The sequence below is a fragment of the Pseudoglutamicibacter albus genome, from assembly GCF_031458175.1.
In the GTDB taxonomy this organism is placed as follows: Bacteria; Actinomycetota; Actinomycetes; order Actinomycetales; family Micrococcaceae; genus Pseudoglutamicibacter; species Pseudoglutamicibacter albus.
Window position 1 is genome coordinate 1 of the sequence record NZ_JAVDXX010000001.1, and the last position, 57,671, is coordinate 57,671.

Below are 57,671 nucleotides of genomic sequence, written 5' to 3' on the forward strand. Positions count from 1 at the left end.
CGATGGGGTTGTTGCGGTGACGCCGGTGTTCACCGCGAGCATGTCGGGGCTGTTCAAGATGCTGTTTGATTCGCTCGATGTGGATTCGTTGCGGGGCGTGCCGGTGCTGGCGGCGGCGACGGCGGGGACGCCGCGGCATCAGCTGGTGATCGACCACGCGATGCGCCCGATGTTCGCCTACCTGCACGCCACAGTGGTCCCGACCGGTGTGTTCGCGGCGACCGAAGACTTCGGGACGGAAGCGGGGAAGGGCCTTGCCGGACGTATTGCGCAGGCAGCGGATGAGCTCACCCAAGCGATGCCGAGTTTCGGCAACACAGTTGCTGGTTTCACGGCAATGCAACAGCCAGCTGGGAAGCGCGGACGTCAACGGACATCCGGGAATGAGCTGACCCACGTGGTGGACTTCGCGACCCTGCTCGAGGGGCACGACGGTAACCCCAACGTCTAAGGCGTAACGGACGAACATCTAAGGCTTAACGACCGAGAGATTAACCTTCGGCACAAAAATTGTAGTTATTTCGCCAGACGGTGTGTGCCAGCCGGCGCCGGAAGGGTGGCGGCTGGGGCGGCCACCACGGCCGCTGGTGGCAGCGGTGCCGGAGGGCAGCGGTAGCGGAGGGCAGGGCGGCGCAACCGTGGGGGAGCGGGACGGGCGCACCGCAATGGAAACGGCCGCGAGAAATAACAGCACTAGTGATGCCGAAGGTTAAACCGTGCGGGCAGGGGCATCGAAATAGCAACACTGGTGTTGCCGAAGATGCAAATAGCAGCACTCACGTTGCTAAAGGTTATGTCAGTAGCTGCGCCGGGGGAACGTTATTTCAGCAATTACGTTGCCCAAGATTAAAACTGGGGACGTACAGTTGTGTTTCGTGAGCGAGAACCAAACCCCGAGCGAAAACAGCACCCCGAGCCAGAACAACAGCCCCGAAACACCTGAGCACGTCGTCGGTGTCGGCCCATGGGAAGGTCCCCACCCTAAAGGCGCCCACTGGGACCCCGAACTCCTCGCTCACGGCGACCGCCGCAACGTTCTCGACCAATACCGGTACTGGAAGCACGACGCGATCGTCGCCGACCTCAATTCTCGCCGCCACCCACTCCACATCGCCATCGAAAACTGGCAGCACGACTTCAATATCGGCACCGTGGTACGCAACGCCAACGCATTCAACGCGGCCGCCGTGCACATCGTAGGCCGCCGCCGCTGGAACCGCCGCGGCGCCATGGTCACCGACCGCTACATGACCGTCATGCACCACCCCACTGTTGAAGACTTCGTGACCTGGACCCGTCAAGAAAACATTCCGATCCTCGGGATCGACATCTTCCCCGACTCCGTCCAACTCGAAACCTACAGCCTCCCAGAACGATGCGTGCTCGTGTTCGGGCAAGAAGGACCCGGCCTCTCCGAAGAGATGCGCACCGCCGCGGTCGACACCCTCTCCATCGAACAATTCGGTTCAACCCGCTCCATCAACGCCGGAGTCGCCAGCGGTATCGCGATGCACGCCTGGATCCGCCAACACGTCTTCAACCAACATCCCTAACCGCCAACAACACCGCGGGTCGGTAGCATAGAGGAAGACGGCGGCACCGCCTACCAGCGGAACCGTTGCGTGCGCGCACGCTAGCCGGCACGCAAGACCACGCTGGCCTGCGCATCGCACGCCGAACCAGCCGCGCCAGCCCCTATATAGAAGGAGCCCACATGGGTGTTGCAACACCGGACCAGTACAACCAGATGCTCGACACCGCCAAAGCCGGCGGATTCGCTTACCCTGCGTTCAACGTGACCAGCTCCCAGACGGTTTCCGCGGCGCTCGCCGGTCTCGCGGAAGCAGGTTCTGACGGGATCCTGCAGATCTCCACCGGTGGCGCGCAGTACTTCTCCGGCTCCACCGTGAAGGACCGCATCGCAGGTTCCCTCGCTTTCGTCGCGTACGTGCGTGAGGTTGCGAAGAACTATCCGATCACCGTCGCGTTGCACACCGACCACGCGCCGCGTGAGCAGATCGATTCGTGGGTTATGCCGCTCATCGAAGCCTCCAAGGCAGAAGTTCAGGCCGGCCGTGACCCGCTGTTCAACTCCCACATGTGGGACGGCTCCGCTGAGACGCTGAGCGAAAACCTGCGCATCGCGCGTGAACTGCTCCCGTTGACCGCCTCGAATAAGCAGATCCTCGAAGTTGAGATCGGCGTTGTTGGTGGCGAAGAGGACGGCGTTGAAAACGAGATCAACGAGAAGCTCTACACAACCATCGAAGACGCCGCAGAAACTGTTGAAGCGCTCGGTTCTGGCGAATACGGCCGCTACATGACGGCGTTGACGTTCGGTAACGTCCACGGCGTTTATAAGCCGGGTAACGTCAAATTGCGCCCTGAGCTGTTGAAGGAAATCCAGGACGAAATCGGTAGCCGTCTGGGCAAGGATAAGCCGTTCGACCTCGTGTTCCACGGCGGATCCGGCTCCACCGAGCAGGAGATCGCTGACGCGGTGTCCTACGGCGTGATCAAGATGAACATCGACACCGACACCCAGTACGCGTTCACTCGCCCCGTGGTTGAGCACATGTTCCGCAACTACGATGGCGTGCTCAAGATCGACGGCGAGGTCGGCAACAAGAAACTGTATGACCCTCGCTCGTGGGGTGCCGTGGCAGAGAAGTCGATGGCGGCCCGCGTGGTTGAGGCGTGCCAGGACCTCGGTTCCGCCGGGAAGGCGATCAAGTAATGATCGGCCGTAACTTGCTGGGGATCCCGGAGACGCGGATCCCTGAAAACCCTGAGCTGGTTGCCCGCTACGATGCCGGCGATGAGGCCGAGGATTTGGTGCGTCAGTTCCCTGCCGAGCAGCTTCCGTGGGCTTTGCTCGCTGAGGATGCTGCCGCCGATGGCCGCGATATTGAGGCGTATGCGTTCGCCCGGGTGGGTTATCACCGTGGCTTGGATGCGTTGCGTCGCGCTGGCTGGAAGGGGCAAGGCCCGGTTCCTTATGAGCATGAACCGAATCGTGGTTTCTTGCGCTGCTTGTACCAGTTGAAGCTCGCTGCCGAGCGGATCGGTGAGGTGGACGAGGTTCAGCGTATCGGCGACTTCTTGCGGGATGCCGACCCCGAAGCGGAAGCGAAACTCGCGGCCAAATAGCCGCCTTTCTCACCTTCGGCACCGAAATTGCTGCAAATTTATGCGATGGCATTAATTTTTTTTACAGCAATTTCGGTGCCGAAGATGCTTAAACCAGGTGGGGCGGCGCCGTACAGCGCCGCCCCGCCGGCTACTGGCCCGGCCGCCCCGACCAAGTCGCGTCCTGCCCAGACCAAGCCGCTACCCGCCGCCCCGCTCAGCTCGCTAGTTCGCGAATGCGCTGATTCCGGTGAGCTTTTGACCGATGATGAGCGTGTGCACCTCGTCGGTGCCTTCATAGGTGCGCACTGATTCGAGGTTGTTCGCGTGGCGCAGCGGCGAATAGTCGAGCGTGATCCCGTTGCCGCCACACACGGTGCGGGCCTCGCGTGCGATCTCGATCGCGGTCTTGACGTTAGCGAGCTTCGCAACCGAAATCTGGTGGAACTCCAACGTCCCCTCATCCTTCGCCCGCCCCAACTGCAACGCCAGCAACTGGCCCTTATTCAGCTCGACCGTCATCCGGGCGAGCTTCTCCTGCGTCAACTGGAACGCCGCGAGCGGCCGCCCGAACTGTTCACGCTCCAACGCATACCCCAGCGCAGCCTCAATCGAATCCCTTGCGGCCCCCATCGCGCCCCACGCGATCCCGTACCTCGCCTCGTTCAGGCACGCGAGCGGGCCACTCAACCCCTGAGCGCCAGGCAGCAAAGCATCCGCGCCAACCCGCACCCCATCCAGGGTAATGTCGCACTGAAGTGAGGCGCGCATCGAAAGCTTCTGCGTGATCGGGGTCGCCACAAACCCATCGGAATCAGTCGGCACAATGAATCCGCGCACCATCGAGTCCACGCCCGGCTTCACGCGGGCCTCATCCAAAACGCCAGCGGCCGCGGCGTCCTCGTTGCTCACGTGCGCCCAAATCACTGCAACCTGCGCTAGGGATGCCAAACCGATCCATCGCTTAGCGCCATCCAGAACCCACTCGCCATCAACCCAGCGGGCACGGGTGAGCATCGAAACCGGATCAGACCCCGCGGTTGGCTCCGTCAACCCAAAGCAGCCGATCACCTCGCCCGCGGCCATTCGCGGTAGCCACTCCTGTTTCTGTTCTTCGGAGCCGTGCTTATAGATCGCGGACATCGCAAGCGAACCCTGCACCGAAACCACAGTGCGCAAACCAGAATCCCCGGCCTCTAGCTCCTGCATCGCAAGCCCGTACTCGACCGCGGACCTCCCCGCGCACCCGTAACCGTTCAAGTGCATCCCGAACAGGCCTTCCGCCGCCATCTTCGGCAACAACTCCACCGGAAGCGTAGCCGAATCGAACCACTCAGCAATGTTCGGCCGGATCTCGGCGTCCACAAAAGCTGCCACACGGTCGCGGGTTTCACGTTCGGTTTCACTCAGCATCCCGTCAATATTCATGAGGTCTGTCTGGTTGCGTGGCATGGGTTTCCTTCCGTGATGATGCTGATGCGGCACTTGCTGCGCCGCGGCGGTTGCGTTGATGGTTGGTTGCGTTGGTGGTCAGCGCACGATGCGCCCCACGCATGCGGTGCTGTTGCGTGGGTCACACCCTAGGTTCCATCTTGCCACCGGATGCCGTGCGGCCGAAAGCCGGGGCTGGCTGTGCGCGGGTGCGGCTCGCCGCGCCGGTCGCGCTCTGCCGCCCCCGCGCTCCGCCGCCGCGCTGACTGCCGCGCGCTCCACCGCCGCGCGGGCGACGGCTAGATTCTGGACAGCCTGGTTTCGCCCGTGATAGTCATGTGACTATGGTCACAGCAGATGCGGGTAGGGTGAGCGGCCCCTTGGAGGGCTTGGTTGTCGCGGATTTCACGCGGATTCTTGCGGGTCCGTACGCGACGATGCTGCTCGCTGACCTCGGCGCCACCGTCATCAAGGTTGAGTCTCCCAGTGGGGATGACACCCGTACGTGGCAGCCGCCGGCACGCGACGGGGAAGCGACCTACTACCTGGGCGTCAACCGCAATAAGCATGCGATCGCCCTGAACCTCAAAGACCCACAGGACCGCGAAACTGCCCACCGCATCGTGGCCAAGGCCGATGTTTTCATGGAGAACTTCCGCCCTGGCGGGCTCAAGCAGTTCGGTTTGGACCCGGAAAACGTCGGGGAGACGTACCCGCACGTAGTCCACGCGAGCATCACGGGTTTCGGCTCCCGCGGCGGCGCGGACATGCCCGGCTACGACCTGCTAGCTCAAGCGACCTCTGGGTTCATGTCTCTGACCGGGGAGCCGGATGGCGATCCGCAGCGCGGTGGCGTCGCGATCTTCGACATTATGGCTGGCCTTCACGTCGCCGTCGGCGTCCTCGCCGCCCTCCGCCAGCGCGAACAGACCGGCCGCGGCCAGCACATCGAAGTCAACCTGCTGAGTTCTGCGCTGTCCGGCCTCGCGAATCAAACCTCCGGCTTCGTCGGCGCGGGCGCGGTCCCGTTCCGGATGGGCAACGACCACCCGAGCCTCTTCCCGTACGGTCCGTTCATGTGCTCGGACCGGCACGTTGTGATTTGCGTTGGTAATGACCGCCAGTTCGCGCTCCTTGCCACAGCGCTCGGTGTGCCTGAGCTTGCGGACAACGAGGACTACGCGACGATGCCTGCCCGCAACCGCAACCGGGATGCGTTGCGGCCGCTGATCGAGCAGCAGCTCGCACGTGCCACGGCCGATGAGTGGGCCACACGACTGCGCGAGGTGGGGCTTCCGGCTTCGCCGATCCTCGGGGTCGATGAAGGTGTCGCTTTCGCTGAATCGCTGGGATTGGAGCCGGTCATGACGCCGGTGGGGAAGCCCGATGGGGTGCCTACGGTGCGCACGCCGTTGTGGCTTTCGGACGCGGAACCTGCGTATCGCAAGGAGCCGCCGGGTGTAGATGAGGACCGTGATGCAATCTTGGCGTGGCTCGAAGACTAACCGCCCCACTGACAAGCCGGCGCTCCACCGTACGCGGCAGGCCCGTAAAGCAGGGTTCGCGGCGTTCATCGGCACGACCATCGAATGGTATGACTTCTATACGTATTCGACAGCCGCCGCGCTGGTTTTAGGGCCGCTGTTCTTCCCTGGCGAGCTCGGGGTCCTGGCCTCGTTCGCAACGTTCTGGGCTGGCTTCCTCGCCCGCCCGATCGGCGGGGTGATCTTCGGCCACTGGGGCGACACGTTCGGCCGCAAGAGCGCCCTCATCACCACCCTTTTGCTCATGGGCGGGTGCACCACCGCGGTCGGTTTGCTCCCCACCTACGATGTGGCTGGCTGGTGGGCGCCCGCCGCCCTGGTCGTCTTGCGGCTGGTGCAAGGCATTGCGATGGGCGGGGAATGGGGTGGGGCCGTGGTGCTCGCCGCAGAGCACGCCCCAAGCAACCGCGGGATCCTGTACGCCGCCTTCGCCCAACAAGGCTCCCCGGCCGGTAACTTGTGCGCCTCCGGCATGTGGTTGCTCGTCGCGATGCTGCCGGATGACGCGTTCTTCACGTGGGGTTGGCGCGTTCCGTTCCTGATCTCTGCGGCACTCGTAGCGATCGGGTTGTGGATCAGGGTCTCGGTCGAAGAGTCCCCGGAGATGATGCGTGGGAACCTCCACCGCCACGACGTCGCCACCCTCGCAACCGGCAACATCCCCGCCGCTAACCCAGCTACTGCCAACAGCAACACCCCCGCCACCGGCAGCGGCCGCGCTCGCCGTGAGGCTCCCATCGTGACTTTGTTCCGTGAACATAAGGCGATGGTTTTGTGGGGTGTGGGCGCGAGTGTTTTGGCGACCACGGTCACGTATTTCAAGGCCACGCTCGCGTTGTCCTGGGCCACGGACGCTGGCTTGTTCACGCGGCAGGGTTTCCTCGCGATGGTTACGGCGGCTTTGGTGGTGCAGTTCTGTGTTCAGCCGTTGGGTGCGTTGCTGGTGCACCGCGCGAAGGAGAGGGGCCGGGTGCGGCGCGCGGTCGCCGGGATGCTGATCCCTGAGATCGTGTTGCTTCCGCTCATGTTCGTTCTGATCAGCACGGGCAACCCTGTGCTCGCAACCGCGGGGATTTTTGCGGTCACGATCCCGCACGCCCTGTATTTCTCAGCGCTCGCGGGCTTGCTCTCTGAGTCCTTCCCGCCCGAGGTCCGCTACACGGGTATTTCGCTGAGCTACCAGGTCGCTTCCTCGGTGTTCTCTGGTTCGGCACCGCTGGTGGGTTCCGCGATGATCACGATGGCCGGCGGGCACGTGTGGCCCGTTGCGGTGATGGGTTCACTATTTGCTGTGCTGACGTTGGTCTCCGCGCTCAAGCTGTGTGGGGGCCGGATTGATAGAATCAGCAAGTAAGGCCCTCATCGCGGGAAAGCACGCGCCACAAAGCCGGATTGCTTGCGGCATCGTGCCTTGAGATGGCGGGTTCGCTTGAAGCGGGCCCCGGTGATGGGGGTGTTTCCCTGCCAACGCACTAGAGCACGCACTAGGAGACAGTGCGCGAGGAGTAGATGCATGCCGGCCGTCGTTATTGTTGGCGCCCAGTGGGGCGATGAAGGCAAGGGCAAAGCAACCGACCTTCTTGGTGGTCGTGTTGATTACGTTGTGAAACCGAATGGCGGTAACAACGCGGGCCACACTGTTGTGGTGGGTGGTGAAAAGTATGAGCTCAAGCTCATCCCGGCCGGTATTTTGGCCCCGAATGTGATCCCTGTTCTGGGGAACGGTTGTGTTGTGAACCTTGAGGCCCTCTTCGAGGAGATCGACGCGCTTGAGGCTCGCGGCGCTGACACGTCCCGGCTGCGTGTTTCTGCGAACGCTCACTTGGTGGCCCCGTATCACCAGACACTCGATAAGGTCACCGAACGTTTCTTGGGTAAGCGCGCGATCGGCACCACCGGCCGCGGCATCGGCCCGACCTACATGGATAAGATCGGCCGCCTCGGCATCCGTGTCCAGGACATTTTCGACGAATCGATCCTGCGCCAGAAGATCGAGGGCTCACTGCGGCAGAAGAACGAACTCTTAGTCAAGGTCTATAACCGCCGTGCCGTGACAGTCGAAGAGGTTGTTGACTACTTCTTGAGCTTCGCTGACCGTTTGCGCCCGATGGTGATCGACGCTGAGCTGGAAGTCAACAAGGCGCTCGATGAGGGCAAGGTCGTGCTCATGGAGGGCGGGCAGGCCACCTTCTTGGATGTGGACCACGGGACCTACCCGTTCGTGACCTCATCGAACCCGACCGCCGGCGGCGCATCGGTGGGTGCGGGCATCGGCCCGACCCGCATCCAGCGCTCGATCGGCATCATCAAGGCCTACACCACCCGCGTGGGTGCTGGCCCGTTCCCGACCGAACTGTTCGACGATATGGGCGAGCGCCTACGCACTGTGGGTGGCGAGTTCGGCGTCAACACGGGCCGTCCGCGCCGCACCGGCTGGTATGACGCGGTTATGGCTCGCTACGCGTCCCGCGTCAACGGTTTCACCGACTACTTCTTGACCAAGCTTGACGTTCTGACGGGCATCGAGAAGATCCCGGTGTGCGTCGCCTACGACGTGGACGGGGTGCGCCACGACGAGGTCCCGATGACGCAGTCCGAGTTCCACCACGCCAAGCCGATCTATGAATACTTTGACGGCTGGACCGAAGACATCTCAGGGGCCCGGAGCCTCGATGACCTGCCGGAAAACGCCCGCAAATACGTTGAAGCGCTCGAAGCGATGTCGGGTTGCCGCTTCTCCGCGATCGGGGTGGGCCCGGACCGTGACGCGAGCATCGTGGTGCGGGATCTGATCGGCCCGGTTGAAGACAACTGAGCTCACTCATCCGGCCTTGAAAGAGACCGCTAGTAGCATCTGAAGCCAGCGTGCATAGAACCTTGTTTCTATGCACGCTGTGCTTTATCCGAAGGTGTGTAGAGTAGGGCTCACACCGCTTGTTGCAGACAGCAAGGAGAACGCGATGAAGATTTCCCTTGGCCAGTTCAGCCCGACCGCCGATGTCTTCGAAAACCTCGAAACGTTGGATAAGTTGGCGCGGCAGGCCGCCTCTGAGAAGGCGGACATGATCGTGTTCCCTGAGGAATCGATGCTTTCGCTGGTCCAGGCTGGCGATGATTTCGCTGGGCTTGTTGAGAAGGGGTGGGAGCGTTTCGCCCGCCAGGTCGGTTTGATTGCGGCGAGCCACAGCATCGCGGTTGTGGTGGGCGGCTATGAGCCGAACGAAACCGGCAAGCCGTACAACACGGTCCTTGCAGTGGATGCGAATGGCCAGGAGCTTGAGACGTACCGCAAGATCCACTTATATGACGCATTCACGTTCAAGGAATCGAACCGTATTTCTGCAGGCGACCCCAACCAGGTCGCTACGTTCACGTACGGGAACCTGACGTTCGGGATGATGACGTGCTACGACGTGCGTTTCCCCGAGCTCGCGCGCAACCTTGCGTTGGCTGGCGCTGATGTCCTGTTGGTTCCAGCGGCTTGGTATAAGGGCGAGAACAAGATCGACCACTGGCAGACGCTACTGAAGGCCCGCGCTGTGGAGAACACGGTATGGGTTGCGGCTGCCGGTACGGCCTCGAACCAGACGATCGGCTACTCGGTCATCCTGGATCCGCTGGCCCAGCCTGTCGCTTATCTTGAGGACGAGCCATTCGGTTTGGTCACAGGCAAAGTGGGCCGCAAGAAGGTCAAGAGCGTGCGAGAATACCTGCCGGTTCTTCAGAACCGCCGCGTAGGGGTCGAGGCGCCAAAGGCTTGATCGCTGACCGCGGGCTAGCCGCGGCAGGGCTAGCCAGCGCCGCTACATCCAGTCTTTCTTTTTGAAGACGATGAACAGGAACAGAGCGAATCCGAACATAGCCGCGAGCGCGAGCGGGTAGCCGTAGGTCCATTCGAGTTCGGGCATGTTGGTGAAGTTCATGCCGTAGATCGCACCGATGAGCGTGGGCGCAAAGATGATAGCCGCCCACCCGGAGATCTTCTTCATGTCTTCGTTTTGCCGTTGAGAGACGAGCGTCGCGTTGACCTGCAGGATCTGATTCAGCGCATCCCGTAGTTCGGCGATGTCGGGGATGATCTGGGAGAGATGATCAGAGACGTCATCGAGGTACATACGCAACTCGGTGTCGGTCCCGTAGCGGGTGGTTCCGATCAACAGGCGGCGGATCACGGTCGCTAACCCGTTGGACATTTGGCGCAGCTCGATGATCTCGCGCGACAAACGGTAAATACGCTCGGCAGCCGCCGGGTCACCCGAGAACACCTGGCGTTCAATCTCTTCTTTGTCAGTCTCGAGGCCACGCAGCACGGGGCCGTATCCGTCCACGACCGCATCGAGCACTGCATGCAGCACGGCTTCCGGGCCGTGCTTGAGTAGCTCGTTCTGTTCGCCGAAGCGGTGTTCGAGCCGGAAACCTTTCGCCTGCCAGGCTCGCACCGCGGCCTGATCCTGGCACAAAACCGCTACCTGGTTCCCTCGCATCAACAGGTTGAATTCGCCGAAGACGACCTCTTCGATGTCATCTTGATAGGCAACAGAGTGAGTCACGACGAATAGGGTGTCGCCTTGACGTTCGGCTTTAGCGCGCCGCGATGGGGCCTGCAGGTCCTCGAGCAGCAGCGGGTGAAGATCCCAGGCTTCTGCGAGGTCTTCAATCTGCTGATCAGTCGGCTTATCCATCGAGATCACGACGACCTGGTCAGGGTGTTCTTCCGAATACCTGCCAGCTGTTTCGATGGTGTGGCCGCCGGTGAGCGGAAACGCGCCTTCGTTATCGAATGAGACTGCGCGGATGTTGTCTTTCACCACGTGCGGGGTCGGCGGCGCAACGGGGGTTCGCTTATGACTGGCACGTCCCGAAACGAGGGGGAGGCCGAGTTTGGAGCGGATCTTGTTGCGAGCAGACATGCCTCTATTCTGGCACCAGTTCCGCCCGTTCCCGGCCACCGCGACGCGCAGGATATTCAACCCCGCGGCGCCGCGGTGAGACGGTCACGCGGTAGCCACCGCGCCGCGCAGGCGCCTCAAGCATCGGTGCGCGATCGTGCTGTGCAGCGACGCAACAGCAACCGTTATGCGCGCAGTTGGCGTTTGGAGGAGATGACTCCGGTGTCGAAGCCTGCAAGGTGGAGACCGCCGTGGAAGCGTGCGTGCTCGATTTTGACGCAACGGTTCATGACCGCGGCGAGCCCGCCGGCTTCAGCGATGCGCGCGGCTTCTTCGTTCCACAGGCCCAACTGTGCCCAGAACACCTTCGCGCCCACACGCACGGCGTCCTCAGCGACGCTCGGGAGGTCTTCGTTACGGCGGAATGCAACCACGATGTCGGGCGCTTCTGGCAGGTCATCGAGGCTCGGGTACACGGGCTCCCCGAGCAGCTCAGTGGCTCGCGGGTTGATGAAGTACAGCTTGTAGGGGGCGGAGGACTGCAGGTAGGTCGCCACGAAATACGCGGCACGCGCGGGGTTGGTGGAGGCGCCGACGATCGCGATGCTCTTGGCGGCACGCAGCAGGTTCAACCGTTGCGGGGCTGATGGGCCAACCCACGTGCTGTTGGCCTCTGTTGTGGTGGTTTCGTTGCTCATTACGCTTCCTCCCCGTTCGCAGCACCGTCACTAGCACCGTTCACGGCGGCTTCCAGGGCCTGGTCGAGGTCCCAGATGATGTCCTCAACATCCTCAAGGCCCACCGAAATACGGATCAGGTCTTCGCCGATCCCGCCGGCAATCAGCTGTTCTTTACTTAGCTGCTGATGCGTTGTGGATGCCGGATGCAACACGAGGGTCTTCGCGTCACCAATGTTGGCTAGGTGGCTGGCCAGCTGCAGGTTCGCGATGAACTCAGCCCCGACGTCGCGCCCACCCTTGAGACCAAAGCTGAACACGGAGCCCACGCCGTTCGGCAAGAGCTGCTTGCCGCGTTCGTGGTAGGCGTGGTCTTCCAGGCCGGCGTAGGAGACCCACTCGATGCGGTCATCGTTAGCCAGCCAACGCGCGACCTCACGGGCGTTGGCGATGTGCGCATCCATACGCTGCGGCAGGGTTTCGATGCCGATGAGCAACTGCCACGCGGACTGAGGGGCGAGCGATGCGCCGATGTCACGCAACTGTTCGTTGCGTAGCTTGGTGAGGAAACCGTACTCGCCGAAGTTGCCCCACCACGACAAGTCGCCGTAGGAAGGCACCGGTTCCGTCATGGACGGGAAGTTGCCGTTGCCCCAGTTGAAACGGCCTGATTCAACGACCACGCCGCCCAGGGTGGTTCCGTGGCCGCCCAGGAACTTGGTCGCCGAGTGGATCACGATGTCCGCGCCGTGTTCCAGCGGACGGAAAATATATGGCGGGGTCAGGGTCGAATCCACAACCAGTGGGATCCCGTGTTCGTGGGCGAGAGCGCCGAGACCTTCGATGTCGGTGATCACACCGGACGGGTTGGCGACCACCTCGGTGTAGAGGACCTTGGTGTTCGGTTGGATCGCGGCCGCGAAGTCCTCGACCTCGGTTGAGTCGATGAACGTGGTCTCCACGCCGAATCGGCGCAGCGTGACATCCAGCTGCGTCACGGTCCCGCCATAGAGCTTCGAGGAAGCGACCACGTGATCGCCCGCCTGGCATAGCGCGGCGAACGTGATGAACTCAGCGGCCATACCCGAAGACGTCGCGACCGCGCCGATACCGCCCTCAAGGGACGCGACGCGTTCCTCGAACGCCGCAACCGTAGGGTTAGCGATACGCGAATACACGTTCCCGTACTTCTGCAGCGCGAACAGCGTTGCCGCATCGTCCGCGTTTTCAAACACGAAAGACGTCGTGTTATACAGCGGGACGGCACGCGAACCGTGCTCCGAATCAGGGGTGGCACCCGCATGCAGGGCACGGGTACGGAAACCGAATTGACGGTCGGCAGAAGACATGGAACTCCTTCAACTCCATCGATCCCGGCATGAGCACCATTCGCTGCAGCGGTGGTGCTGCGTCGATGGTTGCTGCGGCGTCACAGGGCCAGGTCCCTCGACCGCTCTAGATGGTCAGCCACCATTATGCGCACTCGACTCGAGCCAGGGCAAACGCATGTGACGTACTAAGGCGCGCCGGGAACAGTGCGGCCGGCATAAGCTGGGGATATGAGCACCAGCCCTCACCACGTCCCGTCTCTCGCTTTGGTCCGCCACGGGCAAACAGACTGGAATAAAGAACGCCGCTTCCAAGGAAGCGCGGACGTCCCCCTCAACGCGACCGGCATCGAACAAGCCCGCGCCGCGGCGGAAACCCTGGCGGCTGACGCGACATCACGATGGGGTAGCCCGTGGGACGTCATTCTCACCTCCCCGCAGCTCAGGGCACGCGAAACCGCCGAGATCATCGCTGAACACCTCGGACTTGAGGCGCCGCGCGTCATCGCCGGGCTCAAAGAACGCTCCTACGGCCCCTACGAAGGTCGTGCCTACGTCGACATCGACCAAGACACCTTCACCTACCTCTTCCCGGCGCACCTCCCCAACGTCGAAGAGGTCGAAGCCCGCGGTAAAGAGCTCGGGATCCTCGAAGGAGTCGAAAGCTCCAAAGACGCCGGCCGCCGTAGTGCTACAGCGCTCGCCGAAGCACTCCAGCGCAACCCGGGCAAGCGGATCATCGCCGTATCCCACGGCTCAACCACTCGCTGCCTGCTCAACACCTTGGACGAGTGGAACATCAGCAACCCGGGCTTGCGCAACTGCGACATCCGCTACCTCACCCCAGCCCAAGAAGCGCACCTGCACCACATCCGCAGCGCACTTTCCTAACCCGGCGCTGCATCACAGCCACCCACTACACTGACTGTGACGCCGTTCACGGACACCAGCTAAGCCAAGGACACCCATGATGAGCACCGCCAGTACATCAGCGAGAAACACGTCAACACCGGGGCAACAGCTTCCGGCGGTACATCCGGCGGCGCAAGAACCGATCCCGGCGGAACTCAACGGGCACATCGTCCGGTTGCGCCGCTATCTGCACGCGAATCCCGAGCTGGACCGGCACCTACCCACCACTCAGGCGGCGGTGCTGGATGCGCTCGAGGGAACCGAGGGGATCGAGCTGCACACCGGGAAGGCGCAGTCCTCTGTGACCGCTGTTCTGCGTGGTGCTGCTCCGCTACCTGAAGGTACGCGCCGCCCCGTAGTCCTGTTGCGTGGAGACATGGACGCGCTACCGGTCACCGAAGAAACCGGGCTTGAATATTCGCCCACCGAAACCGGGAAGATGCATGCGTGCGGCCACGACATGCACACCGCCGGCCTGGTGGGCGCGCTGCTGTATCTCGCACAGCGCCGCGATGAACTCACCGCCGATGTTGTGGGCATGTTTCAGCCTGCCGAAGAAACCGCTGGCGGCGCGAAAATCATAATCGAAGAAGGCCTTCTCGAAGCCGCAGGCCAGCCGGTCGACGAAGCGTACGCGATCCACGTGTACGCCGACCGCTACCCGCACGCAACGTTCGTCTCCAAACCGGGAACCATACAGTCCGGATGTGACGACCTCGTCATCACCGTCCACGGCCAAGGCGGCCACGGATCCGCCCCGCACCAAGCCGCGGACCCGGTGCCAGTCGCGGCAGAGATCGTGCTCGGCCTACAGACCATGGTGACTCGCCAATTCGACCCGTTTGACCCCGTCGTGGTGACCGTCGGCTCGATCAAGGCGGGCTCTGCGCCGAACATCATCCCGTCCACCGCAACCATCCAGGTCACGCTGCGTTCCTTCAGCCCGGCGTCACGTGAAAAGCTCGTGCCGGCCGTGCAGCGCGTCGCCAAAGGCATCGCGGAAGCACACGGGATGAGTGCAAGCTACAGGGTCGAATGTGACTTCCCTGTAACCGTGAACTCGGCCGAACACGTGGACTACGTGGCCGACACCGTGCGGGACCTGTTCGGGGATACCGCCTACCGAGAGCTGCCGCGCACCGAAGCCGGTTCAGAAGACTTCTCCGAAGTGCTCCAGCGCGTACCGGGCGCCTACATTTTCCTCGGTGCCGTCCCGGAAGGTGAAGACCCCACGAAAGTTGCGGGCAACCACTCGCCACACGCGATCTTCGACGATCGCGTGCTGGGCCGTAGCGTGCGGCTTTTCGCGGAACTTGCGCTACGCCGCGGGCCTCTCGCACATTAACGATCAGCCCGCAACGACAAGCCGGCGGCGGCTACGCGTGTCAGTAGTGGTAGGTGTCCGATGGCGCAGGGGCCGGGTCGGATGCCTTGCGCCATTGCACGTTGTAGGCCTTCGCAAGGGCGAGGATCTTGTTCGCGCGGGAGAGGCGCGGCAGGTCGGAGCCGTTGCGGATCTCTCCGCCGGCTTCCTCGAATTCTGTGAGGAACTCGTGTGCCCACGCGACGTCCTCGCTGGAAGGGGAGAGGCCTTCGTTGACGGTTGCGGTCTGTTCTGGAACTAGGCACAGTTTGCCGGTCATACCGAACTCGCTCGTGACCGCGGCGGCTTCGGCGAGTTTGACGCCCGTGGTACCCACGGTCGGGCCGTCGATCGCGCCCGGCAGGCCTGTTGCGCGGGATGCGATCGTGAACTGTGAGCGGGCATAAGCCAACGCCATCGGGCCGTCCCCCATCCCGGTGTCGCGGCGGAAGTCACCGATACCGAACGCCAAACGGTAGGTTCCCTTCGCCGCGGCGATCGAATCGATGCGCTGCAAACCGCGCGCGGTCTCAACGAGTGCAATCACGGGAATCCCAGGCAAGCGGCGTGCGGTCTCGTTGACGTGGTCGGTGGATTCGACCATCGCAAGGATCACACCGGCCAAACCACCCTCAGCCACAGGCCCACCCACAGCGGAAGGCAACGCGGCAGCTAAAGCCTCAACGTCGTCTTCCCAATACTTGGTCGCATAACCGTTCATACGAACCCACGCGGTGTGGCCGCTAGTCATCCACTCAACCGCGGCTTCACGGGCAGCAACCTTGTCTTTCGGCGCCACCGCATCTTCGATATCCAAAACCACCACATCGGCGGCGGAATCCTCGGCTTCAGCGAAACGGTCAGGATGCGCCGCGTTCGTCAAAAGCCACGAACGCGCAAGGTCTGGGCCGATCTTCTGACCGGCCGCCGTAGGGATCTGTGCAGGGTAAAACGTAGGAGCCATGACCACACGTTACTGACTCTGGCGGCGCTTGAGCCACGTTGTGACAACATATATCACCGAAATCAGGGCGATCCACACGGCACCCGCGATGAGTGAGACGCGCGTGTTCGGGAACCACGCCATCAACACGATCACCAGAACCAGGAAGGAACCCGCGAAGATCGGGGTGATGGGCCACAACGGCACCGGGAACTCAAGCCCTTCCTTAGGCACGCCTTCGCGGCGTAGTTTGATGCGCATCGCGGTGTGGGACAGCAAAACCATGCACCACAGCCACGTGATCGCAAACGCACCGACCGAGGCAACCACGGCGAATGCGGACTCCGGCATCAGGAAGTTCAACACCACACCCACCGTGAGCGCGCACATCATGAGCAGTGCCGCAGCCCACGGCACGCCCTTGCCCGTGGTCCGGGTGAACGCGCGTGGGGATTGCCCCAGGTGTGCCATCCCGAACAGCATGCGGCCGGCACCGTACGAGTTCGCGTTGATCGCAGAGATCGCGGCCGTGAGCACCACGATATTCAAAATATGTTGCGCCGCCGGGATTCCTAGCGTCGCGAAAATCTGGACGAACGGGGAAGTGTCCGAGCTCATGTGGTTCCACGGAACCAGCGTCATGATCACACCCAAAGCCAGAACATAGAACAGCAGGATGCGGATCGGAACCGAGTTCACGGCGCGCGGGATCGCGGTGTGCGGATCGTTAGCCTCGCCCGCGGTCACGGCGATGGTCTCGATGCCACCGAAGCTGAACACGACCATCGTCAAGCACGCCAGAATGCCCATCCAGCCGTTAGGTGCCAAGCCGCCGTGATCGAAAAGATTATGAAGGCCCGGGGTCGCCTCACCCGGCACGCTCATACCGAAAATCAGGATCGCGATGCCGCCGAGGATCATCGCGATTACGGCGCCGACCTTGATGATCGACATCCAGAACTCCATCTCACCGAATACCTTGACATGCCGGGTGTTGATGCCCGCGATGAGCAAAACGACCGCTGCCGCCCAGACCCACTGCGGCGCGTTAGGGAACCATAACCCCATATACACGGACACCGCGGTCACGTCCGCGATCGAGACGACGAGCATGCAGAACACGTACGTCCAGCCGGTCGTGAACCCCAGGTAGCGGCCCAGATAGCGGGTCGCGTAGTCAGAGAACGCGCCAGCAACCGGGTTGCGCACCGCCATCTCACCCAGTGAACGCATCACGATGAACACCGCGGCACCGGCCACGATGTAGGCGAGCAGAACGATGGGTCCGGCTGCCTTGATCGCATCCGCTGACCCATAGAAAAGCCCGGTCCCGATTGCCGAACCCAGCGCCATGAACTGGATGTGGCGCCCGGTCAAGCCTTTATCGAGGGACTCCTTCTCAACCCGGGGCGAGGCGTCGGCGCTGGAACCCGTGCCGCTACTGGAACCCGTGCCGCTGCCGGAAGCCGTGTCTTTGCTAGAACGCATGCATCGAGACTAGGACGATGCGTGACCCAATGCACATTCGCGATAAGGCTTGGGCGAGCCGGCCGCCTAAGCCTGGACGAACTGACTTCAAATCAACTCAAAGTACGCATTTTCTCTTGCGGGCACGGCCTCCTGCTGTAGCCGCGGGTAAGTTCCCCGGTTGGTACGGCCTAGCTGCGGATACAGCTAGCCGCGGGCGGCGGCGAGCACGTCCGGGATGCATTCTTCGTTGCGCAGGCTCGTGGTGTCGCCGAGTGTTTCGCCGGTGTAGGCCTGGGTGAGGATGCGGCGCATGATCTTGCCGGAGCGGGTTTTCGGTACGTCGGGCACGAGGATGATGCGGGCCGGTTTCGCGATGGGCCCGATCTCCTTGGTCACGGTGGCGCGTAGCCGCTGCGCGAACTCGGCGACGGCCTCCTCGCTCGCGTCAGCGCCGAGCAGGGCCTGATCGCCGGGGACCACGAACGCAACCGCGGCGTGGCCGGTCTTCGCATCAGGTACCGGGCATACGCCGGCTTCCACAACGCCCGGGTCGGTCACGAGCGCAGACTCGATTTCGATGGTTGAGAGCCTGTGGCCCGAAATGTTGATGACGTCATCGGTACGGCCGAGGATCCAGGTGTCGCCGTCGGCATCGACTTTCGCGCCGTCGCCTGCGCTGAACCAACCGTATGTGGCGTAGGCCTTCCAATAAGAGGTGTACCAGCGTTCCGGGTTGCCCCACACGGTGCGCGCCATCGAGGGCGGGAACTGGGTGAGCACGATGTTGCCTTGGGTTCCAGCCGGTGTCGGGTTGCCCTCGTCGTCGACAACCGCGGTCGCTACCCCTGGCATGTCGCGGCCTACGCTGCCGGGCTTGACGGTGGTTGCCCCGGGTAGGGGAGTGAGGATGGTGGAGCCAGTTTCTGACTGCCACCAGGTATCGACCATGCTGATGCCGCGCTCGGGTTCCCCGGTTTCGGGGTTGGCGGGCTGGTAGGTGTCGCGGCCGATCTGTTCGCGTAGCCACCGCGCTGCTTCAGGGTTGACGGCTTCACCTACGGTTCCGCCGAGGCGGATGCTCGAGAGATCGTATTCGTCGGGGATCCCTTCAGGGAACCAGCCCATGAGCGAACGCACGAGCGTTGGCGCGGTGTAGTAGGAGGTCACACCATAACGCTGGATGACTTCGAAGTGCCGGCCCGGGTGCGGGGCGTTGGGTACGCCTTCGTAGATGACTTGGGTCGCGCCGGCCCCGAGCGGCCCATAGATCTCGTAGGTGTGGGCGGTGACCCACGCGAGATCTGCAGTGCACCAATGCACATCGCCCGCGCGTTGAGCTGGGTCCGGGTGGGCGAAAATCTGGTTATAGGTCGCTACAGCACCGGTGAGGTAGCCGCCGGTCGTGTGCACCAGGCCCTTCGGTTTCCCGGTGGTCCCGGAGGTGTACATGATGAACAGCGGATTTTCCGCATCGAACGCTTCCGGTGTGTGCTGCCGTGGCTGGCGGGGCACAATCTGGTCCCACCAGATGTCACGGCCTTCGGTCCACGGGATGTCGCGGTGGCCGGTGCGGTCGATCACGAGCACATGCTCGAGCTGGTTCTCCCCGGATGCGGCCTCGTCCGCGATGTCCTTGACGGGCACGGCCTTGCCGCGGCGGTACTGGCCGTCGCTGGTGACCAGCAGCTTGGCGCGGGTGTCTTCAACACGGAAACGCAACGCTTCTGCGCTGAATCCGCCGAAAACAAGCGAGTGGATCGCGCCGATGCGTGCGCAAGCCAGCGTGATGATGATCGTCTCAACGAGCACCGGAAGATAGATCACGACGCGGTCGCCGCGGGCGATGCCCAGTTCCGTGAGCGCGTGGGCGGCTTGCGAGATTTCCTCGGTGAGTTCGCGGTAGGTGACGGTGCGACGGTCGCCGGGTTCACCTTCGAAGTAGAGCGCTACTTTGTCCCCGTTGCCTGCCGCTACGTGGCGGTCTGCGCAGTTGACAGCGGCGTTGAGCGTGCCTCCCGCGAACCAGGTTTGCTGCAGACCTTCCTGAGTTTCAGGGTTAGGCGGGGTTAGCGTGTGCACCGTATCCCACGGGGTCTCCCACGTGAGCTGGGCGGCCTGTTTGGCCCAGTACGCGCTGTGCTCTTCATCGCTAAGCAGCGCGTCATCGCTAGGCTGCGCGCTGCTGAGGTTTGCGTTGCTGAGCTGAGCCTGGGCGGCCTGGTGCGCGGGTGCGGACGTTGCGGTCATGCGTTGTCACTCCATCGATCCTGGCGTGAGCACCATGCCCGGTAAAAACCCGGGGTGGTTGCTGCGGCGTCATCGAGCCAGATCTCTCAGCCGCTCTGGATGGTTGTGCTGTCCATAGTGGGTGACGAAGGTGGTTGCACGCAAATCGGGTCAGCGTGTGTGTCATGTTGCTCAACACGCGCCACGCTTGAGGTAGCTGGCGTCTGATGCGGCGGGCGATCACCCCACCCATGATCCCGTTGATGATCAGCGCGATGATATCGACGGTAAAGAACACTTCTGGCCGCGCAAATTCCACGTCGCTGTAGCCCTTTCACCTGCAGAAACCCGTGTTATGGCATGGGGTAATACTTTCGCAGGTGTAGCCGCCGATGCGTGCCGTCATTCTTTGTCATCGGTCACGAGCGATTTGCGTGATGCCCATGGTGTGCCTCTATGCTGAATCCGTATCCATCCAGAGCGGCCGAGAGATCTGGCTCGATGACGCCGCAGCAACCATCCTGAAGGGTTCCGTAGCAGGAATCGTGAGGGAAAGGTGCTCCCGCCAGAAGACGATGGCGCAGCGTTTGAGGGCTGCGGGAAAGGGTTAACATGTCGTCTGAAAAACCGATTCTTCTCAACGCTTTCGCGATGAACACGATTGGCCACCAGTCCCCGGGTTTGTGGAAGCATCCGGAAGATACCTCGCGGGATTACAACAAGCTTTCGCACTGGGTTGAGCTTGCCAGGATCCTGGAGGAGGGCCGTTTTTCCGCCCTGTTTTTGGCGGACGTGATGGGTGTGTATGACGCCTATGCGAACTCCCCGGAGACCGCGTTGCGTTCCGGTGCGCAGATCCCGTTGGCTGACCCTGCAGTGATCGTGGCGGGGATGGCTGCGGCGACGAAGAACCTCGGTTTCGGTGTCACGGCGGGCACGGCATATGAGCATCCGGTGGGGCTTGCGCGCCGCATGGCGACCCTGGACCACATCACCGGCGGTCGAGTCGGCTGGAACGTTGTGACCGGCTACCTCGAGTCCGCGGCGAAGAACTTTGGCCAGACCCGCCAGATGGAGCACGACGAACGCTACGATCACGCGGATGAATATCTCGAGGTCGTGTATAAGCTGCTTGAGGGTTCGTGGGAGGACGATGCGGTTGTAGCTGACCGCGAATCTGGTTTGTTTGTTGACCCGGCTAAGGTGCACCCGATTGAACACGAGGGCAAGTGGTTCAACGTTCCAGGTATTGCGATCACGGAGCCTTCCCGTCAACGCACCCCGGTGATCTTCCAGGCTGGCGCGTCTTCGCGCGGTATGGCTTTCGCGGGGAAGCATGCTGAGGCTGTGTTCGTTTCGCAGGCAACCAAGGAAGGCCTCGCGAAGACCGTGAAGAAAATCCGCGAAGCAACCGTGGCGGCGGGCCGTAACGCTGATGACGTCAAGATTTTCGCGATGATCACCCCGGTCGTTGGCAAGACGAACGAGGAAGCGTGGGAGAAATTCCGCGAATACCAGTCTTATGCCGATGAACAGGGAGCGTTGGCGTTGCTCGCAGGCTGGACGGGCATCGACTTGTCCGAATACCCGCTTGATGCGGTGATCGGTGAAGACGTGGAGTCCAACGCGATCCAGTCCGCGGTGAACATGTTCCAGGCGGCTTCAGGTGATTCTGATAAGCCGTGGAACGTGGGCCAGTTGGCGCGCTACATCGGCGTGGGTGGTTTCGGTCCGGTTGCCGTGGGCACCGGCCGTGAAGTTGCCGAACAGTTCCATGAATGGGTGCGTGACACCGGGGTGGATGGCTTCAACGTCGCCTACGCGGTCAAGCCTGGCACGTTCCGTGACGTGGTGGACTATGTGATTCCAGAACTCGAAGCGCTCGGCGTGTACCCGAGCGCTGAGGAAGCCGCCGACGCCACAGTTGCGTGGGATGCCGACCGCCCAGTGGAGGACCAGACGGGTTCCTCCTTGCGCCACGCACTGTTTGGTCGCGGCGACCGGCTGCCGGAGAACCATCCGGGCGCGGCTGTGCGCCGCTAGGTTGCCACGCTGGCGGGCAGGAGACAGCGCCCGCTAGCCGGGGCAGGCCGTACATTTCACGGCCGCGAATACGACATGGCTGTGGGCGCCAGGATGAACCTGGCGCCCACAGCCATCTCTTGTTATCGAAGGTGCCTGCTAGCGGTGTGCTGTAGCCGTACGGCACACCGCTAGCAACAGGCGTTAGCCGAAGTGGCGTTGCATGGTTGTGCCCCAGCCTTCGCGGATTTCGTCGAGGGTTGCACAGAACTCGCCTTGAACTTCGATCGCGTGCGAGGAAGCGTCCACGACACCCAGGCGGACGTGGGCGAAGCCGCGTGCCGCGGCCATCGCGGTGAAACGTTCCTCCTCGGAACGCGGCAGGCACACCAGCGCGCGGGCCTGCGATTCTGAGAACAGAGCGGTGAAAGCGTCAATGCCGTCACGCTGTTTGAGCTCATCCAGGTTCACGCGCACACCGACGCCGTAGCGCATCGACATCTCGACCAGCCCGGCTGCGAGGCCGCCTTCGGAGAGGTCGTGGGCGGCATCGAACATGCCGTCGCGGGAACCAGAGACCAGAAGCTGGCCCAGGGTGCGTTCCGCATCGAGGTCGACCTTCGGCGGGATACCGCCGAGGTGGTCACGCATCGCGGCGAGCTCGGAGCCATCCAGCTCATCGCGGGTCACACCAAGCAAGTAGACCGCGTTGCCGTCGTGCTCTTCACGCCAACCCGAAACCGTGCGCGCGGTGACGTCATCGAAGCGACCCATCACGCCCACAACCGGGGTCGGGTGGATCGGGGTCTCGCCGGTCTGGTTGTAGAGCGAAACGTTACCGCCGGTCACCGGAACCTGGAGTGCAAGGCAGGCATCCGAAAGCCCCTCGATCGCCTGGACCAGCTGCCACATCACATTCGGGTCCTCAGGGGAACCGAAGTTCAAGCAGTCAGTCACAGCCATCGGGGTAGCGCCGGAGGTCGCGACGTTGCGGTACGCCTCGGCCAAAGCCAGCTGAGCGCCAGCGTAGGGGTCGAGGTAGGCGTAACGGCCGTTCGCATCCGTCGCGAAACCGACACCCATACCGGTGTTCTCGTCGACGCGGATCACGCCGGCGTCGTCAGGGGAAGCCAACGCTGTGTTGCCTCCAACGTTGGAATCGAACTGCTGGGTGACCCACGTCTTATCGCACAGGTTAGGCCGCGCCATGAGCTCCAGCATCGCCTGCTTGAGGTCCTCGCCCTGCTCCGGCAGGTTCTTAGCGGCCTCGGAGCCGCGGAACGAGTCAGCCTGCAACGCATCCTGGTAGTCAGGGCGGGCGTATGGGCGGTCGTATTCAGGTCCCTCTTCAGCGGCGGTCTGCGGATCGATGTCCACAATGACCTCGCCGTTCCACGTGATGATCAGACGGGGATCCTCGGTGATCTCACCGATCCAGGAGTATTCGACACCGTAGTGCTCCAGGACCTTCTCGAACGCCTCAGCGTTCTCAGGGGTTACCACGGCCATCATGCGTTCCTGAGATTCGGACATCAGGATTTCGGATGGGTTGAGGCTCGGATCACGCAACAGCACGTCCCTGAGCTCAACGTTCATGCCCACGCCACCGTTGGAGGCGAGCTCGCTGGTCGCACACGAAATACCGGCCGCGCCGAGGTCCTGGATCGCCACAACAAGCTCGTCACGGAATAAGTCGAGGCAGCATTCGATCAGGACCTTCTCAGCGAACGGGTCACCCACCTGGACCGCTGGGCGCTTGGATGGCTTGTCTTCCTCGAAGGACGCCGAAGCCAGAACGGAGGTTCCGCCGATGCCGTCGCCGCCGGTGCGCGCACCGAACAGGACCACACGGTTGCCTTCGCCTTTCGCGTTGGCGAGGTGGATGTCCTCGTGACGCATCACGCCCACAGCGAGTGCGTTGACGAGCGGATTGCCCTGATAGACGGGATCAAACACGGTTTCGCCGCCGATGTTCGGCAGACCAAGCGAGTTACCGTAGCCGCCGATGCCCGCGACAGCCCCGTGCACCACGCGGGCAGTGTCCGGATGATCGATCGCGCCGAAACGCAGCGGGTCCATGACCGCTACAGGGCGGGCACCCATCGAGATGATGTCGCGGACGATACCGCCGATGCCGGTTGCGGCACCCTGATACGGCTCAACATAGGAAGGTGAGTTGTGGGATTCGATCTTGAACGTCACAGCCCAGCCGTCACCGAGGTCGGTCACGCCAGCGTTCTGGCCCATACCAACCAGAGTGTGCTTCTTCATCTCATCGTCAACCTTCTTACCGAAGGAGCGGAGGTGAATCTTGGAGGACTTATAGGAGGCGTGCTCGGACCACATCACGGAATAGATCGCGAGCTCGGAATCCGTGGGGCGGCGGCCCAGGATCTTCTTGATGTCCTCGTATTCGTTTTCCTTCAGCCCCAGTTCAGCCCACGGCTGCTCAACGTCTGGGGTGGATTCGGCATCAGCGACGGTATCAAGGGTGAAATCTTGGGTGGTCACTTGGCGTCCTCCACAAAGTTGCTGATCAAGGAAGTGAACACGGTCAGGCCGTCACGGCCGCGGCCATCGTCTGGTCCGAAGCCCAGCTCGACTGCGTGCTCTGGGTGAGGCATCAGACCAACCACGTTCCCGGCCTCGTTCGTGATGCCGGCGATGCCGCGGCGGGAACCGTTCGGGTTCCAGCCCTCGTAACGGAACACCACGCGGCCCTCGGCTTCGAGCATGTCGAGGGTCGCCTCGTCTGCGACGTACTGGCCGTCCTGGTTCTTCAACGGATAGACCACGCTCTGGTTCTTCTCATACAGGCGGGTCCACTTGGTTTCGTTGTTCTCAATCGTCAACGGCTGATCGCGGCGAATGAACTTGAGGTGATCGTTCTTGATCATCGAACCGGGAAGCAGGTGCGCTTCGGTGAGGATCTGGAAACCGTTACAGATACCCAGTACCGGCAGCTTCTCATCCGAGTTCGCGGCAGCGATGATGCTGTCCATCACGGGCGCGAAACGAGCGATGGCGCCCGGGCGCAGGTAGTCGCCGTAGGAGAAACCGCCAGCGATTACAACAGCCTGAACATCCTTCAGATCAGCGTCGGCGTGCCACAGGTTCACCGGCCCGCCGCCAGCCAAACGCACCGCACGGCACGCATCGCGGTCATCAAGGGTTCCGGGGAACGTGACAACACCGATCTTGACACCCGAATCCGGGTAGGTGTCCACGGAATTATCAACCAAGAAAGGGAAATCAGTGGTGCGCGGCATTACTGACCGTCCTCAACCACAGCCACGTTGACAACGTCTTCGATGACCGGGTTGGACAGCAGGGTCTCAGCGGCTTCGCGAGCTGCTGCCAAAGTATCTTCTGTCACTTCACCGTCCACGGTCAGTTCAAAACGCTTGCCCTGACGGACTTCGCTGAACTGGGTGAAACCGAGGCGAGGGAACGCACCGAGAATAGCTTTACCCTGCGGGTCCAGAATCTCGGGCTTGGGCATGACGTCAACGACGATCCGGGCCATGATGTGGGATCTCCTGAGATGGCAGTTTCTTGCCGCGAGCACACAGAAATGGTGCTTGCGCACTTGCCTCTCTATCTTATCCGTTTAGGAACACGCGTGGGGTGGGCTCCCGCTAGATGATGCCTTGGTTGAGCATCGCGGTTGCGACACGGCTGAAACCGGCTACGTTCGCGCCGAAAACATAGTCGCCGTCGCGACCGTACTTATCCGCTGATTCGAGGCAGGTTTCGTGGATGTCTTCCATGATCTCGGTGAGACGCTGGACCGTGTAGTCGAACGTCCAAGAGTCACGGGAGGCGTTCTGCTGCATCTCAAGCGCGGAGGTCGCAACGCCGCCGGCGTTCGCGGCCTTACCTGGGCCGAAGAGCACCTTCGCGTCACGGAAAGCCGCCACCGCATCGGGGGTTGACGGCATGTTCGCGCCCTCGGAAACCGCTTTGACACCGTTACGGATCAGGGTGTGGGCGTCACGGCCGTTGAGCTCGTTCTGGGTTGCGCACGGCAAGGCGACGTCGGTTGGCAGGTCCCAGATGGAGCCGTCAGTGACAACGCGGGCGCCGTTGCCGCGGCGTTCGGCGTAATCAGAGATGCGGCCGCGCTCCACTTCCTTGACCTGCTTGATCAGGTCAACATCGATCCCGTTCGGGTCATAAACATAACCCGAGGAATCCGAGCATGCCTGCACGGTGGCACCCAGCATCTGGGACTTCTGCATCGCATAGATCGCGACGTTACCGGAACCGGACACGGTCACTTTCGCGCCGTCGAAAGATTCACCACGGGTTTTCAGCATGGACTCCGCGAAGATCACGGCACCGTAGCCGGTCGCTTCCGTGCGGGCGCGAGACCCACCCCACAGCAACGCCTTACCGGTCAGGACACCGGACTCATAAGCGTTAGTCATGCGGCGGTACTGGCCGAACATGTAGCCGATTTCGCGGGCACCCACACCGATGTCACCAGCCGGGACGTCAGTGTACTGTCCGATGTGGGAAGCCAGCTCAGTCATAAACGACTGGCAGAAACGCATGACCTCCGCATCGGACTTCCCGTGCGGATCAAAGTCAGAGCCACCCTTACCGCCGCCGATAGGCATACCGGTCAGTGAGTTCTTGAAGATCTGCTCGAAGCCCAAGAACTTGATGATGCCGATGTTCACCGAAGGGTGGAAACGCAAACCACCCTTATACGGGCCAAGTGCCGAGTTGTATTGCACACGGAAGCCACGGTTGATCTGCACCTGGCCGTTGTCATCAACCCACGGCACACGGAAGATGATCTGACGCTCCGGCTCACACAACCGCTGCATGATCCCGTACTCCATGAGCTCGGGGTGCTGTTTGACGACTGGGCCGAGGGAATCGAAAACCTCTGCAACTGCTTGGTGGAACTCTGGTTCGCCAGGGTTGCGGCGAAGTACGTCAGCGTATGCATCCTCTAGCTGTGGTTCCACAGTTCCTCCTGAAATCGTGTTGCGGCTTCCCAGTCTAGAAAAATTTGTGCGCTCGCCGGTTTTTTATTTCTTAACGTCTGGGAATGTGAAGGCTCAGGACAAACCGTCTGGAAATCGTGTATAGGGCTGCGGTGAGGCGTCGGTTTCTGGCTCGGTTCTGGTGCTGTTTCGCGGCTCAGATTGTCCCGTGTTCTCTTCCGCGGTTTGTCCAGGGTGCGCAACTTGTGGGTGGCGGATTCCGGGGTGGGTTTTCGGGATGGATCCGAACAGCATCCAGCCGGATGCGATGAGGCTGAGCGCGAAGAGCGGGTAGCTCAGCAGGATGTGGGCCACCGAGAGCCCGATGACGTGGCCGGTAGCCCAGAAGTAGCCGAGCACGATGACGCGGACACCGTATTGGGCGACCCAGAACCATGATGCGCGGTTGTAGGCGCGTAGGATCACGGGGTCCTTACGCCACGTGGTTTTGGTTCCGAGCAGTGCCCCGAGCACGATCCCAAGGAACGGCCAACGGACCATGATGGAGGCTATCCAGGCCAGCATCGAGGCCGCGTTGGAAAGCAGCCGCAACAGGAAGAAGTCCACGGCGTTGCCGGTATAGACCGCAACCGCGGCGGATGCGACCACGGCGAGCAACCCGAAAATGACGGAGGTCAGTCTGCGGCGTTGATAGAGCGCGAAGCCAGCGATGATGAGGCCGGACAGGGTCGCCGCCGCGCCCCCGATGACGATGTCGTTGCCGCTGAGCATCCACGCGAGCACGAACACAACCGGCGGGATGGTCGCCTCGATCGCAGGGCGCGCACCACCGAGCAGCTGAAGCAGGGACTCTGAGTTGGCGTGTTCGGCGCGCTCTGGTGGGGTGGGCATAAGCGCTAGTCTAGTTTCCGACCAGTGTGTGTCCTGGCTCATACCCAAGTTGTAGGGAAGGTGAGGTTTCATGGGCGAGGTGGCTCCGGCATCGGAGGCAACTGTTTCTGCATCTGCAGCTGTTTCGCAGGCGCCGTCGATTTCACAGACGGCCCTGGATTCTCTGCGGGAGGCGATGTGCGGCGGCATCGCGACGGATGAGCCGACCTTGCGTGCGTACTCGATTGACCGTTCGGGTGTTGAGCCGGATGGTGTTCCGGTTGCGGTGGTGTGGCCGGAAACGACAGAGCAGGTTCAGTCGGCGTTGCGCTGGGCTTCCGAGCATGGTGTAAGTGTGGTTCCGCGGGGTGCTGGCACGGGTCTGGCGGGGTCTGCGACGGCAGGCGCAGGCTCGCTTGTGGTGTGCCTGGAGCGCATGAATAAGGTCCTTGAAGTTTCGGCGGATGACCGTTTGGCGGTGGTTCAGCCGGGCATCTTGAACGATGAGCTCAACGCGGTGCTACACAAGGATGGTTTGTGGTGGCCGCCGGATCCGGCGTCGAAAGCGATCTCCACGGTGGGCGGGAACATCGCGGCGAATGCTGGCGGGTTTTTGTGCGCTAAATATGGCGTGACGCAGCAGTGGGTTTTGGGGCTCACGGTGGTTTTGGCGGATGGCCGTGTGGTGTCGATGGGGCGGCGCACCGTCAAGGGTGTTTCAGGATATGACGTCACCTCGATGCTGATCGGTTCCGAGGGCACGCTGGGGATCATCGTCGAGTGTGTTCTGAAGGTGCGGCCGCTACAGTCCGCTGAGGTTGCCACGCTGGTTGCGGTGTGTGATTCGGCGGTGGATGCCGCAGCTGCCGCGAGCGCTGTGACGGCGGCGCATCTTCAACCGGCGATGATGGAGCTACTCGATGAGGTGACCTCGGCCGCGGTGGTGGGGCACTTGGTTGCTACGGATGAGGCGTTCGTGGACCCTACCGAGGGCAGGCCGGCGTCGCTGCTTTTGGTACAGACCGATGGCTTGGGTGCCGAAGCAGAGTTGGCTCAGGTGCACGATGCGGTGGCTGGTTTCGCCCGTCACGTGCGGGTTGCGCAGAGCGATGCCGAGACCGAAGCGCTGATCGGTATGCGGCGGGCCGTGTTCCCTGCGATTGAACGCATGGGCGGTAGCGTCTTGGTTGAGGACATCGCTGTTCCGCGGACCAGGATGGCGGAGGCGTTCACTCGGATGCGTGAGATTGAACGGAAGTATGGGGTTGCGTTGCCGAGCGCGGCCCACGCCGGTGATGGCAATATGCATCCGGTGTTCGTGTTTGAACCGGTTGCGGGTGAGACGGGGCTGGACGCAGTTCCGACTCACGTGTGGGAAGCCGCCGACGAAGTGTTCAGTGTTGCCCTCGAGATGGGCGGAACGCTCACCGGCGAACACGGTGTGGGCTTGCTGAAGAAACGCTTCCTGCCCGAGGAGCTCGGCGCAGATCAGACGGAACTGCAGCAACAGTTGCGGAAGGTCTTCGACCCGCAAGGGATCATGAACCCCGGCAAGGTCCTCGACTAGGCAGCTCGACTAGGCGGCACTTGCGCGGATCGTGGCGACCGCATCGAGCCCTCGCTGACGTAGCTGCTGGGAGCGTTCAGAGAATGCGCGTTGCCGTTCAACATATTCGGCCTTGCCATGCGGGGTTTCGATCCGGATGGGTTCGAAGCCCCATTCGCTCAAGTCATAGGGTGAGGCCTGCATGTCCATGATGCGGGTCTGCCACGCGAGCTCGAAAGCGTCCATGATGAGCCCCGAATCCACGAGTGGCGCGAGCTTATACAGCCACTTATAAACGTCCATCCCGGCGTGCAAACATCCGGGCTGTTCAAGCTCAACCTGCCGCTCCCGCGTGGGGGTGAGCTGGTTCAGCCCGCGAGCTTGCGGGGCATAAAACCGGAACGCATCAAAATGCGTGCACCGGATCTGGTGAGCCTCAACCACCCCATCCGTGCCGGTGGAACCTAGCCGCAGGGGAACATAGTCGTGACGAACACCGTTCTCTTCCGACTTATACGCCATAGCCCACTCGTGCAAACCAAAACACGAAAAACTCCCCGGACGCCCCGCTACCGCACTGAAGATCGTGTCCGCGAAGTCCACCATCCGGCCCCGTGTCGCCACGAATTCCGCGGCATCCACCGTAACGCCCGGTCGCCCGCTGCCATCAGCATCCTCAATCACCGTATAAAAACGCCACCCAGACCGCTCAGCAACCGCATCGTCCCCTAACAGCACCACGCCGGGGCCGGGATGCCAACGTTCCAGCTGTGCCGGCGGGAACGAGTAATACGTGAACAAGAAGTCATAAACCGGGTGGGTCTGCTGCCGCGCTCGCCGTTGCCGGAACGGCTCGGTGTATGCGCGGGCGCGTTCGGCGTGAGCGTGCTCGCGGGCACGCCACTGGTCAGGATAGAGCAAGGTGGGCATACATCCATTGTGGACGATGCGGCCCCGGCCAGCGCTCGCGGCAACTGCCAGCGGATGCGAGGAGGCCAGCGGGTGCCACGAAGCCGGCGCTTGCAGGTGTAGCCAGCGGGTGCGGATGCGGTCGATTGCGTGGTGTCTGCGTAGACTCATCAGTTGGTATCAGTTGTTGCAAACCGTTGGTTTGCGGTTCTCAGGAGCACCATGTCGTTTTTGCCTCTGACGGCCCCTGCCGAGTTGCGGGCCGCGCTTGAATCCACCGAAACCCGCACCGAGAAGGATTCGCTGGGGACACGTGAAGTCCCGGCGGAGGTTTTGTGGGGTATTTCCACGTTGCGGGCGGTCGAGAACTTCCCGATCACGGGCCGCACCGTGGGGCAGATCCGGGAGCTTGTGTGGGCTTTGGGTGCTGTGAAGCTCGCGGCTGCCCGGGCTAATCACGAGTTGGGTCGGCTTGATGATGCCCGTTGCGAGGCGATCGAGGCCGCGGCCCAAGAGGTCATGGACGGTAAGTGGGATTCGCAGTTTGTGATCGACCGTGTCCAGGGTGGTGCGGGAACCTCAACGAACATGAACGCGAACGAGGTTATTGCGCACCGTGCCCAGCAGATCATCGGGGATGATTCGATTGTGATCAACCCGATCGATCACGTCAACGCCGCCCAGTCCACTAACGATGTGTACCCGTCCGCGCTGAAACTTGCGCTGCATTGGGCGATGCGTGGGCTCATCGAAGAGGTTGGGTTGCTCGCCGAATCCTTCGGGAAGAAGGCTCAAGAGTTCGCGGAGATCACCAAGATCGGCCGCACCCAGCTCCAGGATGCCGTCCCGATGACGTTGGGCCAGGAGTTCGGTGCGTTCGCGGATGCGATGCGTGAAGACGTCGTGATGCTCACTAACTTCATTCCGCATCTGCTGGAACTCAACCTGGGTGCCACCGCGATCGGTACCGGGATTACGGCGCCGGTGGGGTATCGCGAGCTTGTGCTTAAGCACCTGCAGCAGATCACTAAGAACAACGTGATCGGTGCTCGTAACCTGGTTGAGGCGACCTCGGATACGGGTGTTTTCGTGCTCGTATCCGGTGGGTTGAAGCGTACCGCGATCAAGCTTTCCAAGATCTGTAATGACCTGCGTTTGCTTTCATCCGGCCCGCAGGCTGGCTTGAATGAGATCAACTTGCCGCCAGCGCAGGCGGGTTCTTCGATCATGCCGGGCAAGGTCAACCCGGTGATCCCGGAGGTCGTGAACCAGGTTGCGTTCCGCGTGGTCGGTGCTGATACCACGGTTGCGATGGCGGTTGAGGCGGGTCAGATGCAGCTCAACGCTTTCGAACCCGTGATGGCTGATGTGTTGTTCGATGCGATCGATTCCCTGCGTGCAGCATGTGCGACGTTGCGGTTGCGTTGCGTGGACGGGATCGAGGCGAACGAGGACGTGCTTTCGCGGCGTGTGGCTGAGTCCGTGTCCGTGGTGACTGCGCTTTCGCCGCTGATCGGCTACGAACGCTCCGCTGACCTCATGAAACAGGCGCTCGAAGAGAACGCGTCCATCATTGACCTCGCGGTTCAAGAAGGCGTGCTCGATGAAGCCACCATTCGCCGCGCGATTGCCGATGCGACGGGCCACACCCAAACCGTGGAATAAAGCGCGCCCTCAACGACGATGCGGTGGGCGCGTTCACGGATCGCGCCGAGGCTACGTTCACGGAGGGCTGAGGCTACGTGGAGCAACGCTAGCGGGCTCATGCTTGAGCTTCCCACTAACTTCCCACTCAACATAACACTGTGGGAAGTTAGTGGGAAGTTAAGTGGGAAGCTCGGTAATGCCGGGCCTTCTTGGCTGAATGACTATGTTTTGATCCGGTAGCGTTGGCGCGGGCTTCGCAGCGGTTCAGTGCGCTCGACGGCACCCTCGGCGATGAGTTCGTTCACTGCTTTTTGGACTGCTGTACGGCTTAGTTTTGTGCTCTTGACGAGCTCAGCTGTGGAGGCAGAGACTTGGCTCTTGAGAGCGGTGAGCACTTGGTCAAAGGCGCTTGCATACCGCTCTTTCTCCGCGACTCTTCGCCGGTGGAAAATAATGGTGAAGCTGTCTAGCCGGTTGATGTACTCAGGTGGCGGCATGAGAGCATCAGCGAGTGAGCGTTGAATGACTGCGATTCCCGTGCCCCTGTTTTCAGCAACGACACCTGCCGCGCCATCATCGTCGTGAAACTTCACGTCTTCGAGGAATGCAGAGAGCCGTTGGTTTCTAGTCGAGCTCACTCCTGGTTTCCCTAAGTTTCTAACGGTAACGCCTCCATATAGTCCTCCTGGACTGGTGATTTCGAGGCGATCAACGAACATGTTGATCTGTACCTGGCTACCTTGCGCGAGCGGTGAGTAATCGCGATGCATGAGTGCATTCACAAGAGCTTCGCGTACCGCGACAGGCGGATAGTCTGGCAAATCTGAGCGGTACTTTTCGCCGATGAGCGCGGCAGTGCGCATGTTTTTTCTGACGACTTCAATTCCTTCATCAACGAGCTCCGGAATGGTGCCGGTGAAAGTCTTGCTGTCTAGGAGACGGATCCCCTCGGTAACAGAGCCCTTGGTTGTTCCAGGGAAGTTAGCAAATGTCACCGTAAGGCGCGGATAAAATTCCTGCGGATATTCGCCCATGACAAGCAATGACGCCAGGGTTGGGTGTCCGTCTTTGAGGATACGCAAGCGTTTCATCGCGGTTTCGATGCCATCGTTGAAGGTTTTGGGACGACGCTTGCGTTGAACGCTCAGGTAGGCGTTCACGGTGCCCGAATGCAGGTCTTCAGGTTGCGCATCTGTGACTGACTGTTCGTCCCATTTAGGTTGGGTTCGCTCCTCAACGAGGCGGTCGACTTCGTATTGCGTAAGCCGTATGTCACCGTCGCCAACCCGTATATAGCTACCGCCATATTTTCCCTGGTCAGTTACGTAGCAAGGTTTGTCTTCGGAGGTCATTTCACTGACTTCCGCTACAACAACTAAGGAGTTCTCAAAGGGCACTGTGTCGATGAGCGGACGCACTGGGGGTGTGGTTTGGGCGCATCGGGTTTCTAGCGCGTCCTGAGCTTTTGCGGCATCGAAGCCCTCCACCGGCAAGAAGCCGTTTGACTCATCGAGCCCCAGGATGATGAGGCCGCCGTTTGCGTTCGCGAACGCGCTGAGAGTTTCGCGAATTGACTTGCCCACACTGCTCTTGACCTCGGTTGGCTGGTTGTCTGTTCCAACCAACCGCAGTGTGTGGACGATTGTCTCTAAGTGTTCGGTGTCCATCGAGTGCTCACTAACTTCCCACTTAACTTCCCACTCAACATAACACTGTGGGAAGTTAAGTGGGAAGCTTCTGGGAAGTTCTTAAGAGCGCGCGAGAACCGAACCGCGCGGCGAGCGGCAGGGAGCTTAGCGGCCTGTGCCGCCGTAGACCGTGGCTTCCTGTTCGGTGTCGAGTCCGAATGCGGTGTGGATCGCCTCGACAGCTTTGGTGAGTTTGTCTTCGTGGGTCACGATCGAGATGCGGATCTCCGAAGTGGAGATCAGGTCAACGTTGATGCCGGCCTCGTGCAGGGCGCGGAAGAACGTCGCGGAGACGCCCGCGTTGGAGCGCATCGCTGCGCCAACCAGGGAGACCTTACCGATCTTGTTGTCTTGTTCGATGTCCTCAAAACCGATCTCGGTCTGGGCTTCACGCAACGCGGTCACCACGCGGTCGCCTTGAGTCTTCGGTACGGTGAACGTGATGTCAGTCTTGCCGGAGCCTGCGGTGGAGACGTTCTGGACGATCATGTCCACGTTCGTATCCGCCTGGGCGATGACCTCAAAAATGTGGGCGGCCTTACCCGGGATGTCTGGGACGCCGATCACGGTGACTTTCTCCTCGGAGAGGTCATGAGCTACGCCGGCAACAATCGGTTGTTCCAATGGTTCCCCCTCCGGGAGTTGGATCTTGTCAGAAGCGTCAGGGACAATCCAGGTCCCCTCATTGTGGCTAAAGGACGAACGCACGTGAATCGGGATACCGAAACGCCGCGCATACTCAACGCAGCGCAAATGCAGGATCTTCGAGCCGTGCGCGGCAAGCTCCAGCATCTCCTCGCTCGAGAGCGTATCGAGCTTCCGCGCATGGTGAACCACGCGCGGATCAGCAGTGAAGACGCCGTCCACATCCGTGTAAATCTCGCACACATCGGCATCAAGGGCCGCAGCGAGCGCAACCGCGGTCGTGTCAGAACCGCCGCGGCCCATCGTCGTAATGTTCTTCGATTCCTTCGACATGCCCTGGAAGCCAGCCACGATCGCGACTGAACCGAGCTCAACCGCGCGGCGGACACGCGCAGGGGAGACCTCGACGATGCGGGCCGAACCGTGCAGTGCGTCAGTGATCATCCCGGCCTGCGAACCGGTGAAGGAGACAGCTTTGCCGCCTGCCGCTTCGATCGCCATAGCGAGCAGAGCCATGGACATGCGTTCGCCAGCGGACAGCAACATGTCCATTTCGCGGGCGGGTGCCTTGTCAGTGATTTCGGCGGCCAGATCCAACAGCTCATCAGTCGTGTCACCCATCGCGGAAACAACAACGACAACATCGTTGCCGGCTTCGCGGGTTTCCAACACACGGGCGGCGACTCGCTTAATACCTGCGGCATCCGCAACGGAAGAGCCGCCGTATTTCTGCACGATCAGAGCCATGAGCGCCTTTCGCTAGTCGATGGGTGCGCCTAAGCCATGCCGGCACCCCAGGGAAGTGTTGTGTTTCAGCCTACGGTGCGCAGGCATGGCACACACAATAAGTGACGCGCGTTGCAGCGGGTATCGTAAGAACATCAAGTGTGACGCATGCAACAGAGGTTAAATGGGTGACGAGTCAAATATTTCGTGCCAGAGACTCTCAGATCCCAGGATTTACCCTATCTTTGACTATTATCTTTACCGGGGGACGCTTCAAAGGTGATTTGTTCCCGTGGATTAGGATTGGTTACGTCTTAGTTGCGGCCGATCTGTACTTCATTCGACACGACACGATCGACACCAGCAGGATCGACACAACAGGACAGGGGCGTAAACGCGATGGGTAGCAGGGAAGACCTTCCTCAGCCATTCGGTCTAGAAATCACGGCTAGCCGGCTCGACGGGCGAAACGTTGCGGGGCAACTCACGTTCGATCAACCCGCAGAACGCGTCTCAATCCAGGTAGCAAGCCTGCGCCACCGCAAAGACCACGTCTTAGTCACAGACACCGTGGGCCAAAGCTACATGTTGGATCCCGAGCAGATCGTGTACGCAACCCGACTGCAAGCGGACCAGCACCTGTTCCACATCCTGGCCGCTCTCAACAATATTCAAGACGAGCTCGAGCGCGGCTAGGCCGTCTCGCCGTGCGACCGGCCGGCTCGAGACCGGGCCGCACGGTGCTGGCTACCCGCTGGGCCCCATCGGCCGGTTAGTTGATCGTCGCCCGCTTAGTTGATCAGTGAGCGGCGGCCTTCAAGTGCTCGCCCGAGCGTGACTTCGTCCGCGTATTCCAGATCCCCGCCCACCGGTAGTCCGGATGCGAGCCGGGACACTTTGACGCCGATGCTTTTGAGGATCCTCACCAGGTACGTTGCGGTGGCTTCGCCTTCAAGGTTCGGGTCCGTTGCGATGATGAGTTCCTGGATCGCATCATCCGAGAGCCTGGTGAGTAGCTCCTTGATGTGCAGCTGATCCGGGCCAATACCGGCCATCGGGTCGATCGCGCCACCCAGTACGTGATACCGGCCGCGGAATGCGCGCGTCCGTTCGATCACCATGACGTCCTTCGATTCCTCGACAACACAAATGGTGCTGTCGTCCCGGTTAGGGTCGCGGCAGATCGCGCACTTTTCGTCTTCGGTGATGTTGAAGCACACTTCGCAGAAAGACACTTTGTCTTTGACAACCTTGATCGCGTCCGCGAGCCGCCGCATATCCTCTTTGTCTGCTTCCAGGATGTGGAACGCGATGCGTTGAGCAGACTTAGGGCCAATGCCGGGTAGACGCCCGAGCTCGTCGATGAGGTCTTGGACGGCGCCTTCGTACACGGTGCACTCTCCTGACGGTTGCGGTGAGGCGAATCAGCGACGGTGGGGTAGCGGATTGCCTTCGAGGTCTGTTTCTTCGATGAGCTTCGCGTTGAGGATGTTCTCGAACGCGGCACGCCCGAACGAGACCGAGTTCTCGAGCTGTTCATCATCCTCGCTCGGAACAAAGTTATGCTCTTCAACGGGCGCCGGCGCTTGCGGCGGTGGGGCACCCCAGCCTGGAGCTGGAGCCTGGCTGTTGTTCTTGCTTTGCGCGAGCAACTGTTGATAGCGACTGAGCTTCCCGCCCGATGGCGGCGTTGGGGGCGCAGGCGCAGGTGCTGATGGGGCAACAGACGATGGTTTTGTTGGGGCCGCAGGCGCTGCCGGTTGTGGTGGCGCTACGGCAGGCGGAGCCGGTGCCGCTGGCGCCGCCGATGGTGCAGGCGCGGATGATGGTGTTGGCGCAGCGGGCGCCGCCGCAGGTGATGAGGCAGCCGGCGTGGGAGCGGTGGGTGGCTCTGGAGCGGGAGTAGCCGGAGGTTCTGGCTGAGGCTTCGGCGCATCGGCCAGCTCCTTATCGTGCCGCGGCGACTCTTCGTAGGGCGGCTCTTCGTAGGACGGGTCGTCGTGCCGTGGTGCGTTCGCGTACTGTGCTTCTCCGTAGGCCGGCTCTTCGTGCGGTGCTTCGTGGTGCTGTGGTTCTTCCGCGGCCGGAAGGTTGTTCCGGCCGTCAGCTTTTGGGCCGGCATCGCCGCCTTCAGCGACGTCGATGTCCGGTGTCACTCCTATCACTGCACTGATGGAAGCCTTGAGTGTTTCGGCGGCATCGGCACGGTTGCGGAACGCGTTCATCGGGCCAGGATTGCTGAACCCGAGGGTGAGAGTCTTCCCGTCATAGCCGGCGACCGAGACGTCTTGCTGCAGGATCGACCACACGAACCTGCGGTTCTGTTTGACGTTCTCGAGGATCTGCGGCCACGCCCTGCGGAACATCTCAACGGAACCCTCGGAACCTGCCGCGGGCCGTTCGGGTTGCTGTGCAGGTTCAGGCTCGGTTGCCGGTGGAGTCTCCGGAGCAGGTTCAGGAGTATAAGCGGGCTCGGAGGCAGAGGCAGGTGCCGGCGTGGCAGCAGGTTCGGGAGTAGGCGCAGCTTCCGGTTCGCGTGCCGGGGCTTGTGCGGGCGTGGGCTCCGGCGTTGCTTCAGGTGCCTGCGCAGGCTCGGGTGCCGATTCCGGTGCTGGTGCGGCTGGTTCTGTTTCCTCTGTAGGCGCAGGTTTCTGCGCAGGTTCAGCCGAAGCTGGCGCGGGTGCGGCTGGGCGGGGTGCAGCCGGTGTAGCCTGTGCAGCCGGTGCCGCTGGCTCTTGCATCTGGCGAGGCTCAGGATTTTGTGATGGCTGAGGCGCGGCCGGAGCCGAGTCCCGCAGTGCGGCGCGCGCGGCGGCAGCACCACGTCCCGCAGCCGGTGCCGCATCATTGGGTGCCGTTGCGGGTGCCGGTGAAGATGGGCCGGCTTGCGCATCGGACTGTGTGGTTTTCTTATCTGGTGCGGGTGCAGGGGAGGCGCTGCCAGCTTCCATGGGGCCGCCGCTGAAGCTCAAGTGGCGTTCCACACGGTCCATGCGGGCGGCGAGGCCACGCTCGGTGTCATCGGTGGACGGCAACAATAGGCGTGCGCACAGGAGCTCAAGATGCAGGCGAGGGCTTGTTGCGCCGGTCATTTCGGTGAGCGCGGCGTTGGTGATGTCGCCCCACCGAGACAGCTCTGCCGGGCCTAGGCCGGAGGCTTGGGTTGCCATCCGCTGGATCTGGTCTTCGGGCACGCCGTGCAGAACATCGGAGGCGTTCTCGGGGACGGCGCGCACCAGAATGAGGTCGCGGAAGCGTTCCAGAAGGTCCTCAACAAAACGGCGAGGGTCCTGGCCAGACTGGATCACGCGGTCCACGGCCGCGAACACGGAAGCGGAATCGTGCGCGGCCAACGCATCCACCACATCGTCCAGAAGCTCACCGTGGGTGAAACCCAACAGTGCGACAGCGAGGTCGTATGAGATGCCGTCATCACCGGAGCCGGCCATGAGCTGATCGAGGACGGAGAGTGTGTCGCGGGCGGAACCGCCGCCGGCACGCACCACGAGAGGCACTACCCCGGGTGCGATCGCTACATGCTCAACATCAGCAAGATGCTGCACATATTCAGTCATGGGTTCCGGCGGGATGAGCCGGAAAGGGTAGTGGTGGGTGCGCGAACGGATGGTGCCAATGACCTTCTCAGGTTCGGTTGTCGCGAAAATGAACTTGATGTGCTCCGGCGGCTCTTCCACGATTTTCAGCAACGCGTTGAAGCCGGCCGAGGTCACCATGTGGGCTTCATCGATGATGAAGATCTTGTAGCGGTCGCGTGCAGGAGCGAAGGATGCACGCTCGCGTAGCTCGCGGGCGTCATCCACACCGCCGTGGGAGGCGGCGTCGATTTCGATTACGTCAAGGGAGCCCGAGCCGCCCGTCGCAAGATCGCGGCAGGACGGGCATTCGCCACATGGATGCGAGGTGGGGCCGTTCTCGCAGTTGAGGCAACGGGCGAGGATGCGTGCCGAGGTCGTCTTACCGCAGCCGCGGGGCCCAGAGAACAGGTACGCGTGGTTGACACGGTTCTTATCCAAAGCCACTTGGAGCGGTTTGGTCACGTGATCTTGCCCGATGACGTCTTCGAACGTGTCGGGTCTAAACCGGCGGTATAGCGCTGTGCTCACCCCACCAGACTACCCAGAGACCACAGCAGACCCCTAGCAAAGGGTGCACGATGGTGGCTGAATATTCGTTCTAAGCAAACAAAGTGGCGGATGCCTAGACATGGGCGGGTGAGTGTGGAAGTGTCACACATAGAAGACCTCGGGGAGCTACCCCGGTCTCAGCGTGAAAGGAGTATCCCATGAGCTTGGGAGACAAGTTGGAAAACGCTAAGGACAAGGTAGTCGGCGCCGCTAAGGATAAGCTTGGCGATCTGCGCGATGACAAGGGCCAGCAGGCTGAAGGCAAGGCCCAGAACGCTAAGGGCAAGGCCGGCGACGCTGCAGAGGACGTCAAGGACAACCTCAAGTAAGCCTCGCGCTACACAAGTTTGAACGGTAGTTGCGGGCTTCGAATATTCGGCTAGCTGACTACTGGAATATACGGACGAGGGGTTCACGGCGATGACCGCCGTGGGCCCTTCGCTCGTTTAAGTCATCGAGTGTATGCCTGGGCTGTAAGCGAGTGTGTGCGGAGGACGGTGGTTCGTTCGGGCGGAGGGAAGAGTTAAAAGTAACGACCCCTCACGCACCTGCCAGAGCCCACTTACCCTTGCTGCCTTCCGGCCCTGGGGGAGTTCAGCGAGATAACACCACGTGAGGGGTCGCGTATCAGTCTAACTGAGAGGCTAATAGGACGCGAATCAGCCGTGTAGGTGGTCTCGATTGGCTCTTAGCTGTTTAGTTCGCTAAAGTATGTAAAGCCTTGTTCAGGCCTGGGGTCTGAAGTGGGTATCCGAGGAGGATTCGCCTAGCGGCCTATGGCGCACGCCTGGAACGCGTGTTGGGTTCACGCCCTCGGGGGTTCAAATCCCCCATCCTCCGCGTTTGTTAAGTCTCGGGACATCGGTTCATACGGTGTCCCGAGACTTTTTTATCTCCTCTCGCGTTGAGGTGGCTGTACTGGTGCCGCTGTGTGAGTAGCGTTGCGGGACGGTTTCATCCTCGTAGCGGGACACGCTTCATTCATTCGCTACTTCGCCTTGCTGTGAAACAAATTAGGGTTAAGGGTCAAAATGTGTGTCTGGTTTGGGTGTGTTGCGGGGGTTAGATGTGGCCTTTTTGGATGCCGATTGAGTGTGTGTAGGTGGTGTCGATAGCGTTGTCGTAGAGGGCTGGTCGTCCTGTTTGGTGGTCGGCTTGGTTCTTGTTGTGGGTCAGGGCTGGTACTTTGGCGAGTTGGTTTTGGCCCCAGTTGGACTGCCTGGCGATTTCTGTTGGATCGTCAGGCAGTTCTGTTTTCTGGTAGAGCCACCATTCCAGCATTTTTCGTTGGTGTTCTCCGGTTCTGCCGCGGTGGGTGCGGGTGAGCAGTTTCAGTTCGGCGTTGATCGCGCCTTCAAGGCTGTTGGTGGTGGATTTGATGCGGTGCCGGTGCTGTAGTTCGGTCGGTGGGTTGAGGTAGGTGAACAGGAGGTTGTTACGCCATAGGTGTAGCAGGCTGTTGTAGGCCTTACGGGTGTTCGGGTGTGTCCAGGCCCAGTGGCGTTGTTGGGTGATTGGGTCTGTGGTGAAGGTTTTCTGGTTGAGCCATCTCCGGTAGAAGGTGCCGTATTCATGGAGTTGCCTCGCCCAGGTGGCTGCTTCATCCAGGGTGGTGATCCGGGTCAGGTTCCGTGCTAGTTGATAGATCGCTTTGCCCGCATCGGTACGCGGGTGTGAGGTGGTGTAGCGTCGTACAACTCGTTGTGCATGCACCAGGCAGCGTTGGATCACGGTGGCAGGCCAGCATTTCTTGATAGCGCTGGCGGCTCCTTGTCCTCCATCGATGACAGCGATCACTGGTGCGGGGATACGTTGAAGTAGTCGTTGGTAGTCCAGGCTGGTTTCACGCTTGCACCAGTGCCAGGCCAGGACATGATCGAAGGTGGCTGCCACGATAAGACACCCGGCACCGGTGTAGGTTCCATCGATAAAGATCTGGTCATAGATCGTCCCGGCGTGTTTGATCATCGGGTCGGGTACTTCAACCAGCCAGCACCAGCTAAACCGTCGCTTCAACGTCGAAGGGCTCACCCCGGCCTGTTGTGCGGTGTCTTTCAAGCTACGGGTCGAGGTGCAGTGAGCGATGAACTGCTTGAACACTGCTGCTTTGGTGATGTCAGTCCGGGTTTTGGTGCTTGAGGCTCCGCAGAGTTTGCACCGCCACCTTGTCCTACCTTGTGTGGTGGTGCCATTGCGTTTCATATCGCCACCGCAGTGGCATCGTGGTCTGTTCTTCGGCATCCAGCCACCACACCACTAGCCGGTAGCACATCAAGGGCACCACACCGAGGAATGAACGCTCACACCACCGATATATGCCCAGCAGCCATATATATCCGCTGAAACCCGCGCCAACACAGCCGAAAACACCAACCCCAGACACACATTCTGACCCTTAACCCACAAATTACACTTTCAGCTTTGTGTGTGTCTTACGCCCCTAGGTGGCTTCACATCTAACGCTTTCCGGGGTACCGGACAGAGAAACCTGTACACAAACGGTTCATCAGCATTCAGCTTCCGCGGATTTATAAGGAAGTTTGGCCCTTCGGGCTGTAATCGGGTTATGAAAGATAATTTTTCTTTTGTTCTTCTATGGTGCTTTTGGATGCGCTTGGCTACTTTAGGTTCTAAACAGAAACACATGCCTAAGGGGCGCCATCATGACAAATCTAAAACGAAGCGCTATCGCCACAGCCCTGACGCTCGCGCTTGTTTCCGGGCTAGCCGCCTGCGGATCCAGCGACGATGCGACGCCCGCCGACGCGGCAAGTTCAGTCTCGCCGTCTGTCAGCCCGAGCGATAAGGAAGCGAAAGACGAAAACGTTTCCGGTAGCGGCAAAGAATCTGCGAGTGCGAAGCCTTCCGCGAGCCCGTCACCAGAGGGGCCATATAAACCTGCAACCTCTAAACATAGAGCTCAGAACGTGCCGCCTCCTGGCCCGCTACCCAAAGTGGCGAGAGAAGACAGCAAGGCTGGACAAATTGCCTTCGTTGAGCATTGGCTGAAAGAGCTCAACTATGCGTGGGAAGTCGGCTCGTTCCGTAAAGAGTTCTGGGACATTACCTCACGTAAGTGTGAATACTGCCAGGCCGCTAACAGGGTGTTCGAACGCATGAAGAAAGACAATGCATGGGCTGTCGGCGGGAAGATTCGTTATGAAAATATCCAAGCGCCAAATAAGAAGCTCGACAGTGGGAAGTTTTTTGTTACGTTCATCGCGCACGAAGGGAAACGGTCCTATTTCAGGCCGGGGAAGTCGACAGCTGTAGAAACGACACCTGCCAATTCAACTAAGAACGGAACGTTCATATTGGAACGTAAAGCTAACGGCTGGGAAGCACGAGGAGTCTACGGTGCCGAGCGTTAAAAATAATCAAAAACTCCTTGTCAATACTGCACTAATTGCAATTCTGTTTACATTCCTACCGGGAAGCAACGCGAATGCCCAGGACGTTTCATACAAGGGCGATGGAGTGGCCTTAGAAGGATTCAAAACTCAAGAACAAGAGGAAATCAACAACGTCAGCGGTTCATCCGCGCCGGGGGCGCCCTCTCATGCGCCGGCGGCTGCTCCTAAGTTTTTTGGGAAGCGTTTGTTGTGGGATCCAGCTTGTACCCCGGGCGCGTTGGATCGCTCCGGCGCGGTGACCGGTTCCACCAAGGTTGCAGGTAGTGACCTGCACGTGGCTGAGATGGTGGACTCTAAAGCTCGTAACGCGGCTAAAACCCAAGCCTGCACCCGACGGGCTGTGGATGAGTGCGGTCAACGTGACGACCTGCTCTACACCACCAACACCGCCACCACACAACTCGCCTGCCGCGCCAAGAACAAACCATCTAAGAACGATGCCCCGGCTCAGCAGGCCCCGCTGACCATCACCGAAATCCGGACCCTGATCGAGACCGAAACCAAACGCATCCACATCCACCCTGGAGCAGTCACCACGGATGCGATCAAACCCAACACCCTCACCACCGCCTGGACCAACTTCTACCTCACCAAAAACAACAAAACCGGCAACAGCTCTGGTGCTGTTGATGGTGTGGTGCGAGAAACCATCGAAGTCCTCGATGAAAACGTCACAGTGGAACTCACACCTGTGAAGTATCGGTGGAAATACGGCGACGGCGAAGCCCGCACTTCCAGAACCGCAGGAAAGATGCTGCCCACACGTGCGGATGTGTGGGAGAAAGAAACCCCGACCTCCCACATGTACCAGAAACGAGGAACCTACCGGGTGGAAGCCACCGTCACCTACACCGGGAAATACTCCCTGGATAACGGTGAAACCTGGGACACCATCCCAGGCACCTTAGAAACCCAAGCCACACCCCTAGACATACGGGTGTGGAGCATGCGGTCCGTCAATGTCTCTGGTCCCTGCCAACCAGGCAACTCGAGCAACGATCCGACCTGCAAAATACAAGACTTCACCATCTTCAAACCCCGCCAAACACGCTAACCCCACACAACGGCACACACCCACCAAAGCGCGAGCCCCGCAAAACCGGCCGACTGTCGCCTGTTGGTTCTGGCCTGCCTAGTCATCTGCGGTGCCCGTGAGACGGGTAAGGGACGGGATATTTGTAGCAATTTGGCGAAATCTTGTTACTAGCGGCTTCTTTACGCAGGTTTTGGCATATCGTGGGTGCAGTAGTAATACGGTTCATCCTTCACGAAATTCTTGAGGAGTGCACTATGGCGGATCAGAGTATTCCGCAACCGCCGCAACAGCCCGGCGGCGGGCAGCAGCCGCAGAACAATCAATACGGCGGCTACCCGCAACAAGGTGGACACCCACAACAGGGCGGATCCCCACAGCACAACGGCTACCCGCAACAGGGCGGTTACCCGCAGCAAGGTAACTACCCGCAGCAACCTGGTTTTCAGGGTGGTCCGCAGGCACCTAAACCGAACCCGTTCCAGGGCATCGGTAAAGACGTTTACATCAAGCTCGGCACCGTGCTCGGTATCGGTGTTGGCGCAGCGGTTGTCTCCTCACTGATTTTCGGTTTCCTCTACTGGGCCGTATATGAGAAGAAGTCGTGGGCCGGCATGTCAGCGTTCATGCATGAAAACTTCTTCTCGTTCATGCATTTGCCGGCTGCCGGTTTCCGTAACGTCCTCCACTATCACGGCGACAGCGCGACTTTCTCTCCTCTGACGATCTCGGTTCTCACCTTGATCGCGATATGGTTCTTCGGCCGCAAGCTGCGTTCCACCACGTTGGTCTCTAACTGGATCGCAAAGCTCGTGATCGCTGCCGCATCCGGCCTGGCGTTCTGGGGCGCACTGGTGATTCTCTCCGCGATCTTCGCGTGGGCTCCCGGCGGCGGAAGCGGTGCCTGGGCCGGCTCGTTCGGCGGCGCCGTCTACACCCTTGTGACGGTTGGCGGTCTGGTCTGGTACCTGCTCTCCCCGAAGGGCATCCCGGACAAACTCAACATCGGTGCCGCTGTGCGTTTGCTCCTGGAACACCTTGCCGTTGTCGGTGTTTTCGGGTTCCTCTTCAGCCTCCTGAGCATCCTGACCGCTGGTGGCTACGCCCCTAAGGGTGAGATGTTCATCAGTGTCCTCGCGGGCATCCCGCACGTCGTCTTCAGCTGGTTTAACGCGATCTACTTGGGCTCCTTCTCGACCGGCTACGGCAGCTCATTCGGCTACGGCGGCTACGATTGGTGGGCTGTACTCGTCGGCGTCATCGTCGCGCTTCTCGCGCTGGCTATTTTCGCGTTGCGCTGGGCAGCACGCGGCCAGGCCGCCGCTCCACTGAGCGCAAGCTGGCGCCTGCCAGCGGTCTACGCCGCAGGTGGCTTGTTCATGCTCTTCGCCCTGTTCTCCGGGACGGATGCTGACTTCTCCGCTGGCGCTAGCCTTGCAGGCTGGAACTTCATCCTGTTGGCGCTCGTCGGTGCCGCCATCGAAGCGTTGGCGCGCTACGTTGTCCCGGCATCCATGGGCTTCCTGCCTGGCACGCTACTCAGCTGGATCAACGTGGGTATCCCGGAAGGTCCACAGAACTTCCAGCAGCTGGGACAAGTTGCGCACCAGCGCCGCCAAGAGTCCCAGGCACGCATGCAGCACATGCAACAGCAGATGCAGCAACAAGGCCAGCAGTACCCTCAGCAGAACCCGTACGGTTACGGTCAGCAGGGTGGAGCTCCGACGCCACCAGAGCAGGGCCAGTCAGGCCAACCAGGTCCTTATGGTCAGCCAGGCCAGCAGGGCGGGGCTCCGATGCCTCCGCAGCCAGGCCAGTCAGCCCAGCCAGGGCCATATGGCCAGTCGGGCCCGTACGGTCAGGCACCTCAGCAGGGTGGCGCGCCGATGCCTCCGCAGCCAGGCCAGCCACCTCAGCAAGGCCAACCGGGCGCTTACGGCCAGCAGGCTCAGCAGGGTGGTCAGCAGGGTCAACAGGGCGGTCAGGCTCCACTTCCACCACAGCCAGGCGGTCAGAACGGCCAGGGCAGCCAAGGTGACCAGGGCGGTCAGAACAACCAGGGTGGTCAGCCGCAGAACCCTAACGGCCAGAACCAGTAACGGTTGAATCACGGTTCGCGTGGGCCTCAGCATCGATAAGGTGCTGAGGCCCACCGTTCGTTTAACGGCGCCGTTCGTTTAAATGCACCGCTGTAACCGCTCCGTTCGAGCTGTTGTGTGGCCGGCATCGGACGTGTTTTTAACCGCTTCGCTCAATCTGGCGGAGTTCGGCTGAGGTTTTGCGCGAGTTCTCGCGTAATGTGTGAGGCACAATGATTTTCAAGGCTGTCGGCAGTTCTCGTCCCTATCCAGATCACGGGTACAACACGTCCCGTGACTGGGCAGGCGTGTCTCCGCGGCAGGTTCGCTTGGCGGACCTGATCACAACCAAAGACACGCTGGACCTCACCCAGTTGCTGAGTGAGGACTCGACGTTCTTCGGGGACCTCTTCCCGCACGTCATCAAATACAGAGGTGAAATGTACCTCGAGGATGGCCTGCATCGTGCGCTACGCACGGCGCTGTATCGCCGCGAAGTCATGCACGCTCGTGTACTGGACCTGGATGCCTTGAATTCTGGTGGTGCCCAGACGAGGAGGCACGGCGCATGAGCGTCAAGAACTCTGACTCGATGCCCGCCTCCACACCGCCAGAAGATCACGACGCAGAAACCCGCAACACAGACGAGCACAGCACGGGCGAGCGCAACATCGGCGAGGACCGGGTGGTGGCTTCTGAACCGTTGCCGCTGTTGATCACGGAACAAGACCAGGTGGTAGCTAAACGGGCGCGCGCCTGGGTTATGGCTGGCCTGATTGCGCTCAGTGTTGCCGGTGCCACGTTGGGGTATGTGTGGTGGCAACGTGGAACGTGGTCACCGGATTTCCGTGCACCGAACCCCGCGGTTGTGTGCCCGGTATGGTCTCTGACGCCAGCGGAGCCACGTGAGGTCACGTTGAATGTTTTCAACGCTTCACAGCGCGAAGGCATCGCGACCGATGCGGCGAATCACCTGCGTGAGCGCGGCTTTGACGTCAAGACGGTCCGTAACGCGACGCTGGATCCCGAAACCGCGGAGTCCGTCGCGATGATTTATGCAGGCCCGGAAGATACCGGGAAGGCCCTGGCCGTGCAGAAGCAGATCCCGGGATCCCAGGTCGTGTTACAGCCGGACCGGACTAACGGGATTCTGGATCTCGCGTTGGGTGTCAAATACAAGGGTGTTGCCTCGGTCGAGAAGATCCGTCACGGCAACGGGATGCTCAACTGCACCAAGCCGTGGTTCGAACGCTGAACCATGAACCCCTTCTTATTCACCCTGGCGGTCGGTTGCTCCTCGGTTCGTCATAATTCATATACGATTTATTGTGATCCGGCGCACGGGGACTACGATGACGGCAACGGCCTCTACCGGCCAGTAACTTTCGGCCCGTGAATCATGTAAGGGGATTCAGCGATGCCTAACGCCGCAGTACGCGCCAATCGGACTCGTGTTGCTTTTGCGACGCTCGTGGGAACCACTGTTGAGTGGTATGACTTCTTTATTTATGCCAACGCTGTTGCGCTCGTGTTCGCGCACCAGTTCTTTGCCCCGCTAGGCGATACGGGTGCGCAGCTGGTTGCTTTCGCATCGGTCGGTTTGTCTTTCTTGTTCCGGCCGCTTGGTGCGTTCCTTGCTGGCCACTATGGCGATAAGCTGGGGCGGCGCAAGATGCTCGTGATCACGTTGCTGTTGATGGGTGGCGCGACCACGGCGATCGGTTTGATCCCAACCTATGCCGCGATCGGTGTCACGGCTCCGCTGCTGCTGTTGGCGATGCGCATTCTGCAGGGTATTTCCGCAGGTGGTGAATGGGGCGGCGCCGTCCTGATGGCGGTCGAACACGCTGGCCGTGAACGTCGCGGTCTTGCAGGTGCAGTCCCGCAGCTGGGTGTCCCGCTGGGTATGTTGCTGGCTTCGGGCACGATGGCGCTCATGACGGGCGTGATCGCCCCGACTGAAGAGGCGTTCAACTCGTGGGGTTGGCGTGTCCCGTTCCTGCTGTCCTTCCTGTTGGTGTTCTTGGGCTACTGGGTCCGCCGTTCGGTTGATGAGTCGCCTGTGTTCCAGGAGATCGCTGAACGTAAGGAGCAGATCCACATGCCGTTGGTTCAGTTGTTCAAGAAGTACTGGTACCTCGTGGTTTTGGGTGCGCTCGTGTTCGCGGGTAACAACGCCTCCGGCTACATGACTACTGGCGGGTTCATCACCAACTACACAACCAAGTCGCTGGGCATGAACCCTACGGATGTGCTACTCGCGGTGACGGCGGGTTCGTTCTTCTGGTTCGTGTTCACGCTCCTTTCGGGTTTTATGGCTGACGCGATCGGGCGTGTGCGCACCTACCAGATCGGGTTCATCATTCTGGGTATCTCTGTGTTCTTGGTGTTCCCGATGATTTCGACGAAGTCGCTGGGGATGCTCTACCTCGCGCTGTTGCTGTTCTCGGTTGGTTTGGGCCTCACGTATGGCCCGCAGTCGGCCCTGTATTCGGAGATGTTCCCGGCTTCGGTCCGGTTCTCGGGTGTCTCGGTTTCGTACGCGATCGGTGCGATCATCGGTGGCGCGTTCTCCCCGATGATCGCGAAGGCGATCTTCGATGCGACCGGCTCCACGGAAATGATTTCGCTGTACCTGTTGATCTTTGTGGTGATCGCTTTGGTTGCGGTCTCGTTGATCCGTGATCGTAAGGGTATTGACCTCTCGATTAGCAACGAGGCCGAGCAGGCTCACGGTGCTCTGGTTTTCCATAAATAGAATTGCTGACTAGGATCCGTCACTAGGAGGCATCGTGGGACATTCGGCGGTAAGGATTGTTGCATCGGCGCTTCCCGCGTAACTTAGTGAGTCAGGGGCCCTAGGTAAACGGGGCCTAACTGAAAGGGAACTACGAGCGTGATGCGACGCAGTTGGAGCGAGGTCATCTGATGCCCGCTATGCAAAAGTTCGCTGCACATGGCAGCAAGTATGGGCAGCTGACGCTGTTCATGGTCCCGTTGGGGATCGCGATCAACTTCATTGCTGGGCAGATTGTTCTTCTGCTCAAGCTGCCTGTGTATATGGATGCGATTGGAACCATCCTGGTGGGTGCGGTGTGTGGCCCGCTGCCGGGTGCCTTGGTTGGTTTGCTGACCAACCTGATCAATGCGATCACGTTGCCGACGCTGGTGCCGTACGCGATCGTTTCGGTGCTGATCGGTTTGGTCGCCGGTTGGCTTTCCCGTGTCGGCTGGTTCCGTAACGTGTTTCATGTGACGTTCGCTGCGTTCATTTTCGCGCTCATCGGTGGTTTCATCGGTTCGCTCATCACCATCTGGGTTTTCGGTGGCTTGTCCGCCTCCGGTGTTGGCTGGGTGACCGGTATTCTCCGATCGCTTGGCGTGGGTGAAACCGCGGCTGTGTTCTTGGCCTCGATGCCGCTGGACTTCATCGACAAGGTCCCGTCTGCGTTCATCGCGTGGCTGATTATTCTGCGGATGCCTACCCGTGTGCTGGTCAAGCTGCCGCTGGGAGACAGGTATTTGAAGCCGCAAAAGACTCACGATGCGCTGGCTGATGAACAGAAGCATCCGGGCGAATTGACGTTGGGTCGGTGATTGGAATGGCTCAGAAAGCTCAGACTCAAGTCGCGCAGATCGAGGATCTGCGTGCCTACTATGTGGATCGCTATTCCCAGCCGTACCGGCTAGGGAACCCGATCCGGGACTTGAACCCGCTGGTTCTGTTCGTGTTCCTGTTGGCGATTGCGATTGCTTCAGTCGCGTTGCCGTGGCCTGTTCTGGCGCCCACCATCGGCTGTGTTGTGTTCGTGGTGATCGCGATTCTTGCTGGCCGCGCTAAACAGTTCATCCCTCTGTATCTCAAGTTGTTCCTCGGAGTGGGGTCGGTCCTGTTTATCCTGCGTGTGTTCTTGATCGCGCCGGAAGAAGACGCGACCGTCTATTGGAGCTGGGGCGATAACCTGGCGCTGTCTAGCACCTCGATCGCTGCGGCCGCCCGCTTCACGCTCGTCGTGATGTCTTTGTGCGGCGCTTTGGCGTTGTTCTTCCAGCTGGTCCCAGCTAAGAACCTGATGCTCGCGTTGCAGGGCGTTGGGTTGTCTTCCCGCTCGACCTACGTTGTGCTCTCTTCCTTCCAGTCGATCACTGATCTTCAGAAGATGTCGAAGGTTGTGGTGGATGCGCAGAAGGCTCGCGGTATTGAGATGGAGGGCGGTTTCTTCCGCCGCGTTGCAGCGTTCTTCCCGATCATCACCCCGGTGTTCCTCGCGGCGATCGGTCAGACCGAGGAACGTGCGCTCGCTTTGGATGCGCGTGCGTTCAACGTTCCAGAGAAACCTTCACAGTTGTCGTTCCTGCCTAAAGTTGGCGTGGGACAGTGGCTACTGGTTTTGGTCTCGTTGGTGATTGCTGTGGGCTCCATCGTCCTGGCCGTGGTCCTGTAGGGGGTTCTTGTGAACATTGTTGAGCTGAAGAACGTTTCGTTTTCGTACACGCATCAGCAGGAGCGCGCGCTGGATGGCGTGAACCTTGAGCTGGCCCCTGGGAAGCTGTATGGCGTGGTGGGCAGCAACGCCGCAGGTAAGTCCACGCTGGCTTCCCTGATGCGTGGTTTGATCCCGTACTTCCACTCGGGTGATCTGGAAGGTGAGGTCTTCTTGTGGGGCCGCGCGCTTGAAGAGTGGTCGCCTGCAGAGTTGTCTCGCCGGATCGGTTATGTGTTCCAGAACCCGTTCACGCAGATCTCCGGTGTGCGTGAGACGGTGTTTGAGGAGATCGCTTTCGGTTTGGAGAACCTGGGGCTCACGCGCGAAGAGATCGTTGATCGCGTGCTGCAGGTCGCTGAGCGGATGGACCTGCTCCCGTTGCTGGAGAAGGATCCTAACGGTTTGTCGGGTGGTCAGCGTCAGAAGGTCGCGTTCGCTGCGGTGATTGCGATGGACGCTGACTTCATTGTGATCGATGAGCCGACCTCGCAGCTTGACCCGGAATCCTCGGAAGAGGTTTTCCGGATCATCGCCCAGTTGAAGGAGCGGGGTAAGACGCTGGTTCTGGTTGAACACAAAGTGGACTTGCTCGCCGAATACGCTGATGAGCTGATCGTGATCGATAAGGGCCGTGTCACGGCCGCTGGTCCTGCGCGTGAAGTGTTTGCTTCGCAACAGCTGGTCGATGCGGATGTTCCGCGCCCGGAGGTCACGCAGCTTGCGTTCGCGTTGCGTGAGGCCGGTGTTGCTGTTGATCCGTTGCCGATCACGTGCGCGCAGGCGCTGGAGGCGTTCGCTTTCGTTGGTGGCGGCACAGCTACTGGTAGCACGGTTGCTGGCGGTGGCGTTGTGAACGGCACCGCGCTGGGTAACAACACGTCTGTTGATGGTGGTTTGAAGGGTGAAGGTGGCAACTGATGTCGATTGAATTGAAGGATGTCGCCTTCGAATATGACGAGCTCTCCCCGGTTCTGGCTGGGTTGAACATGTCGATCGCCGCGGGTGAGCGCGTTGCGATTGTGGGTCAGAACGGTGCTGGTAAAACCACCACGGTTAAGCTCATGAACGGCCTGCTGAAGCCTACGCGCGGTAGCGTTTTGGTCAACGGCACGGATACGGCGAAGATGACGAACGCGAAGATGGCGCAGACGGTTGCCTACGTGTTCCAGAACCCGGATGATCAGCTGTTCCAGTCGGACGTGTATTCCGAGCTCGCCTACATCCCGAAGTATCTGAAGTGGGGTAAGCAGGACACGGAGCAGCGTCTTGAACGCGCGATCTCGATGACGGGTATCCGCCCGTTCGTTGACGATAACCCGGCGGACCTGCCGTTCGCGATCAAGAAGTTCGTTGCGATCGCTGCCGTGTTGGTTCCGCGCGTTGATTTCGTGATTCTGGATGAGCCAACCGCGGGCCTTGACGGCCGTGGCCTCGAGATCCTGCAACGCATGCTGGACCGGCTGCATGCCGACGGCATCGGGGTCATCACCATCACCCACGACATGCGTTTCGTGGCTGACTCGTTTGACCGGGTGATCGCGATGGCGCACGGCAAGATCCAAGCGGACGGCACCCCATCGGAGGTTTTCTCCCGCGACGATGTCCTGGCTGAGTGCCGCCTACAGCGGCCAACTGCGGCCCGCATCGCACGGGAACTTGGCTTGGGCGATCACTTGGGTATCGAAGAGATCGCAGCCGCTATGACCGCTAAGAAATAGCCCCGGTAAGCAATAGACCGAGCAAGCAGTAGCCCTAGCAAGAATTACTCCTAACCTATTGACGGCGTTGAGCTGAGGAGGATCATGTCTACTTTTCCTGTTGTGATGGATGTTGATACCGGCATCGATGATGCGATGGCGTTGATGTATGCGGTGCGTAACCCGCATATGGATGTGCGTGCGGTGTCCACGGTGGCTGGCAATGTGTCGCTCAAGCAGGTTGTTGAGAACACGTTGAAGATCCTGGATCTGATGGGTGCCAGTGACATCCCGGTTGCCGCGGGTGCTGTGGCTCCACTGAATTCGCCGGCTCGTGACGCCTCCTACGTGCACGGCGCCGATGGCTTGGGTGGTGTCGAGTTGCCTGCGCCAACGCGTGAGCCTGTGGCTGAGCACGCGGTTGAGCTGATGCGCCGGACCATCATGGAGTCGGAGCAGAAGGTCACACTGATCGCGTGCGCCCCGCAAACCAACCTCGCGTTGCTGTTGCGGATGCACCCGGAGGTCACGGAGAACCTTGAACGGATTGTGTTCATGGGTGGTTCCGCGAGCGTGGGTAACGCAACCCCAGTCGCTGAGTTCAACATCTGGCATGACCCTGAGGCCGCGGACATCGTCGTGAAATCTGGCGTGCCGCTGGTCATGTATGGCCTGGATGTTTTCAACCACGTAGCTATCCCGGACGATGTGGTGGCTGGGTTGAAGGCCTCTGACCATCCGGTGGCGCGTGCCTTGGGTGGCATCGCGGGCTTCACATACGGCGATGATGAGGATGAACCGCAGGCTTATTCGTTGATCGGTGACGCTGGCGCTGTTGTGGCCGCAGTGCATCCGGAGATGTTCGTGTCTTCCGAGCACCGCATCGAGATCTCGTTGGCTGATGAGATCACGCGCGGGCAGACCGTGGTGGATCAGCGAGCCCAGGTGGGCGAGGACCGCCTGCACGGTAAGAAGATCGACGATATCCCGGTAGCTGAGGTCGTGTTCTCGGCGAAGGATGAGATGGAAGTGATCCGCGAATTCCTCGACGTAGTGCTCGAAGGCGAGCTCAAGGAACTCTACTCATAGACAGCGGTTCCTAGACAATGGAGCCTAGGCAACGAGTCTCAGTCCGCGAGCGCTAGTTCACTGGCCGGTCAGCTAAGTGGTTAGCTGACCGGCCAGTGTGCTGGTTATGTAGTTACTTGGTCGTGCGGAACCCACTGGGGTTGCGGAACTTATTTCGATTTCTTTGACCAGGTGCCGCAGCCCATCGAGGTGAAGTAGTCGCCTTCGCGCAGGTCAACGGTGGGGGTGCCCTTATCGATGGAGCGGGAGAACTTCACATTCGAATAGCTGGAGTCTGAATAGACCGCGTAGATGCAGCGTTGTTTCACACCGGATTTGGTGCGGTAGGTGCCGGATGGGATGTCGTCGCCGACTTTCCAGCGGCCGCTACTGCTTGCCGGGCGGGACGTGATCTTGATGTCTTTGTCGAGCTTCTTGCGATCCTTTTTGAGTTTCTCTTGGTCCTTCTTGAGCTTCGCGCGATCTTTCTTCAGCTTCCGCTGATCACTTTTCAGCTTGTCGTGTTCTTTTTCTTGGTCTTTCTGTTGCGCGTTGAGTCCGCTCTCTTCGTCTTCGTAGGACGAGATGGTTTGCTCGAGCTCTTCGCGTTCCTGCTCACCCTTGGCCGCGCGGGAATCAACCTGGGACTTCTCGGAGGCGAGCTTCAAGTATTCCTCGGAGCGGGTCGGGTCTGGTGCGAGCGCAGTTTTGCTCAAGATCACACCGCCACCGATGCCCAATAGCGCCGCCAGCACAGTTGCGATCACCATGTTCTTGCTCGGCTTGCCCGACGTGCGGGTTGAGGAAGCCTCTGCCTCCTCTGTTGAGGCGGAGGCCATGAGCCCTGCCGCGGTCACGCCGGCGGCAACACTGGTGGCGCGGGCGGCATCGTTATCGTCTTCGTCGCTGAGGTAGTCGTTAGAGGCAGGCGCGGTGACCGCGGCGTAGTTCGCGGTGTCGAAGGTCGCGGGGGAGTCTGAATACCACATCTCGGAGTCGAGGCCCTGGTATTCGTTGGTCGGCTCTGCCTCATCGAGTGCGGCTTGGCCCTTGAACGCGTCTAACGGCAAAGGAGCAGGCGGCGTTGAGTCGGCCGGGGCGGATTCCGTTGGCTCAGAATCAGCGGGCTTGGATGCTGAGTCTTCCGGTGCGGAGTCCTGGGCGGCGGAATCCTTGTCGACATCGGGTGTGGACCCTGCCGGAGCTTCGGGTGCGGGGTCCTTAGGGGTTGGAGGCAATGCTTGGGTAGCGTCGTCCTCAGGGCCAGGCGGAGGTGGGAAGGCCGGCTGGTTCGGCTTTGCCGCCTCGTCAGGACGTGAAGAATCAGACATTGTTCCATCCACATTCATAACGATGACACATTACTAACTCTCCATTGTGGCCTGTTGACAGCGATATTGCATAGCCGGGTAAAGTTCCGGCATGACGTACATCACATCGCCACAGAAGAAAAAGATCATCCCCGCAGTCCTCGCTGCCCCGGCTATTTTGGCGCTCGTCGGTGCACTGAGCGGATGCGGCAGTACAGGCCCGGCAAAAGACACAACCGAGCAGAGCAGCACTGAGCAGAGCGGGCAGGCACAGAACACAGGGGAACAGGGCAGTGGGGAGCATGAAGAGCCGGAATCGCGGCTGGCTTCCATCAAGAAAGACGGCGTCATCACGGTCTGCACAACGGGGGACTATGCACCGTTCACGGTTGAAAAGGATGGAAAATTCAGCGGGATTGATGTGAATTTGGCTGAGAAATTCGCCGAAAACTTAGACGTCAAGGTTGAGTTCGTTGGGACTGAATGGAAGAACCTTATGCCGGACTTCCTCAGCAAATGCGATATGGCGGTCGGCGGTATCTCCGTGAATGATGAGCGCGCAAAGAAAGTTGATTTCAGTACGTCGCTACTCAAGGACGGCAAGACGCCGATCGCACGCTGCGAAGACAAAGACAAAGACAAATACAAAAGCATCGAACAGATCAACAAGCCCGGCGTGGTGAGCATCATGCCGGAAGGCGGAACCAACCAGGAATTCGCGAAGAAAAACTACCCGAAAGGCACGCTGAAAACTCACGACAACAAAACGATCTTCGACGAGATCGTCAAAGGCAACGCTGACGTCATGACGACCGACCGCGCCGAAGTTCTCTACATCGACGAGAAATACCCGGAGCTGTGCGCGACTAACCCGGATCGTCCATTCGACCAGTTTGATAAGGCATTCATGTTGCCCAAGGGCGACACTGAATTCAAGAAAGCCGTGGACGATTGGCTCGAAACGAGCTTCAAGGACGGAACCTACCGCAAGATCGAAGAACCGTGGGTAGGCGACCAGGAACTCAGTTACCGTACAGAGAAGTAGCCTCCGTGAAGCCACCCCGAGCAATAGCCTGTCACGTGGCCTTGGCAGTAGCTCCACGGTGCCTGCGGTGGGCCTCACCAGAGGCTGGGTTGTTCCGGCTAGGTTGCTGCGGCGATAAGGCAGGGGAGCACATCCTGGATCGGGTCGTTGACCACGGCGTCAGCGATCGAATCGAATGGGGTCGGTTCCGCGTTGATAATCACGACCTTCGCACCGCACTCGGCAGCCAACGGAACCAGGCCAGCAACCGGGTACACCGTGAGGCTCGTACCGATCGCGAGCACCACATCGCACGCTCGGGCCAGTTCGATGCTCGCCTGCATCGTCTCCTGATCCAGGGTTTCCTCAAACAGGATCACCGTCGCGCGAGTAATGCCACCGCACTCAGGGCACCGCGGATCAGTATCGCCGGCATGAACACGAGCGATCATCTCCGCCATCGGGCCCTCAACGCCGCAGTCCTCGCACCGCCACCGCCGCTGATTCCCATGAACCTCATGCACCAACTCCGGCGAGTTGCCGGCCACCAAATGCAACCCATCCGTGTTCTGCGTGACAATACCGGCCAACCGGCCCGAACGCTCCAACGCAACCAGCGCATCGTGCCCAGGGTTAGGTTTCGCCTTCAACGCGACCGAATCGGCACGCGCCTGCCACGCCTTACGCCGCACCCCCTCATCACCTAAATACCACGACAACGTAGAGATACGTTCCGCCTCCGGGTCCTGAGTCCAACGGCCCTGTGGGCCACGGAAATCCGGGATGCCCGATGCGGTCGAGACACCCGCGCCCGTCAACGCAAGCACACGCTTCGCCCCCGCGAGCACGCCGACCGCGGCATCGAAAGCATCAACATCGAAGTTTTCAGAGCCAGATTCTGGAGGGATCATTCGGGTACGGTTCCTGTCGCGTCGTCGCCTTTGAGCCATTCGCGCACGGCTTCGTGGCCGCGTTCGATGAGTTCTTCGTTGTCGTCGCTGTCGAGGTTGAAACTGATCGACGTGTACGGTGCGGTGTCGATCACGATCACGTTCTGGCCGATCTCCTCATTGTCGAGGCGGCGGGTCTCCCGTCCCTCCAAAACGACCTGGCCCAACGCGCGCAACTGCGCCATCGGTTTACGTACCGACTCCAACTGTTCCTTGCCGGGGGTGCGCGGCGTTAAGTTGATGCCGATGGTCGGCCAGTCAGCTTCCTTCTCCTCGTTATTGGCCAACAGTTTGATTGGGAAGTTAGAAACCAGGCCGCCATCCGCGAACGTGACCGTTCCGCGTTCACCCGTGATCTCGACAGGCTGGAACACGCCAGGTAGAGCGGCGGAAGCGTGCACAGCATCGGCCACTGAAATCTCGTCCGGATCCAAGCCGTAGTCCTCGGCGTCCCACGGGAACACGGCCATCCGGCGCTGGCTGAGGTCGGTCGCGATCGTCACGAAACCGTAGCGGTGCGTGATGTCCTCATCAGCGTACGGGGAACCATCACGGCGGAAGTCGCCGAACTTCTCCGTCCCCAGATCCTTCATGACTCCGGCGACCCACGAGTTCATGTAACGGCCCGGGTGCATACCGCCGTAGCGCATCAACCGGTACGGGATCGCCAGCTTAGACAGCGGACCGAACTTGCTCGCGATCGGCCCCGCATCCAGGATCTTACTGAAATCGAAAGAGGTCACCAGGTCAGCGAACTTATCTAGGCCCTCACCCGAATGCTTCAACGCGGCAAGCAACGCGCCCGCAAGTGAACCGGACGAGCAACCGATAATCCGCTCAAACGTATAGCCCGCCGCACGCAACTCATCCACCGCGCCCGCCAACGCGACAGCTTTCGCCCCGCCACCTTCAATCACCAGGTCGACCGGCTGCGGGGCTAGCCGCGCCTCCCTGAACGTTGCTTCAGACACGTCCCCGGTTACACCGCCATCGTGATGAGTTTTTCGATCTGGTATTCCTCAATGCCGTTGTGGCCGCCTTCCTTACCCAGCCCGGAAGCCTTCACACCACCGAACGGAGCGGCAGGGTCAGCCACGGCAGGGCGGTTCAGACCAACCATGCCCACCTCGAGCGCTTCAGCCGCGCGCATCGCCTGCATAATGTCCTGCGAATACACGTAGGCGACCAAACCGAAACGGGTGTCGTTGGCGATCCGGATCGCTTCCTCATCAGAATCGGCGATATACAGCGACGCGACGGGCCCGAAGATCTCGGTTGTCGCGATATCGGAATCCAGTGGCGCGTTCTCAACCACGGTCGGGTTCAAGAAATAACCGTCACCCTCGGGGCAGTCGCCACCGGCCAGAACCGTGGCGCCATTCTCCTGCGCATCCGCAAGCAAGCCTTGCACGCGGTCGCGCTGCTGGTCTGAGACCAGCGGCCCCACCGTCGTGTCCGGATCTGTCCCAGCACCCACGCGCAGGCGGGCGACCTCCTCGAGGAAGATCTGCTTGAACTCATCGGCAACATCCTTGTGCACGAT

At 60.7% G+C, this 57,671-nt stretch carries 49 protein-coding genes, 1 tRNA gene, 1 other RNA gene and 3 riboswitches (1 of these 54 running past the window's edge); of the genes, 28 read left to right on the forward strand and 23 right to left on the reverse strand.

Annotation, left to right across the window (positions count from 1 at the left end; translation table 11 throughout):
- The 4 genes from J2S67_RS00005 to J2S67_RS00020 all read left to right on the forward strand — a co-directional run.
- A partial coding sequence (locus tag J2S67_RS00005; RefSeq protein WP_310245124.1) for an NAD(P)H-dependent oxidoreductase occupies window positions 1-451 on the forward strand: 451 nt, incomplete at its 5' end.
- A 424-nt stretch (window positions 452-875) separates the two neighbouring features.
- Window positions 876-1,553: a TrmH family RNA methyltransferase gene (locus tag J2S67_RS00010; protein ID WP_310245126.1), complete on the forward strand. Its 678-nt coding sequence runs from the start codon at window positions 876-878 to the stop codon at window positions 1,551-1,553.
- 161 nt (window positions 1,554-1,714) lie between these two features.
- Window positions 1,715-2,737: a class II fructose-bisphosphate aldolase gene (gene fbaA / locus J2S67_RS00015; RefSeq protein ID WP_310245128.1), complete on the forward strand. Its 1,023-nt coding sequence runs from the start codon at window positions 1,715-1,717 to the stop codon at window positions 2,735-2,737.
- Entirely contained in the window at window positions 2,737-3,150 is a 414-nt protein-coding gene (locus tag J2S67_RS00020) for a DUF3151 domain-containing protein (protein ID WP_052048534.1), read from the forward strand. Before fbaA ends, J2S67_RS00020 begins: the two co-directional genes overlap by 1 nt.
- Window positions 3,151-3,354: 204 nt before the next feature.
- Here J2S67_RS00020 and J2S67_RS00025 read toward each other — a convergent pair whose 3' ends face one another.
- A complete protein-coding gene (locus J2S67_RS00025) occupies window positions 3,355-4,581 on the reverse strand; it encodes an acyl-CoA dehydrogenase family protein (RefSeq protein WP_310245130.1) in 1,227 nt (408 codons plus the stop codon).
- A 323-nt stretch (window positions 4,582-4,904) separates the two neighbouring features.
- On the opposite strand from J2S67_RS00025, the gene J2S67_RS00030 reads away from it, so the two are divergent.
- The 4 genes from J2S67_RS00030 (at window position 4,905) to J2S67_RS00045 (ending at window position 9,865) form a co-directional block, all read left to right on the forward strand.
- The gene (locus J2S67_RS00030; protein WP_310245131.1) at window positions 4,905-6,065 is read left to right on the forward strand and encodes a CaiB/BaiF CoA transferase family protein; all 1,161 of its coding nucleotides are present in this window, start codon (window positions 4,905-4,907) and stop codon (window positions 6,063-6,065) included.
- A complete protein-coding gene (locus J2S67_RS00035) occupies window positions 6,037-7,458 on the forward strand; it encodes an MFS transporter (RefSeq protein ID WP_310245133.1) in 1,422 nt (473 codons plus the stop codon). Before J2S67_RS00030 ends, J2S67_RS00035 begins: the two co-directional genes overlap by 29 nt.
- 159 nt (window positions 7,459-7,617) lie before the next feature.
- Window positions 7,618-8,919, forward strand: a complete 1,302-nt coding sequence (locus tag J2S67_RS00040) for an adenylosuccinate synthase (protein WP_310245135.1) — start codon at window positions 7,618-7,620, stop codon at window positions 8,917-8,919.
- A gap of 145 nt (window positions 8,920-9,064) precedes the next feature.
- Window positions 9,065-9,865, forward strand: coding sequence for a carbon-nitrogen hydrolase family protein (locus J2S67_RS00045; RefSeq protein ID WP_035756586.1), 801 nt, complete (start codon window positions 9,065-9,067; stop codon window positions 9,863-9,865).
- A 42-nt stretch (window positions 9,866-9,907) separates the two neighbouring features.
- Here J2S67_RS00045 and J2S67_RS00050 read toward each other — a convergent pair whose 3' ends face one another.
- The 3 genes from J2S67_RS00050 to J2S67_RS00060 form a co-directional block, all read right to left on the reverse strand.
- Window positions 9,908-11,014 (reverse strand): magnesium and cobalt transport protein CorA, encoded by a 1,107-nt coding sequence (locus J2S67_RS00050; protein ID WP_070491553.1) that lies wholly within the window; start codon window positions 11,012-11,014, stop codon window positions 9,908-9,910.
- A gap of 164 nt (window positions 11,015-11,178) precedes the next feature.
- A complete protein-coding gene (locus tag J2S67_RS00055) occupies window positions 11,179-11,691 on the reverse strand; it encodes a CoA-binding protein (RefSeq protein WP_310245138.1) in 513 nt (170 codons plus the stop codon).
- Window positions 11,691-13,019: an O-acetylhomoserine aminocarboxypropyltransferase/cysteine synthase family protein gene (locus tag J2S67_RS00060; RefSeq protein ID WP_310245140.1), complete on the reverse strand. Its 1,329-nt coding sequence runs from the start codon at window positions 13,017-13,019 to the stop codon at window positions 11,691-11,693. Before J2S67_RS00060 ends, J2S67_RS00055 begins: the two co-directional genes overlap by 1 nt.
- Window positions 13,020-13,031: 12 nt before the next feature.
- Window positions 13,032-13,136, reverse strand: a riboswitch (SAM riboswitch).
- A 93-nt stretch (window positions 13,137-13,229) separates the two neighbouring features.
- Between J2S67_RS00060 and J2S67_RS00065 the strand changes: the two genes are divergently transcribed.
- Together J2S67_RS00065 and J2S67_RS00070 are read left to right on the forward strand one after the other, a co-directional pair.
- Window positions 13,230-13,889 (forward strand): histidine phosphatase family protein, encoded by a 660-nt coding sequence (locus J2S67_RS00065; RefSeq protein WP_310245141.1) that lies wholly within the window; start codon window positions 13,230-13,232, stop codon window positions 13,887-13,889.
- A gap of 76 nt (window positions 13,890-13,965) precedes the next feature.
- Window positions 13,966-15,255 carry a M20 metallopeptidase family protein gene (locus J2S67_RS00070; RefSeq protein WP_310245143.1) on the forward strand — a complete coding sequence of 430 codons (1,290 nt, stop codon included), beginning with the start codon at window positions 13,966-13,968 and terminating at the stop codon, window positions 15,253-15,255.
- Between the two features lie 40 nt (window positions 15,256-15,295).
- Here J2S67_RS00070 and J2S67_RS00075 read toward each other — a convergent pair whose 3' ends face one another.
- From J2S67_RS00075 to acs, 3 genes are all read right to left on the reverse strand, one after another.
- Window positions 15,296-16,237 (reverse strand): HpcH/HpaI aldolase/citrate lyase family protein, encoded by a 942-nt coding sequence (locus tag J2S67_RS00075; RefSeq protein WP_052048547.1) that lies wholly within the window; start codon window positions 16,235-16,237, stop codon window positions 15,296-15,298.
- A gap of 9 nt (window positions 16,238-16,246) precedes the next feature.
- Window positions 16,247-17,704 (reverse strand): amino acid permease, encoded by a 1,458-nt coding sequence (locus J2S67_RS00080; protein ID WP_310245148.1) that lies wholly within the window; start codon window positions 17,702-17,704, stop codon window positions 16,247-16,249.
- A gap of 186 nt (window positions 17,705-17,890) precedes the next feature.
- Window positions 17,891-19,933, reverse strand: coding sequence for an acetate--CoA ligase (acs, locus tag J2S67_RS00085; RefSeq protein ID WP_310245150.1), 2,043 nt, complete (start codon window positions 19,931-19,933; stop codon window positions 17,891-17,893).
- An 8-nt stretch (window positions 19,934-19,941) separates the two neighbouring features.
- A riboswitch (SAM riboswitch) is annotated at window positions 19,942-20,039 on the reverse strand.
- Window positions 20,040-20,380: 341 nt separating this feature from the next.
- Window positions 20,381-20,494, forward strand: a riboswitch (SAM riboswitch).
- 30 nt (window positions 20,495-20,524) lie between these two features.
- Here acs and J2S67_RS00090 point away from each other — a divergent pair.
- A complete protein-coding gene (locus J2S67_RS00090; protein ID WP_239445807.1) occupies window positions 20,525-21,955 on the forward strand; it encodes an LLM class flavin-dependent oxidoreductase in 1,431 nt (476 codons plus the stop codon).
- A 183-nt stretch (window positions 21,956-22,138) separates the two neighbouring features.
- On the opposite strand, the gene purL is transcribed toward J2S67_RS00090, so the two are convergent.
- The 5 genes from purL to J2S67_RS00115 form a co-directional block, all read right to left on the reverse strand.
- Complete coding sequence (purL, locus tag J2S67_RS00095; RefSeq protein ID WP_310245153.1) at window positions 22,139-24,445, reverse strand: phosphoribosylformylglycinamidine synthase subunit PurL; 2,307 nt, start codon at window positions 24,443-24,445, stop codon at window positions 22,139-22,141.
- Window positions 24,442-25,203, reverse strand: coding sequence for a phosphoribosylformylglycinamidine synthase subunit PurQ (gene purQ, locus J2S67_RS00100; protein ID WP_310245155.1), 762 nt, complete (start codon window positions 25,201-25,203; stop codon window positions 24,442-24,444). Before purQ ends, purL begins: the two co-directional genes overlap by 4 nt.
- Window positions 25,203-25,460 (reverse strand): phosphoribosylformylglycinamidine synthase subunit PurS, encoded by a 258-nt coding sequence (purS, locus tag J2S67_RS00105; RefSeq protein ID WP_035756569.1) that lies wholly within the window; start codon window positions 25,458-25,460, stop codon window positions 25,203-25,205. Before purS ends, purQ begins: the two co-directional genes overlap by 1 nt.
- Window positions 25,461-25,572: 112 nt before the next feature.
- Window positions 25,573-26,913 (reverse strand): NADP-specific glutamate dehydrogenase, encoded by a 1,341-nt coding sequence (gene gdhA, locus J2S67_RS00110; RefSeq protein ID WP_310245162.1) that lies wholly within the window; start codon window positions 26,911-26,913, stop codon window positions 25,573-25,575.
- A 93-nt stretch (window positions 26,914-27,006) separates the two neighbouring features.
- Window positions 27,007-27,783, reverse strand: coding sequence for a DUF3159 domain-containing protein (locus J2S67_RS00115; RefSeq protein ID WP_310245164.1), 777 nt, complete (start codon window positions 27,781-27,783; stop codon window positions 27,007-27,009).
- A 70-nt stretch (window positions 27,784-27,853) separates the two neighbouring features.
- Here J2S67_RS00115 and J2S67_RS00120 point away from each other — a divergent pair, with 70 nt between their 5' ends.
- Entirely contained in the window at window positions 27,854-29,329 is a 1,476-nt protein-coding gene (locus J2S67_RS00120; RefSeq protein ID WP_310245165.1) for an FAD-binding oxidoreductase, read from the forward strand.
- A 9-nt stretch (window positions 29,330-29,338) separates the two neighbouring features.
- Here J2S67_RS00120 and J2S67_RS00125 read toward each other — a convergent pair whose 3' ends face one another.
- A complete protein-coding gene (locus tag J2S67_RS00125) occupies window positions 29,339-30,388 on the reverse strand; it encodes a 3-methyladenine DNA glycosylase (RefSeq protein WP_310245167.1) in 1,050 nt (349 codons plus the stop codon).
- A gap of 51 nt (window positions 30,389-30,439) precedes the next feature.
- Here J2S67_RS00125 and J2S67_RS00130 point away from each other — a divergent pair, with 51 nt between their 5' ends.
- The gene (locus tag J2S67_RS00130) at window positions 30,440-31,882 is read left to right on the forward strand and encodes an aspartate ammonia-lyase (protein WP_310245169.1); all 1,443 of its coding nucleotides are present in this window, start codon (window positions 30,440-30,442) and stop codon (window positions 31,880-31,882) included.
- A 203-nt stretch (window positions 31,883-32,085) separates the two neighbouring features.
- Here J2S67_RS00130 and J2S67_RS00135 read toward each other — a convergent pair whose 3' ends face one another.
- On the reverse strand, window positions 32,086-33,531 hold the full coding sequence (locus J2S67_RS00135) for an ATP-binding protein (RefSeq protein WP_035756562.1): 1,446 nt from the start codon (window positions 33,529-33,531) through the stop codon (window positions 32,086-32,088).
- A gap of 126 nt (window positions 33,532-33,657) precedes the next feature.
- Window positions 33,658-34,944 carry an aspartate kinase gene (locus tag J2S67_RS00140; RefSeq protein ID WP_239445816.1) on the reverse strand — a complete coding sequence of 429 codons (1,287 nt, stop codon included), beginning with the start codon at window positions 34,942-34,944 and terminating at the stop codon, window positions 33,658-33,660.
- 378 nt (window positions 34,945-35,322) lie between these two features.
- Between J2S67_RS00140 and J2S67_RS00145 the strand changes: the two genes are divergently transcribed.
- Window positions 35,323-35,619 carry a hypothetical protein gene (locus tag J2S67_RS00145; RefSeq protein WP_035756554.1) on the forward strand — a complete coding sequence of 99 codons (297 nt, stop codon included), beginning with the start codon at window positions 35,323-35,325 and terminating at the stop codon, window positions 35,617-35,619.
- A gap of 95 nt (window positions 35,620-35,714) precedes the next feature.
- Here the strand turns inward: J2S67_RS00145 and recR are convergent, their stop codons facing one another.
- Together recR and J2S67_RS00155 are read right to left on the reverse strand one after the other, a co-directional pair.
- On the reverse strand, window positions 35,715-36,314 hold the full coding sequence (gene recR / locus J2S67_RS00150) for a recombination mediator RecR (RefSeq protein ID WP_070491574.1): 600 nt from the start codon (window positions 36,312-36,314) through the stop codon (window positions 35,715-35,717).
- Between the two features lie 33 nt (window positions 36,315-36,347).
- Window positions 36,348-39,047, reverse strand: a complete 2,700-nt coding sequence (locus tag J2S67_RS00155) for a DNA polymerase III subunit gamma and tau (RefSeq protein ID WP_310245175.1) — start codon at window positions 39,045-39,047, stop codon at window positions 36,348-36,350.
- 179 nt (window positions 39,048-39,226) lie between these two features.
- Here J2S67_RS00155 and J2S67_RS00160 point away from each other — a divergent pair, with 179 nt between their 5' ends.
- Entirely contained in the window at window positions 39,227-39,397 is a 171-nt protein-coding gene (locus J2S67_RS00160) for a CsbD family protein (protein WP_083285302.1), read from the forward strand.
- A gap of 199 nt (window positions 39,398-39,596) precedes the next feature.
- Here J2S67_RS00160 and ffs read toward each other — a convergent pair.
- Window positions 39,597-39,693, reverse strand: an RNA gene (ffs, locus tag J2S67_RS00165) — signal recognition particle sRNA small type.
- A gap of 130 nt (window positions 39,694-39,823) precedes the next feature.
- Here ffs and J2S67_RS00170 point away from each other — a divergent pair.
- A tRNA-Ser gene (locus J2S67_RS00170) sits at window positions 39,824-39,908 on the forward strand.
- 222 nt (window positions 39,909-40,130) lie between these two features.
- Here J2S67_RS00170 and J2S67_RS00175 read toward each other — a convergent pair.
- The gene (locus J2S67_RS00175) at window positions 40,131-41,309 is read right to left on the reverse strand and encodes an IS1249 family transposase (RefSeq protein WP_310245177.1); all 1,179 of its coding nucleotides are present in this window, start codon (window positions 41,307-41,309) and stop codon (window positions 40,131-40,133) included.
- A 422-nt stretch (window positions 41,310-41,731) separates the two neighbouring features.
- Here J2S67_RS00175 and J2S67_RS00180 point away from each other — a divergent pair, with 422 nt between their 5' ends.
- From J2S67_RS00180 to J2S67_RS00230, 11 genes are all read left to right on the forward strand, one after another.
- On the forward strand, window positions 41,732-42,439 hold the full coding sequence (locus tag J2S67_RS00180) for a DUF6318 family protein (RefSeq protein WP_310245179.1): 708 nt from the start codon (window positions 41,732-41,734) through the stop codon (window positions 42,437-42,439).
- A 106-nt stretch (window positions 42,440-42,545) separates the two neighbouring features.
- Window positions 42,546-43,535: a PKD domain-containing protein gene (locus J2S67_RS00185; RefSeq protein WP_310245181.1), complete on the forward strand. Its 990-nt coding sequence runs from the start codon at window positions 42,546-42,548 to the stop codon at window positions 43,533-43,535.
- 236 nt (window positions 43,536-43,771) lie between these two features.
- Window positions 43,772-45,613, forward strand: coding sequence for a hypothetical protein (locus J2S67_RS00190; protein WP_310245183.1), 1,842 nt, complete (start codon window positions 43,772-43,774; stop codon window positions 45,611-45,613).
- Between the two features lie 212 nt (window positions 45,614-45,825).
- On the forward strand, window positions 45,826-46,164 hold the full coding sequence (locus J2S67_RS00195; protein WP_035756548.1) for a type II toxin-antitoxin system VapB family antitoxin: 339 nt from the start codon (window positions 45,826-45,828) through the stop codon (window positions 46,162-46,164).
- Window positions 46,161-46,847, forward strand: coding sequence for a LytR C-terminal domain-containing protein (locus J2S67_RS00200; protein ID WP_052048526.1), 687 nt, complete (start codon window positions 46,161-46,163; stop codon window positions 46,845-46,847). Before J2S67_RS00195 ends, J2S67_RS00200 begins: the two co-directional genes overlap by 4 nt.
- A gap of 162 nt (window positions 46,848-47,009) precedes the next feature.
- Window positions 47,010-48,350 (forward strand): MFS transporter, encoded by a 1,341-nt coding sequence (locus J2S67_RS00205; protein WP_035756547.1) that lies wholly within the window; start codon window positions 47,010-47,012, stop codon window positions 48,348-48,350.
- Window positions 48,351-48,520: 170 nt separating this feature from the next.
- Window positions 48,521-49,189: an ECF transporter S component gene (locus tag J2S67_RS00210; protein ID WP_052048525.1), complete on the forward strand. Its 669-nt coding sequence runs from the start codon at window positions 48,521-48,523 to the stop codon at window positions 49,187-49,189.
- Window positions 49,190-49,194: 5 nt separating this feature from the next.
- Window positions 49,195-50,037, forward strand: a complete 843-nt coding sequence (locus J2S67_RS00215; protein ID WP_310245186.1) for an energy-coupling factor transporter transmembrane component T — start codon at window positions 49,195-49,197, stop codon at window positions 50,035-50,037.
- A gap of 9 nt (window positions 50,038-50,046) precedes the next feature.
- Complete coding sequence (locus J2S67_RS00220; RefSeq protein ID WP_310245188.1) at window positions 50,047-50,997, forward strand: energy-coupling factor ABC transporter ATP-binding protein; 951 nt, start codon at window positions 50,047-50,049, stop codon at window positions 50,995-50,997.
- On the forward strand, window positions 50,997-51,797 hold the full coding sequence (locus J2S67_RS00225) for an energy-coupling factor ABC transporter ATP-binding protein (RefSeq protein WP_035756543.1): 801 nt from the start codon (window positions 50,997-50,999) through the stop codon (window positions 51,795-51,797). The genes J2S67_RS00220 and J2S67_RS00225 overlap by 1 nt, the downstream gene beginning before the upstream one ends.
- 84 nt (window positions 51,798-51,881) lie before the next feature.
- Window positions 51,882-52,865: a nucleoside hydrolase gene (locus J2S67_RS00230; protein WP_035756542.1), complete on the forward strand. Its 984-nt coding sequence runs from the start codon at window positions 51,882-51,884 to the stop codon at window positions 52,863-52,865.
- A gap of 149 nt (window positions 52,866-53,014) precedes the next feature.
- Here the strand turns inward: J2S67_RS00230 and J2S67_RS00235 are convergent, their stop codons facing one another.
- The gene (locus J2S67_RS00235) at window positions 53,015-54,175 is read right to left on the reverse strand and encodes a hypothetical protein (protein ID WP_035756541.1); all 1,161 of its coding nucleotides are present in this window, start codon (window positions 54,173-54,175) and stop codon (window positions 53,015-53,017) included.
- A 91-nt stretch (window positions 54,176-54,266) separates the two neighbouring features.
- On the opposite strand from J2S67_RS00235, the gene J2S67_RS00240 reads away from it, so the two are divergent.
- Window positions 54,267-55,199, forward strand: coding sequence for a transporter substrate-binding domain-containing protein (locus J2S67_RS00240; RefSeq protein WP_083285298.1), 933 nt, complete (start codon window positions 54,267-54,269; stop codon window positions 55,197-55,199).
- A 98-nt stretch (window positions 55,200-55,297) separates the two neighbouring features.
- Here J2S67_RS00240 and J2S67_RS00245 read toward each other — a convergent pair whose 3' ends face one another.
- The 3 genes in view from J2S67_RS00245 to J2S67_RS00255 are tightly spaced (at most 8 nt apart) and all read right to left on the reverse strand, a layout consistent with a single transcriptional unit that may run on beyond the window.
- Complete coding sequence (locus tag J2S67_RS00245; protein ID WP_052048524.1) at window positions 55,298-56,089, reverse strand: SIR2 family NAD-dependent protein deacylase; 792 nt, start codon at window positions 56,087-56,089, stop codon at window positions 55,298-55,300.
- Complete coding sequence (locus tag J2S67_RS00250; RefSeq protein ID WP_239445828.1) at window positions 56,086-57,099, reverse strand: patatin-like phospholipase family protein; 1,014 nt, start codon at window positions 57,097-57,099, stop codon at window positions 56,086-56,088. The genes J2S67_RS00245 and J2S67_RS00250 overlap by 4 nt, the downstream gene beginning before the upstream one ends.
- 8 nt (window positions 57,100-57,107) lie before the next feature.
- Window positions 57,108-57,671, reverse strand: the 3' portion of a protein-coding gene (locus tag J2S67_RS00255) for an NAD-dependent succinate-semialdehyde dehydrogenase (RefSeq protein WP_310245192.1). 906 nt of this gene lie beyond the right edge of the window; 564 of the gene's 1,470 nt are visible here — the last part of the coding sequence; its start codon lies beyond the right edge, outside the window; it ends in the stop codon at window positions 57,108-57,110.

Coding starts and splice junctions, on each gene's coding strand:
- J2S67_RS00030 (WP_310245131.1), top strand. CDS start 4,905: ATGGTCACAGCAGATGCGGGTAGGGTGAGCGGCCCCTTGGAGGGCTTG.
- J2S67_RS00020 (WP_052048534.1), top strand. CDS start 2,737: ATGATCGGCCGTAACTTGCTGGGGATCCCGGAGACGCGGATCCCTGAA.
- acs (WP_310245150.1), bottom strand. CDS start 19,933: ATGACCGCAACGTCCGCACCCGCGCACCAGGCCGCCCAGGCTCAGCTC.
- J2S67_RS00210 (WP_052048525.1), top strand. CDS start 48,521: ATGCCCGCTATGCAAAAGTTCGCTGCACATGGCAGCAAGTATGGGCAG.
- J2S67_RS00135 (WP_035756562.1), bottom strand. CDS start 33,531: ATGGACACCGAACACTTAGAGACAATCGTCCACACACTGCGGTTGGTT.
- J2S67_RS00145 (WP_035756554.1), top strand. CDS start 35,323: ATGGGTAGCAGGGAAGACCTTCCTCAGCCATTCGGTCTAGAAATCACG.
- J2S67_RS00200 (WP_052048526.1), top strand. CDS start 46,161: ATGAGCGTCAAGAACTCTGACTCGATGCCCGCCTCCACACCGCCAGAA.
- J2S67_RS00240 (WP_083285298.1), top strand. CDS start 54,267: ATGACGTACATCACATCGCCACAGAAGAAAAAGATCATCCCCGCAGTC.
- J2S67_RS00245 (WP_052048524.1), bottom strand. CDS start 56,089: ATGATCCCTCCAGAATCTGGCTCTGAAAACTTCGATGTTGATGCTTTC.
- J2S67_RS00140 (WP_239445816.1), bottom strand. CDS start 34,944: ATGGCTCTGATCGTGCAGAAATACGGCGGCTCTTCCGTTGCGGATGCC.
- J2S67_RS00225 (WP_035756543.1), top strand. CDS start 50,997: ATGTCGATTGAATTGAAGGATGTCGCCTTCGAATATGACGAGCTCTCC.
- J2S67_RS00050 (WP_070491553.1), bottom strand. CDS start 11,014: ATGTCTGCTCGCAACAAGATCCGCTCCAAACTCGGCCTCCCCCTCGTT.
- purQ (WP_310245155.1), bottom strand. CDS start 25,203: ATGCCGCGCACCACTGATTTCCCTTTCTTGGTTGATAATTCCGTGGAC.
- J2S67_RS00175 (WP_310245177.1), bottom strand. CDS start 41,309: ATGCCGAAGAACAGACCACGATGCCACTGCGGTGGCGATATGAAACGC.
- J2S67_RS00025 (WP_310245130.1), bottom strand. CDS start 4,581: ATGCCACGCAACCAGACAGACCTCATGAATATTGACGGGATGCTGAGT.
- J2S67_RS00040 (WP_310245135.1), top strand. CDS start 7,618: ATGCCGGCCGTCGTTATTGTTGGCGCCCAGTGGGGCGATGAAGGCAAG.
- J2S67_RS00180 (WP_310245179.1), top strand. CDS start 41,732: ATGACAAATCTAAAACGAAGCGCTATCGCCACAGCCCTGACGCTCGCG.
- J2S67_RS00235 (WP_035756541.1), bottom strand. CDS start 54,175: ATGTCTGATTCTTCACGTCCTGACGAGGCGGCAAAGCCGAACCAGCCG.
- J2S67_RS00120 (WP_310245165.1), top strand. CDS start 27,854: ATGGGCGAGGTGGCTCCGGCATCGGAGGCAACTGTTTCTGCATCTGCA.
- J2S67_RS00190 (WP_310245183.1), top strand. CDS start 43,772: ATGGCGGATCAGAGTATTCCGCAACCGCCGCAACAGCCCGGCGGCGGG.
- J2S67_RS00115 (WP_310245164.1), bottom strand. CDS start 27,783: ATGCCCACCCCACCAGAGCGCGCCGAACACGCCAACTCAGAGTCCCTG.
- J2S67_RS00230 (WP_035756542.1), top strand. CDS start 51,882: ATGTCTACTTTTCCTGTTGTGATGGATGTTGATACCGGCATCGATGAT.
- J2S67_RS00205 (WP_035756547.1), top strand. CDS start 47,010: ATGCCTAACGCCGCAGTACGCGCCAATCGGACTCGTGTTGCTTTTGCG.
- J2S67_RS00065 (WP_310245141.1), top strand. CDS start 13,230: ATGAGCACCAGCCCTCACCACGTCCCGTCTCTCGCTTTGGTCCGCCAC.
- J2S67_RS00125 (WP_310245167.1), bottom strand. CDS start 30,388: ATGAGTCTACGCAGACACCACGCAATCGACCGCATCCGCACCCGCTGG.
- J2S67_RS00070 (WP_310245143.1), top strand. CDS start 13,966: ATGATGAGCACCGCCAGTACATCAGCGAGAAACACGTCAACACCGGGG.
- J2S67_RS00075 (WP_052048547.1), bottom strand. CDS start 16,237: ATGGCTCCTACGTTTTACCCTGCACAGATCCCTACGGCGGCCGGTCAG.
- J2S67_RS00035 (WP_310245133.1), top strand. CDS start 6,037: ATGCAATCTTGGCGTGGCTCGAAGACTAACCGCCCCACTGACAAGCCG.
- J2S67_RS00045 (WP_035756586.1), top strand. CDS start 9,065: ATGAAGATTTCCCTTGGCCAGTTCAGCCCGACCGCCGATGTCTTCGAA.
- J2S67_RS00195 (WP_035756548.1), top strand. CDS start 45,826: ATGATTTTCAAGGCTGTCGGCAGTTCTCGTCCCTATCCAGATCACGGG.
- purS (WP_035756569.1), bottom strand. CDS start 25,460: ATGGCCCGGATCGTCGTTGACGTCATGCCCAAGCCCGAGATTCTGGAC.
- J2S67_RS00060 (WP_310245140.1), bottom strand. CDS start 13,019: ATGTCTTCTGCCGACCGTCAATTCGGTTTCCGTACCCGTGCCCTGCAT.
- J2S67_RS00160 (WP_083285302.1), top strand. CDS start 39,227: ATGAGCTTGGGAGACAAGTTGGAAAACGCTAAGGACAAGGTAGTCGGC.
- fbaA (WP_310245128.1), top strand. CDS start 1,715: ATGGGTGTTGCAACACCGGACCAGTACAACCAGATGCTCGACACCGCC.
- J2S67_RS00080 (WP_310245148.1), bottom strand. CDS start 17,704: ATGCGTTCTAGCAAAGACACGGCTTCCGGCAGCGGCACGGGTTCCAGT.
- J2S67_RS00215 (WP_310245186.1), top strand. CDS start 49,195: ATGGCTCAGAAAGCTCAGACTCAAGTCGCGCAGATCGAGGATCTGCGT.
- J2S67_RS00055 (WP_310245138.1), bottom strand. CDS start 11,691: ATGAGCAACGAAACCACCACAACAGAGGCCAACAGCACGTGGGTTGGC.
- J2S67_RS00090 (WP_239445807.1), top strand. CDS start 20,525: ATGTCGTCTGAAAAACCGATTCTTCTCAACGCTTTCGCGATGAACACG.
- J2S67_RS00130 (WP_310245169.1), top strand. CDS start 30,440: ATGTCGTTTTTGCCTCTGACGGCCCCTGCCGAGTTGCGGGCCGCGCTT.